General features: G+C 41.6%; 56 protein-coding genes (2 of these 56 cut by a window edge). 26 read left to right on the top strand and 30 right to left on the bottom strand.

Going from position 1 to position 57,671, the window contains the following annotated elements; all coding sequences use genetic code 11:
• On the top strand, positions 1–265 hold the end of the coding sequence (pnp, locus tag AC1DUD_RS08700) for a polyribonucleotide nucleotidyltransferase (protein ID WP_477373631.1). It extends 1,868 nt beyond the left edge of the window; only the last 265 of its 2,133 coding nucleotides appear in the window; the start codon falls outside the window, past its left edge; it ends in the stop codon at positions 263–265.
• Between the two features lie 155 nt (positions 266–420).
• Entirely contained in the window at positions 421–693 is a 273-nt protein-coding gene (locus AC1DUD_RS08695) for a hypothetical protein (RefSeq protein ID WP_330861877.1), read from the top strand.
• A 151-nt stretch (positions 694–844) separates the two neighbouring features.
• Here the strand turns inward: AC1DUD_RS08695 and AC1DUD_RS08690 are convergent, their stop codons facing one another.
• Entirely contained in the window at positions 845–2,011 is a 1,167-nt protein-coding gene (locus AC1DUD_RS08690) for a putative sensor domain DACNV-containing protein (protein WP_477373629.1), read from the bottom strand.
• Between the two features lie 468 nt (positions 2,012–2,479).
• Between AC1DUD_RS08690 and AC1DUD_RS08685 the strand changes: the two genes are divergently transcribed.
• From AC1DUD_RS08685 to AC1DUD_RS08660, 6 genes are all read left to right on the top strand, one after another.
• The gene (locus AC1DUD_RS08685) at positions 2,480–3,640 is read left to right on the top strand and encodes an MFS transporter (RefSeq protein ID WP_477373627.1); all 1,161 of its coding nucleotides are present in this window, start codon (positions 2,480–2,482) and stop codon (positions 3,638–3,640) included.
• A gap of 95 nt (positions 3,641–3,735) precedes the next feature.
• On the top strand, positions 3,736–4,251 hold the full coding sequence (locus tag AC1DUD_RS08680) for a DinB family protein (RefSeq protein ID WP_477373625.1): 516 nt from the start codon (positions 3,736–3,738) through the stop codon (positions 4,249–4,251).
• 141 nt (positions 4,252–4,392) lie between these two features.
• Positions 4,393–5,007: a TetR/AcrR family transcriptional regulator gene (locus tag AC1DUD_RS08675; protein WP_477373623.1), complete on the top strand. Its 615-nt coding sequence runs from the start codon at positions 4,393–4,395 to the stop codon at positions 5,005–5,007.
• 400 nt (positions 5,008–5,407) lie between these two features.
• Positions 5,408–6,553, top strand: a complete 1,146-nt coding sequence (locus tag AC1DUD_RS08670) for an efflux RND transporter periplasmic adaptor subunit (protein WP_477373621.1) — start codon at positions 5,408–5,410, stop codon at positions 6,551–6,553.
• A gap of 24 nt (positions 6,554–6,577) precedes the next feature.
• Positions 6,578–9,781: an efflux RND transporter permease subunit gene (locus AC1DUD_RS08665; protein ID WP_477373619.1), complete on the top strand. Its 3,204-nt coding sequence runs from the start codon at positions 6,578–6,580 to the stop codon at positions 9,779–9,781.
• 67 nt (positions 9,782–9,848) lie between these two features.
• Positions 9,849–11,261 (top strand): efflux transporter outer membrane subunit, encoded by a 1,413-nt coding sequence (locus AC1DUD_RS08660; protein WP_477373617.1) that lies wholly within the window; start codon positions 9,849–9,851, stop codon positions 11,259–11,261.
• Positions 11,262–11,349: 88 nt separating this feature from the next.
• Here AC1DUD_RS08660 and AC1DUD_RS08655 read toward each other — a convergent pair whose 3' ends face one another.
• Positions 11,350–12,756 carry a hypothetical protein gene (locus AC1DUD_RS08655; RefSeq protein ID WP_477373615.1) on the bottom strand — a complete coding sequence of 469 codons (1,407 nt, stop codon included), beginning with the start codon at positions 12,754–12,756 and terminating at the stop codon, positions 11,350–11,352.
• A gap of 482 nt (positions 12,757–13,238) precedes the next feature.
• On the opposite strand from AC1DUD_RS08655, the gene AC1DUD_RS08650 reads away from it, so the two are divergent.
• On the top strand, positions 13,239–15,026 hold the full coding sequence (locus AC1DUD_RS08650; RefSeq protein WP_477373613.1) for a beta-N-acetylhexosaminidase: 1,788 nt from the start codon (positions 13,239–13,241) through the stop codon (positions 15,024–15,026).
• A gap of 41 nt (positions 15,027–15,067) precedes the next feature.
• On the opposite strand, the gene AC1DUD_RS08645 is transcribed toward AC1DUD_RS08650, so the two are convergent.
• Positions 15,068–15,409, bottom strand: a complete 342-nt coding sequence (locus tag AC1DUD_RS08645) for a hypothetical protein (RefSeq protein ID WP_477373611.1) — start codon at positions 15,407–15,409, stop codon at positions 15,068–15,070.
• Positions 15,410–15,740: 331 nt separating this feature from the next.
• Between AC1DUD_RS08645 and AC1DUD_RS08640 the strand changes: the two genes are divergently transcribed.
• Both AC1DUD_RS08640 and AC1DUD_RS08635 read left to right on the top strand, forming a co-directional pair.
• A complete protein-coding gene (locus tag AC1DUD_RS08640; RefSeq protein WP_477373609.1) occupies positions 15,741–17,519 on the top strand; it encodes a glycoside hydrolase family 9 protein in 1,779 nt (592 codons plus the stop codon).
• A gap of 584 nt (positions 17,520–18,103) precedes the next feature.
• Positions 18,104–18,889, top strand: a complete 786-nt coding sequence (locus AC1DUD_RS08635) for an alpha/beta fold hydrolase (RefSeq protein ID WP_477373607.1) — start codon at positions 18,104–18,106, stop codon at positions 18,887–18,889.
• Here the strand turns inward: AC1DUD_RS08635 and AC1DUD_RS08630 are convergent.
• From AC1DUD_RS08630 to AC1DUD_RS08615, 4 genes are all read right to left on the bottom strand, one after another.
• Positions 18,886–19,923 carry an LLM class flavin-dependent oxidoreductase gene (locus AC1DUD_RS08630; protein WP_477373604.1) on the bottom strand — a complete coding sequence of 346 codons (1,038 nt, stop codon included), beginning with the start codon at positions 19,921–19,923 and terminating at the stop codon, positions 18,886–18,888. The two genes, AC1DUD_RS08635 and AC1DUD_RS08630, sit on opposite strands and share 4 nt — an antisense overlap.
• Positions 19,924–19,926: 3 nt before the next feature.
• Positions 19,927–22,254 (bottom strand): family 20 glycosylhydrolase, encoded by a 2,328-nt coding sequence (locus tag AC1DUD_RS08625; protein ID WP_477373602.1) that lies wholly within the window; start codon positions 22,252–22,254, stop codon positions 19,927–19,929.
• Between the two features lie 89 nt (positions 22,255–22,343).
• The gene (locus tag AC1DUD_RS08620) at positions 22,344–24,254 is read right to left on the bottom strand and encodes an AAA domain-containing protein (protein WP_477373600.1); all 1,911 of its coding nucleotides are present in this window, start codon (positions 24,252–24,254) and stop codon (positions 22,344–22,346) included.
• Between the two features lie 97 nt (positions 24,255–24,351).
• The gene (locus AC1DUD_RS08615) at positions 24,352–24,996 is read right to left on the bottom strand and encodes a response regulator (RefSeq protein ID WP_477373598.1); all 645 of its coding nucleotides are present in this window, start codon (positions 24,994–24,996) and stop codon (positions 24,352–24,354) included.
• A gap of 405 nt (positions 24,997–25,401) precedes the next feature.
• Here AC1DUD_RS08615 and AC1DUD_RS08610 point away from each other — a divergent pair, with 405 nt between their 5' ends.
• Positions 25,402–25,935, top strand: coding sequence for a DUF4142 domain-containing protein (locus AC1DUD_RS08610; protein WP_477373596.1), 534 nt, complete (start codon positions 25,402–25,404; stop codon positions 25,933–25,935).
• On the opposite strand, the gene AC1DUD_RS08605 is transcribed toward AC1DUD_RS08610, so the two are convergent.
• Positions 25,927–27,129, bottom strand: coding sequence for a DUF763 domain-containing protein (locus AC1DUD_RS08605; protein WP_477373594.1), 1,203 nt, complete (start codon positions 27,127–27,129; stop codon positions 25,927–25,929). The two genes, AC1DUD_RS08610 and AC1DUD_RS08605, sit on opposite strands and share 9 nt — an antisense overlap.
• 218 nt (positions 27,130–27,347) lie before the next feature.
• Positions 27,348–29,258, bottom strand: a complete 1,911-nt coding sequence (locus tag AC1DUD_RS08600; RefSeq protein WP_477373592.1) for an AMP-dependent synthetase/ligase — start codon at positions 29,256–29,258, stop codon at positions 27,348–27,350.
• A 141-nt stretch (positions 29,259–29,399) separates the two neighbouring features.
• Between AC1DUD_RS08600 and AC1DUD_RS08595 the strand changes: the two genes are divergently transcribed.
• The gene (locus AC1DUD_RS08595; RefSeq protein ID WP_477373590.1) at positions 29,400–29,996 is read left to right on the top strand and encodes a short chain dehydrogenase; all 597 of its coding nucleotides are present in this window, start codon (positions 29,400–29,402) and stop codon (positions 29,994–29,996) included.
• 286 nt (positions 29,997–30,282) lie between these two features.
• Complete coding sequence (locus tag AC1DUD_RS08590; RefSeq protein WP_477373588.1) at positions 30,283–31,029, top strand: nuclear transport factor 2 family protein; 747 nt, start codon at positions 30,283–30,285, stop codon at positions 31,027–31,029.
• Positions 31,030–31,160: 131 nt separating this feature from the next.
• On the opposite strand, the gene AC1DUD_RS08585 is transcribed toward AC1DUD_RS08590, so the two are convergent.
• The 3 genes from AC1DUD_RS08585 to AC1DUD_RS08575 form a co-directional block, all read right to left on the bottom strand.
• Entirely contained in the window at positions 31,161–31,487 is a 327-nt protein-coding gene (locus tag AC1DUD_RS08585) for a HesB/IscA family protein (RefSeq protein ID WP_330859803.1), read from the bottom strand.
• An 89-nt stretch (positions 31,488–31,576) separates the two neighbouring features.
• Positions 31,577–31,990, bottom strand: coding sequence for a Fe-S cluster assembly scaffold IscU (iscU, locus tag AC1DUD_RS08580; protein ID WP_076378185.1), 414 nt, complete (start codon positions 31,988–31,990; stop codon positions 31,577–31,579).
• Between the two features lie 123 nt (positions 31,991–32,113).
• Positions 32,114–33,325: an IscS subfamily cysteine desulfurase gene (locus tag AC1DUD_RS08575; protein WP_477373585.1), complete on the bottom strand. Its 1,212-nt coding sequence runs from the start codon at positions 33,323–33,325 to the stop codon at positions 32,114–32,116.
• A 110-nt stretch (positions 33,326–33,435) separates the two neighbouring features.
• Between AC1DUD_RS08575 and mce the strand changes: the two genes are divergently transcribed.
• On the top strand, positions 33,436–33,834 hold the full coding sequence (mce, locus tag AC1DUD_RS08570; protein WP_477373583.1) for a methylmalonyl-CoA epimerase: 399 nt from the start codon (positions 33,436–33,438) through the stop codon (positions 33,832–33,834).
• 12 nt (positions 33,835–33,846) lie between these two features.
• On the opposite strand, the gene AC1DUD_RS08565 is transcribed toward mce, so the two are convergent.
• Complete coding sequence (locus tag AC1DUD_RS08565; RefSeq protein WP_477373581.1) at positions 33,847–34,956, bottom strand: NHL repeat-containing protein; 1,110 nt, start codon at positions 34,954–34,956, stop codon at positions 33,847–33,849.
• Positions 34,957–35,195: 239 nt separating this feature from the next.
• Between AC1DUD_RS08565 and AC1DUD_RS08560 the strand changes: the two genes are divergently transcribed.
• The 5 genes from AC1DUD_RS08560 (at position 35,196) to prmA (ending at position 39,106) form a co-directional block, all read left to right on the top strand.
• A complete protein-coding gene (locus AC1DUD_RS08560) occupies positions 35,196–35,444 on the top strand; it encodes a type B 50S ribosomal protein L31 (RefSeq protein WP_110584752.1) in 249 nt (82 codons plus the stop codon).
• 64 nt (positions 35,445–35,508) lie between these two features.
• Positions 35,509–36,693: a GlmU family protein gene (locus AC1DUD_RS08555; protein ID WP_477373579.1), complete on the top strand. Its 1,185-nt coding sequence runs from the start codon at positions 35,509–35,511 to the stop codon at positions 36,691–36,693.
• A 155-nt stretch (positions 36,694–36,848) separates the two neighbouring features.
• A complete protein-coding gene (tpiA, locus tag AC1DUD_RS08550; protein ID WP_477373577.1) occupies positions 36,849–37,613 on the top strand; it encodes a triose-phosphate isomerase in 765 nt (254 codons plus the stop codon).
• A 132-nt stretch (positions 37,614–37,745) separates the two neighbouring features.
• Complete coding sequence (locus AC1DUD_RS08545) at positions 37,746–38,216, top strand: hypothetical protein (RefSeq protein WP_477373575.1); 471 nt, start codon at positions 37,746–37,748, stop codon at positions 38,214–38,216.
• Between the two features lie 53 nt (positions 38,217–38,269).
• Positions 38,270–39,106, top strand: coding sequence for a 50S ribosomal protein L11 methyltransferase (prmA, locus tag AC1DUD_RS08540; protein WP_477373573.1), 837 nt, complete (start codon positions 38,270–38,272; stop codon positions 39,104–39,106).
• A gap of 128 nt (positions 39,107–39,234) precedes the next feature.
• On the opposite strand, the gene AC1DUD_RS08535 is transcribed toward prmA, so the two are convergent.
• Both AC1DUD_RS08535 and AC1DUD_RS08530 read right to left on the bottom strand, forming a co-directional pair.
• Entirely contained in the window at positions 39,235–39,876 is a 642-nt protein-coding gene (locus tag AC1DUD_RS08535; protein ID WP_477373571.1) for an NAD(P)-dependent oxidoreductase, read from the bottom strand.
• A 55-nt stretch (positions 39,877–39,931) separates the two neighbouring features.
• The gene (locus tag AC1DUD_RS08530) at positions 39,932–40,339 is read right to left on the bottom strand and encodes an Rrf2 family transcriptional regulator (protein WP_477373569.1); all 408 of its coding nucleotides are present in this window, start codon (positions 40,337–40,339) and stop codon (positions 39,932–39,934) included.
• A 308-nt stretch (positions 40,340–40,647) separates the two neighbouring features.
• Here AC1DUD_RS08530 and AC1DUD_RS08525 point away from each other — a divergent pair, with 308 nt between their 5' ends.
• The gene (locus tag AC1DUD_RS08525; RefSeq protein WP_090524822.1) at positions 40,648–40,989 is read left to right on the top strand and encodes a helix-turn-helix domain-containing protein; all 342 of its coding nucleotides are present in this window, start codon (positions 40,648–40,650) and stop codon (positions 40,987–40,989) included.
• Positions 40,990–41,013: 24 nt separating this feature from the next.
• Here AC1DUD_RS08525 and AC1DUD_RS08520 read toward each other — a convergent pair whose 3' ends face one another.
• The 5 genes from AC1DUD_RS08520 to AC1DUD_RS08500 all read right to left on the bottom strand — a co-directional run bounded on the left by AC1DUD_RS08520 (position 41,014) and on the right by AC1DUD_RS08500 (position 45,973).
• Complete coding sequence (locus tag AC1DUD_RS08520; protein WP_477373566.1) at positions 41,014–42,135, bottom strand: GNAT family N-acetyltransferase; 1,122 nt, start codon at positions 42,133–42,135, stop codon at positions 41,014–41,016.
• Between the two features lie 80 nt (positions 42,136–42,215).
• Positions 42,216–42,407, bottom strand: coding sequence for a hypothetical protein (locus tag AC1DUD_RS08515; RefSeq protein WP_477373564.1), 192 nt, complete (start codon positions 42,405–42,407; stop codon positions 42,216–42,218).
• A 140-nt stretch (positions 42,408–42,547) separates the two neighbouring features.
• Entirely contained in the window at positions 42,548–43,099 is a 552-nt protein-coding gene (gene scpB, locus AC1DUD_RS08510) for an SMC-Scp complex subunit ScpB (RefSeq protein WP_477373562.1), read from the bottom strand.
• 87 nt (positions 43,100–43,186) lie between these two features.
• Positions 43,187–44,311: a cyclic dehypoxanthinyl futalosine synthase gene (gene mqnC, locus AC1DUD_RS08505; RefSeq protein ID WP_477373560.1), complete on the bottom strand. Its 1,125-nt coding sequence runs from the start codon at positions 44,309–44,311 to the stop codon at positions 43,187–43,189.
• A gap of 159 nt (positions 44,312–44,470) precedes the next feature.
• Positions 44,471–45,973, bottom strand: a complete 1,503-nt coding sequence (locus AC1DUD_RS08500) for an ATP-binding cassette domain-containing protein (protein ID WP_477373558.1) — start codon at positions 45,971–45,973, stop codon at positions 44,471–44,473.
• 733 nt (positions 45,974–46,706) lie between these two features.
• Between AC1DUD_RS08500 and AC1DUD_RS08495 the strand changes: the two genes are divergently transcribed.
• Both AC1DUD_RS08495 and AC1DUD_RS08490 read left to right on the top strand, forming a co-directional pair.
• Positions 46,707–46,874, top strand: coding sequence for a phosphatidate cytidylyltransferase (locus AC1DUD_RS08495; RefSeq protein ID WP_477373556.1), 168 nt, complete (start codon positions 46,707–46,709; stop codon positions 46,872–46,874).
• Positions 46,875–46,955: 81 nt separating this feature from the next.
• Positions 46,956–47,411, top strand: coding sequence for a PA2169 family four-helix-bundle protein (locus AC1DUD_RS08490; RefSeq protein WP_477373554.1), 456 nt, complete (start codon positions 46,956–46,958; stop codon positions 47,409–47,411).
• Between the two features lie 66 nt (positions 47,412–47,477).
• Here the strand turns inward: AC1DUD_RS08490 and AC1DUD_RS08485 are convergent, their stop codons facing one another.
• The 3 genes from AC1DUD_RS08485 to AC1DUD_RS08475 form a co-directional block, all read right to left on the bottom strand.
• A complete protein-coding gene (locus AC1DUD_RS08485; RefSeq protein ID WP_477373552.1) occupies positions 47,478–47,927 on the bottom strand; it encodes a hypothetical protein in 450 nt (149 codons plus the stop codon).
• A 108-nt stretch (positions 47,928–48,035) separates the two neighbouring features.
• The gene (locus AC1DUD_RS08480; protein ID WP_477373550.1) at positions 48,036–48,242 is read right to left on the bottom strand and encodes a hypothetical protein; all 207 of its coding nucleotides are present in this window, start codon (positions 48,240–48,242) and stop codon (positions 48,036–48,038) included.
• Between the two features lie 177 nt (positions 48,243–48,419).
• Positions 48,420–48,629, bottom strand: coding sequence for a hypothetical protein (locus AC1DUD_RS08475; protein WP_477373548.1), 210 nt, complete (start codon positions 48,627–48,629; stop codon positions 48,420–48,422).
• Positions 48,630–48,960: 331 nt separating this feature from the next.
• Here AC1DUD_RS08475 and AC1DUD_RS08470 point away from each other — a divergent pair, with 331 nt between their 5' ends.
• Positions 48,961–49,530, top strand: a complete 570-nt coding sequence (locus AC1DUD_RS08470) for an RNA polymerase sigma factor (RefSeq protein ID WP_477373546.1) — start codon at positions 48,961–48,963, stop codon at positions 49,528–49,530.
• Between the two features lie 12 nt (positions 49,531–49,542).
• Entirely contained in the window at positions 49,543–50,634 is a 1,092-nt protein-coding gene (locus AC1DUD_RS08465) for a S1C family serine protease (RefSeq protein WP_477373544.1), read from the top strand.
• 196 nt (positions 50,635–50,830) lie between these two features.
• On the opposite strand, the gene AC1DUD_RS08460 is transcribed toward AC1DUD_RS08465, so the two are convergent.
• The 4 genes from AC1DUD_RS08460 to pdxH form a co-directional block, all read right to left on the bottom strand.
• A complete protein-coding gene (locus tag AC1DUD_RS08460; RefSeq protein ID WP_477373868.1) occupies positions 50,831–52,027 on the bottom strand; it encodes an NADH-quinone oxidoreductase subunit D in 1,197 nt (398 codons plus the stop codon).
• A gap of 131 nt (positions 52,028–52,158) precedes the next feature.
• The gene (locus AC1DUD_RS08455) at positions 52,159–53,007 is read right to left on the bottom strand and encodes a cupin-like domain-containing protein (RefSeq protein WP_477373542.1); all 849 of its coding nucleotides are present in this window, start codon (positions 53,005–53,007) and stop codon (positions 52,159–52,161) included.
• A 358-nt stretch (positions 53,008–53,365) separates the two neighbouring features.
• Positions 53,366–53,863, bottom strand: a complete 498-nt coding sequence (locus AC1DUD_RS08450; protein WP_477373540.1) for an NADH-quinone oxidoreductase subunit C — start codon at positions 53,861–53,863, stop codon at positions 53,366–53,368.
• Positions 53,860–54,507, bottom strand: coding sequence for a pyridoxamine 5'-phosphate oxidase (pdxH, locus tag AC1DUD_RS08445; protein ID WP_477373538.1), 648 nt, complete (start codon positions 54,505–54,507; stop codon positions 53,860–53,862). Before pdxH ends, AC1DUD_RS08450 begins: the two co-directional genes overlap by 4 nt.
• A 108-nt stretch (positions 54,508–54,615) precedes the next feature.
• Between pdxH and AC1DUD_RS08440 the strand changes: the two genes are divergently transcribed.
• Complete coding sequence (locus AC1DUD_RS08440) at positions 54,616–55,179, top strand: YqgE/AlgH family protein (protein WP_121227208.1); 564 nt, start codon at positions 54,616–54,618, stop codon at positions 55,177–55,179.
• A gap of 123 nt (positions 55,180–55,302) precedes the next feature.
• Here the strand turns inward: AC1DUD_RS08440 and purE are convergent, their stop codons facing one another.
• The 3 genes from purE to AC1DUD_RS08425 all read right to left on the bottom strand — a co-directional run.
• The gene (purE, locus tag AC1DUD_RS08435; RefSeq protein WP_477373536.1) at positions 55,303–55,800 is read right to left on the bottom strand and encodes a 5-(carboxyamino)imidazole ribonucleotide mutase; all 498 of its coding nucleotides are present in this window, start codon (positions 55,798–55,800) and stop codon (positions 55,303–55,305) included.
• Between the two features lie 351 nt (positions 55,801–56,151).
• On the bottom strand, positions 56,152–57,291 hold the full coding sequence (locus tag AC1DUD_RS08430) for a 5-(carboxyamino)imidazole ribonucleotide synthase (protein ID WP_477373534.1): 1,140 nt from the start codon (positions 57,289–57,291) through the stop codon (positions 56,152–56,154).
• A gap of 65 nt (positions 57,292–57,356) precedes the next feature.
• Positions 57,357–57,671, bottom strand: partial view of a hypothetical protein gene (locus AC1DUD_RS08425; RefSeq protein WP_477373532.1) — the 3' portion only. The gene runs 75 nt beyond the window's last position; only the last 315 of its 390 coding nucleotides appear in the window; the start codon falls outside the window, past its right edge — the gene reads right to left on this strand; its stop codon occupies positions 57,357–57,359.

Here is a 57,671-nt window from a genome sequence, read left to right as displayed (position 1 = left end):
TGCTTCAAAACCTGAGGTTGGCGAAATTTACGAAGGTAAAGTGAAATCAATCATGCCTTTCGGTGCGTTTGTTGAGATCATGCCGGGTAAAGATGGTTTGCTGCACATATCTGAAATTGATCACCGCCGTATCGAAACTATGGATGGTATCTTCCAGATTGGTGACGAAGTAAGGGTAAAACTGCTTGACGTAGATAAACAAGGTAAACTTAAGTTATCGCGCAAGGTTTTATTACCTAAACCGGAGCCAAAACAAAGTAACTAAGCAATTTTTAAAAATAACAAAACCCTCTTTATGAGGGTTTTGTTATTTTGTTTCATTTTTTTTTATTTTTTTAAAACAAAAAGCGGATGTTTAAACTTATTAACTGTTAATACGTAGTTGATAATATCATAATTCCGATCCTGTTTGACAAAAAAATGACCCCTGCTACTAACGATCCTTTAGACTTCCTGAGCAAGAATTCGGCTGGAATGCAGACGGGTACACAAACTGATTTGGTTCAGCAGTTGCTGTATGAAATAATCAGAGTGAAGGAAATCATTATTTATTACGACTCCATCCCAAACGGAGGCGGTCAGTTGGGTTCATCTATTCTCAATGAACTTGTTTCAGAAGCCTATCAGTCGCTGGTTAATTATGATACCGTGCTGATGAGAAAATATTACGATTTGTTATTGAATTGCGATTAGTCTTAACCGGGATTTTGGGGGATTAATGGATTGCGCGGATTGTCTGAATCAAAATTTACAGAATTTTTGAATTAACATAATGCTGTTCTCAATCAAAATCTTCAATTCTGAACATTTTATAATTCTGTAAATTTTGATTCAGACAACCAGCTTACAACAACAATATATCTATCTGATGTGCATGCACCATGCCTACAGCAGGCGACCATGCAAATACTGTGAACCTGCCATCCTGAGAGGCTACCAGCGCTAAGGCGTCTTTTTGGTCGTAAACAAATTGAGCCGCCGCCAAATGCCTTGTACCGCCGTTTTGAGCAGGATGGATCACCCGGGTTGAGCAGCCTACTATTGGTTCGGTCACTACAATCTCTTCGATAGGTGAACTTTTTTCTGAGCGGCCTATTTTGGCACCGAACGCCAGCAGCTCGTGTTTATCGTTTATTAGCGTAGCGCCGTCTATCGAAGTTAATCCGCCTATGGTATCAACCGCGCGGCGCATTTTTTCCTGCCAGGAGGTGTGGTAACGGTCGATGCCTTCGTGAATCATCAGATCTGTAAGCCCCGAAAACGGAGGATCGACGGGGTAGGAGATCGGGGTGATGATGGATTCGCGCCATTCTTCGCTTCCGGAGGGGACAACTAATAATATGCCGCCACGTTTGTGGGCTTGCATGGAGGTAGCCAGTTGAACTAATACGTTTACCGGATCATTCCATAGGGATGGCAACGTAAAATCAAGCATAGCCGAAAGTACATTAGGACAATCAGAAATGCTGGATCCGTGTTCGTCAACTACTTTAATATCGTCGCCTTTTAATATGGCTATGTTTACAAATTTGCCAAAACCCTCTATACGGCGATGTTTGATCACTAATAATCCGGGTTCAATTACTTCCAGCACAAAACAGTAAGCCGGAATTGCCAGGGTGGTTCCCCAGATGTATAGTTCATCATCTTCTATCCAGATGCCTAAATGGATGCCCGGCTGTTGTACTGCCGAAGCAAATTTAGTTAGGATATTAGGTGCGAGTTTAATTTTGCCACCAAATAACAACGGCTGACCGGCGGCTTCGGGCGGTAAAAAGGCCAGGGTGAACTTTGGTGAAAATCCTTCTTCCCGGCGCAAGCTTGCCCAAAATGAGATATCGATAAGTGATTCGATTGTGGTACAGCTGGGGGTAGGAGCAAGGTCTATCTCATTGTTATCGGCGAGGGCCTTGGCGTGAAAATGCCTGAAATGCCTTTCGATAATGGTTGCCACTTTACCGGCTGCTTTATATGTAGGTCCTGAACTCAAAGTTTTGGTGGTCTCTCTCATTTTTTAATCCGTACATCAAAAGTAAAGCTAAAAAAACACGATGACAAGCCAATGCCTCAATATTGCAATTGGCGGATAATTGACTTAATAGGCGTAAAAAGAATAGGTGTTTAAATGATACACTGTCAGGTTTTTATCATACTTAATCACAATTATCTGCCTAAAGTCAGTTGTTAATGTACGTCAATTTTTTTCAAAGTTATTGTATCACTTTTGCAACCGGAAACGATATTATAATTATGAAATTTCTATCACACATCATCTCACTTACACTGCCTGATACCACCCCATTGCAGGTATCAGCGCTTTTGAACTTAGGTTTAACTTATGTGCAACAGGGGTTCAACAAGGTTTTCCATAAAGAGCAAAAAATCGAAGATCCTTGTGGGCAATTGCAGCCTTGCATGTAAGCAGCATTAAATTAAAGTAACAGGATCTATACATGCAATTTATCCATAAATTTGCGGTATGGATCAGCTATCGGCTGCGGGCAAGTCAAAAATGCGGATTGCCAACAGTGTATTCTTCTTCGTTTCGGGCTTCGGTTACTCTTCGTGGGCCTCACGTATTCCATCCATAAAACATCAGCTTAATTTAAATGAAGCCCAGTTAGGGGTTGTGTTATTTGCTATGCCTGTTGGCCTGATGCTTACGATGCCGCTAACGTCCAAAATGATCAAGCATTTCAGCAGTCGTGTAATGATGCTGACAGGAGCACTGGCCTTCAGTTTGGTGTTATGCCTTCCCGGCTTTGCGGCGTATATGTGGCAGCTGATCGTCGTTTTGTTCTTCGTTGGTTCAACCCGTAATATTTTAGGTTTATCCATGAACTCGCAGGCTGTGGGGATCCAGGCCCTGTATGATAAATCCATCATGGTAACGTTTCATGGCATCTGGAGCTTGGCCGGTTTTGGAGGAGCTGCGGTTGGTTACCTGATGGTGTTATTTAATGTAGCGCCTTCCTGGCATTTATTAGGTGTAGGGATTGCGATGCTGATCCTCTCGGCAATATTTTACCCTTCAACATACGATTACCAGCCTGCTGAAACGCCCAACAAATCGGTATTTTCTATGCCTGATAAACATTTGCTTAAATTTTCGTTGATCTGCTTTGCTTCAATGGCTTGCGAAAACACATTGTACGACTGGAGCGGAGTTTATTTTGAAAAGGTAGTGCATGCCTCTAAATCATTTGCCGAAGCCGGTTTTGTTGTTTACATGGTTACTATGACCATTGGTCGATTTGCAGGTGATAGGATTGTGTCGGCCATCGGTATTAAAAAGGTTTTAACTTACAGTAGTGTACTTGTTTTGGCAGGCCTGTTGGTATCGGTATTTTTACCATATACTTTAACTGTTTATTTAGGTTATGCCATGATAGGTATGGGTGTGTCATGTATAGTACCACTGATATTCAGCATGGCGGGTAAATCAAAAACTATGAACAGCAGCCAGGCATTGGCAGCTATATCAACAGTGGGGTATCTCGGCTTTGTTATAATACCGCCAATAGTAGGTTTTATTGCACAGGCAGCTAACCTGCAGATTGCTTTCTTTGTTGTTGCCGCTTTTGCCGCAATGATGATATGGATGGTACGTAAAATTGAGGATGAGCCCGCGGTATCATAGTTTTGTCAAATAAGCAGGTAGCTATATCTGTCGATTAGGTTTTAGCTTATAATTGTAATATCAAATCAGCCGGTTTGATATTACATCTGCAAAGAATGAGCGAAAATATTACTGAAATCAGCATTCAACCGTCAACCGACTTATTTATCAAGATGGTAGTTTCCAACTGGGAACTGCAAAATAGTCGTTTAAACGGTTTGCTCGATAAACTGACCGACGAAGCCCTTGCTACCGAAACGGCTCCCGGCCGTAACAGCGGTGTTTACCTGCTGGGCCACCTTACTGCTGTGAGCGACGGATTGTTCACTTTCTTAGGCCTGGGCGAAAGGCTCTATCCCCAGCTCGATCAAATATTTGTTAAAAGCCCTGAAAATTCAGGTTTGGAAAAACCTTCATTGGCGGAGCTAAAGCAATTTTGGGCAAAAGTTAATGAGGTGTTAACCGATAGAATGAATGCCATGCAGCCCGAAGATTGGTTTAAGCCACATAGTGCTATTTCCGCAGATGATTTTGCAAAAGAGCCGCACCGTAACAGACTGAATATCCTGATTAATCGTACAATACACCAGGGCTATCATATTGGGCAATTGGTTTACCTGGTAAAAAAATAAGCGTTTACCAACCGGATTTGCCCCTAAAGGTTTAATCCATGACAATTGGATGAAACGTTTTTTACAAAGGGATGGTAAATAATCTCTAAAACCGTTATACTTTTGCTTAACACTGTTAAATGATTTAATAGTGTAATCAAAATGGCAAGTAAAGAACGAATACAGCGCTTAAAAGAGGAAACCAGGGTCAATATTCTGGATGCCGCGCTCCACATAGTTAAGCATGAAGGCTGGCAGGCTTTAAGCATGCGTAAGATTGCTGATGTAATTGAATACACCGCGCCCATTATATATGAATACTTTGCAAATAAGGATGCTATATTAATGGAACTCACCCGCAAAGGTTATTTGATCTTATCAAAGGATATGGAGGTAGCAAAAGATAACTACCGCCTGCCCGAAGAGCAATTAGAAGCCATGTGGCTTGCTTACTGGAATTTCGCTTTTGAAAATAAAGAACTTTACCAGGTTATGTTTGGCGTACAAATGAACTGTTGCTGCGAATTGGTAAAGTCAATGCCTGAAGCCCAGCGCCCCACCACTTTGGTTAGCGAGGCGATCATGAAATTGATGAATATAAAGGATATCAATGACGAAATGATTTGTACAAAGTATTACACTTTTTGGTCGGTTGTACACGGATTGGTATCTATCAACTTACTAAGCAGAGGTTTCTCTGATGAAGTTAACCGCCAGGTTTTGAAAGATACCATAGGCGGAATCATCAGGTCGATGAAAGACGCAGTTCTTTTGTAACCTGAAAATAACACTGTTAAATTATCTTACAGTGTTAAGTAACTGTTAAGCACTTAAAACAAACTCTTAATACAATGGAAAAGCTCACTCACAACCCACACAATCTACTTAACAGTGTTAAACGATTTAACGGTGTTGTAACATCTAATTTATGCAACTGCTTTAATTAGCGTATCATTTTGATATATCGTTATGGAAATCGTGAGATATCACGATATAAGGCACTCGAAGTTAAAATATAAACATTATAAATTATTGATATTTAGTTAGTTGTGAAACTGGCATTTCAATTGAAAACAATCGCAATAGTAAAGCAATGAAAACAATCAAATCATCATATAACACAAGCCCAACGGCTTATTCTAACCCTATCCATTCACCACTCTTAAAATCATCACTCATGAAAACACTCCTTTTAGCAGCAGTTGCAGCTTTAACATTATATGGATGTTCATCTGCACCGCAGGCTCCAACAGCACCGCCGCCACCGGCCTTACCGGTTGCTACAATTGTATCAGGTACCGAAACCACTTATCAGGAATATCCTGCTTCAATTGAAGGTACTGTTAACGTAGAGATCAGGCCACAGGTAAGCGGCACTTTAGATAAAGTATTTGTTGACGAAGGTGCTTACGTATCTGCCGGCCAGCCAATATTTAAAATTAACGAACAACCATACCGCGCAGCTTTAAATAATGCATTGGCAAGCTTACACGCCGCCGAAGCAGCACAGGTAAACGCGCAATTGGAAGTAGAAAAATTAACCCCGCTTGTTGCCAACAAGGTAGTATCTGATTACCAGTTGAAAACAGCTAAAGCAGCAGCTGACGTTGCAAAAGCCAATATCGAATCGGCTAAAGCTAATGTAGCTACCGCGCAAATCAATGTAGGTTATACCTTAATTAAAGCTCCTGTAAGCGGTTATATCGGCAGGCTCGAAAAGAAACAAGGTAGCCTGGTTACCCCGGTAGATGTTGCGGCACTTACTCAGTTATCAGATGTTCACGACGTACACGTTTACTTTTCATTGGGCGAAAAAGATTTTGTTGCCTTTAAAGAGCAGTATCCAGGTATAAGCCTTAAAGATAAATTGAAAAATGTACCATCAGTATCGTTATTACTTGCTGATAATACAGAATACGGTAAACAGGGCAAAATAGATATCATTGACGGTCAGTTTGACAAAAACACCGGCGCTATCACCCTAAGGGCTAACTTCTCAAACCCTGATGGCCTTTTACGTTCAGGTAATACCGGCAAGATCCGTTTAAGCCTGAGCCATAAAGATGCTTTGATCGTTCCTGAAGCGTCAACTATTGAAATGCAGGACAAAGTATTTGTATTTATCGTTGGCGATAGCAGCAAAGTTAAAAAACAACCTATCGACATAGTTGGTAAATCGGGCGATCATTACCTGGTTAAAGACAAAGAAGCTATTAAAGCAGGCGACCAGATCGTGTTAGAGGGCATAGATAAACTACAGGAAGGTATGGTTATCCAGCCTCAAAAAGCGGCAGATAAAGTAGCTGCAGTAGTAAAGAAATAATACATACACTTAAACTTTAAAGTCATGTTTCAGAAATTTATAGAAAGACCGGTACTCTCAACTGTTATCTCCATATTGTTGGTGATAGTGGGTGTGCTTGGTTTAACCAAACTGCCCTTGGAGCGGTTCCCTAATATTGCCCCTCCATCAGTATTGGTATCTGCTGTGTATCCGGGCGCCAACGCCGAAACTATTTTACGTTCCGTTACGCCTTCGTTAGAAGAAGCAATTAACGGTGTGGAAAATATGACCTATATGACCTCTACCGCCAGTAATGACGGTACATTAGGTATCACCGTTTACTTTAAACAAGGCACCAACCCCGATCAGGCAGCAGTAAACGTTCAAAACCGTGTTTCTCAGGCTTCAAGCCAGTTACCTGCCGAGGTTTTGCAATATGGTATTACAACTACCAAACAACAAAACAGCTTTATTGGCGCAATGGGTATTTACTCTGAAGATCCTAAAAAATACGATCAAACCTTTGTTGCCAACTATGCGCAGATCAATATCGTTCCGGAAATTAAACGTATCCCGGGCGTAGGTTCTGCCAGTATCTTTGGTGGTATTAAGGACTACTCGATGCGCGTTTGGTTGAATCCAACTCAAATGGCAGCCTACAACGTTACACCTGCCGAAGTAACCGCAGCTATACAAGACAAAAACCTTGAAGCTGCACCAGGTAAATTTGGTGAGCGCAGTAACGAAGCATTTGAGTATGTAATTAAATACAAAGGTAAACTTACTAAACCAGAGGAGTATCAGAACATAGCTATCCGCGCTAATGCAGATGGTTCTGTATTGCGTTTGAAAGACGTAGCACGTGTTGAACTGGGTGCTTACTCATATAACAGTGTAAGTAACCTGAATGGCCACGACGGTATCATCATTGGTATTATACAATTATCAGGGTCAAACGCCAATGAAATTCAGATTGCGATTGACAAGCTGATGGAAAAAGCATCTAAAGATTTTCCTGTAGGCATTAAATACAATCAGTTCTATCGTACAAAGACAGACCTTGACGAATCAATTAACCAGGTTGAGCACACATTGGTAGAAGCCTTTATATTGGTGTTCCTCGTAGTATTTGTATTCCTGCAAGATTTCAGGTCAACGTTGATCCCTGCTATAGCGGTTCCGGTTGCTATTATCGGTACGTTCTTCTTCATGAACCTGTTCGGTTTCTCTGTTAATCTCTTAACATTGTTTGCATTGGTACTCGCCATCGGTATTGTGGTGGATGATGCTATTGTGGTGGTGGAGGCGGTGCATGCCAAAATGGAGCACGACCCAAGCCTTACCCCTAAAGAGGCAACTACCGAGGCAATGCACGAAATTACCGGTGCAATCATATCTATTACTTTGGTTATGGCGGCGGTATTTTTACCGGTAAGTTTCATGACCGGTTCAACAGGGATCTTTTACCGGCAGTTTGCGTTAACCATGGCCATAGCTATTATTATATCAGCTGTTAACGCTTTAACCTTAAGTCCTGCTTTGGCTGCTTTATTCTTAAAGAATAAACATACCCAGGATGGTCACGCTGCACCGAAACAAAGTTTTGTAGATAAATTTTACGCAGGCTTCAACGGTGGCTTCAACTATATGACCAACAGGTATGTTGGAGGCTTAAAAGTTTTGATCCGTAATAAATGGATCAGTATGGCCGGCCTTGCCTTAATAATTGTTGCTACCGTTTATATGGTAAACAAAACAAAAACAGGCTTTATCCCAACAGAGGATCAGGGCTTCGTGGCTATAGCTGTTAATACACCATCAGGTACTTCATTAGCAGGTACTAATAAAACCTTTAAACTGGCTGAAGACCAGTTGAAAAATTTACCGTCAGCACGGTTTGTTACAGCGCTATCTGGTTTTAACTTCTTAACCCAATCCAGCAGTCCATCAGCAGGTGTAATCTTCCTGTTGTTGAAACCTACTGAAGAGAGGGGTGATGTTAAAAATATCGATGCTATTCAAAATATAGTTAGGGGCAAGTTAGCTGGTATACCCGGCGGTACTTTCTTCGTGTTCAGTTTCCCAACTGTTCCGGGATTTAGTAACGTGGAAGCTTTGGACGTGATGCTGCAGGATAAAACCAACGGCAGGCTGGATAAATTTAGCGGTGTTGCCAATAACTTTATCGGCAAGCTAATGGCGAAACCGGCAATTGCTTACGCTTTTACATCTTATAAAGCAGATTATCCTCAATTACAATTAGAAGTCGATGATGAAAAAGCTAATCAGTTAGGTGTAAATGTTAAAGACATCCTGTCAACAATGCAGGCTTACTTTGGTACTGCGCAAGCATCAGATTTCAACCGCTTTGGTAAATACTACCGCGTAGTTGTTCAGGCTGATATTGCCGACAGAACCGATCCTTCAGCAATTGACCGTGTGTTTGTTAAAAACAAAGGAGGCGAAAATGTGCCGATCAATACACTGGTTAAATTAACCCGTGTTTATGGTTCAGAAACCGCTTCACGTTATAACCTGTTTAACTCTATTGAGGTAAATGCTATCCCTAAACCGGGCTATAGCTCTGGTGACGCTATCAAGGCTATCCAGGAAACAGCTAAAGAACAGTTGCCTGCTGGTTTTGCCTATGAGTTTTCAGGCCAAACCCGTGAGGAAATTGCCTCAGGTGGTCAGTCGGCTATCATCTTTTTACTTTGTTTGATATTTGTGTACTTCTTATTATCAGCACAATACGAAAGTTACATCCTGCCATTGGCAGTAATACTTTCAATCCCTACAGGTTTGTTTGGTGTGTTTATCGTATTAGGTTTAACCGGTATCGAAAACAACATCTATGTACAGGTTGCGCTGATCATGCTTATCGGTTTGTTAGCGAAGAACGCCATCCTGATCGTAGAGTTTGCGGTGCAACGGCGAAAGGCAGGGCACGGGCTGGTTCAATCGGCTATCGAAGCTGCTCAGCTCAGGATTCGTCCAATCATCATGACCTCAATGGCGTTTGTATTCGGTTTATTCCCGATGAGTATTGCTACCGGTCCATCTGCACAGGGTAACCACTCTATCAGTATCGGTGCAGCAGGCGGGATGGTTTCAGGTGTATTGTTAGGTTTGTTTATCATACCTGTACTATACGTGATATTCCAGGGCCTGCAGGAACGCATCAGTGGTAAACCTGTACCGGTTGGATCCAATGGTGCCGGTCATGGTAAAGATGTGGCTGTGCTTGAAAACGAATATTCAGCTTAATCAATCAAACATCAACTAAAACTATCACGGGTTTAAAAGTCCGTGATAGTTTAAAAAAGATATAACAATGAAAAATATAATAGGCAGTTTGGCTTTGGCACTGGTGGTGCTTGCAGGCTGTAAAGTTTCAAAAGATGTTGCTACGCCAAAGGATGCGCAACCTGAAGCCTTCAGGAACGCCGTTACTACCGGCGATACCAGCAGCATTGCTGATTTGCAATGGAAAAACTTTTTTACCGATGCCGCTCTTCAAAAATTGATTGACAGCGCTGTAGTAAAAAACTACGATATGCAGGTAGCTATTAAAAATATCGAAGCTGCAGAATTGCAGTTTAAACAAGTTAAATGGAACTATGTACCGTCTGTCGGTTTAAATGTTACCGCAAGTAGCAACCGTCCATCTAACAATAGTGTTACGGGTTTAAGCATTAAACAGTTTAACATCGGCACTAAACATGTTGAAGATTATTCTGCTAATTTAGCCCTTTCATGGGAGGCAGATATTTGGGGTAAGATTCGCAGTCAAAACCGCGAGGCTTTGGCCCAGTACCTGCAAACTAACGAAGCAAAGAGAGCTATCCAAACAAACATTGTGTCAAGTGTATCTCAAGGTTATTATAACCTCTTGATGCTTGACGAACAGCTTAATATCGCAAAGAAAAACGTAAAACTGAACGATAGTACTTTACGCATCATCAAATTGCAGTACGATGCGGGCCAGGTAACCCTGTTAGGTGTTCAACAGGCACAGGCTCAGTTGGAAGCCGCCGCACAGTTGGTTCCTCAGTTTGAGCGCGACATTAATGTTCAGGAAAATGGCTTAAGCATTTTAGCGGGCAGGTTGCCTGATGCTATTGAACGTAACGTTACCCTGAATGATATTACCTTCCCTGAAACCCTTTCAACAGGTGTTCCATCGGCTATGGTAAGCCGCAGGCCTGATGTCAGGAGTTCTGAACTGGCATTGAACATTGCCAACGCGAGGGTTGGTATTGCAAAGGCTCAACTTTATCCCGCGTTAACTATTACCGGTCAGGGTGGTTTAAACTCTTTTAAATCGAGCAACTGGTTTAACATTCCGGCTTCATTGTTCGGTACAGTTGCAGGTGGAATAGCACAGCCTTTGCTACAACACAAACAACTACGTACACAGTATGAAGTTGCCAAAGTTGACCGTGAAAAAACAGTGATCCAGTTCCGCCAGTCGGTATTGAATGCCGTAGGCGAAGTATCGGATGCTTTAGTAAGGTTGCAAAAATTAAAAGAACAACAAACTATCGCGGCTAACCGCGTTAAAACTTTACAGCAAGCTACCAGCAATGCCAGTATGTTGTTTAAAAATGGCCTTGCAAACTATCTTGAAGTAATTACTGCCCAAAGCAATGTGCTACAGGGTGAATTAGAGCTGGCCTCTATAAAAATGGCACAACTTAGCGCCAATGCCGAGCTTTACCGCTCATTAGGCGGCGGCTGGAAATAATCTTTATCTACCCCTATGAAAACGGAAACGGCTGATCATAAATCATGATCAGCCGTTTTGCATGTATTGGGTAACTATTTCTCTGCATTTATTGTGCCGCCATTTTTTTGGCCGATATCGTATATTCATGTATAATCAGCGATAAAACAGGCAGCAGCAGGCCTGCCAGCAGCGCGAAGAAATATGCTAGCAAGGATTTAAAAATCATTGATTCCTGAATGTCCGAGTTATCAGTTATAGTAAGTTTTGGAGCTGGATTTTGTACGCCTGATCCATGTAGTAACCTGTTGTACTGTTGTTCCTTAATCTTAATTGTAGCATTTATTTGAGCCAGCGAATCATTTAGTTGCAATGATATAAATGACGCTATTGATTTTGAATCTTTTGGTTGTTCAACATCTTTTGGTGGCTCGGCATTTCTTGATGGCTCAATATCTGCTGGTTGCTCAACTTGCCTGGGTTGGCGGGCATCTCTGATTTGATGAGCATTCCTGATTTTTTGTTCCTTTAGCGTTATGCTATTAACAAGTGCTTCCTTAATTGAATTGATTTCGAGCTTGAAAGCATAAATACTTGCGTCCGCATTGTCAGAATCCTTCAGTACCTGCTGTTTATTAAGCTGCGCTTTATTAAAGTCCTTTATAAGTGCTTCGATACGGTTGTCGTTAACATGATAATCTTCCGGTATTAAAACAAAAGCATCATTAGGTTTTAATGCGTATGACTTAACAGTAGTAAGCTTATTTAAGTCGGTTCTTTCTTTCTCAGTCAGCGTAGTCTGTATTGGTACTGGTCTTGGCTTTGGTTTTGGCTTCGGCAACGGCCTGGGCTTTTTGATGTTGTTCAGCACGGCTTGCTGTTCGCGGTATTGATCGGCCATTGCTTTAAAATATGTTATGCTGTCGCCTAATTTAGTAAGTAATGAACTGTCAACAACCGCCGGTTTGCCCGCTAAATTTGTTTTGGCATATTGGGTATTAACAACTTCAATAAGCTTATTCAAAAAATCCCGTCCCTTTTGAGCATTATCTGCATTTAATCTCAATTCAAAACTATTATCGCTCAAAACTTTTGCGTCTAAACTTTTACTGAATTGTTTAAATAAGTCGGCAGGGGGAGTAAGTTTTACTGTCAACGGAGGTTGCGGTGGTTTAAAGGCGGCTCCTTTTATTATTGTATAATTTAAAGAGCCATATTTAACCGGATGGTATAAAGGCACATCTGTGAGCACATTATTTTGATCGATCCTGCAGACGCTGCCATTGATTAAATTAATAATGATTTCAGTAGGAGAATTATAACTGCTGCCCTTTCCAAGTATAAATTTAATGGGCAAAGAGTCGCCGTAGACCTCTGTTGTTGCAAAAGTTCCCTTACTATAATAGCTTACCTCGAACCCTAACGCGTTGATCGCTTTTTCTATCACGGCTTCAGAACGCAATTCGTTAATTGCAGTAATTGGTAACTGCCAATCGCCGGAGGTGTTCAACTCCACCCTTACTTTGTATTTAGGGGATGAAAAAAGTAAATAAACTGAAGCTGCTAAAACAAAAATTACTACCGAGGTAATAACGAAATATCTGTTGCGAAATAACAGGCCTGAAATATTCCTTCCCACCCCTTTGATGCGAGCCTGGTTCATAGATATAGTAGTTGGGTTGATGTAAATTACTGTAATTTAGTAATTTGCAATTGGTTTAGAACGCGCGTTTTGCGGTTGTTCTTTTGCACTGTGGTAATTTCAGTGATTTTTGTGCCACTTCACATGTTGCTACAGCTAAATTTCACAATCGTATCTCAAAAATTGTAAAGTAATTTATACAGCTTTCAGGCGGTACTAACAGTCGATTTCATGATCTTACGAATAACAGCCTGCACCTGGTTGTAAGATTTAAACACTTTGTTACAAACAAATTACCCTGTTTTTGAAAGAAAATTCATATCATAGCAGCCCCAAACTATTTGAGTTGTTTTTGAATGAAATTTAAGATCGTACTTGTATTTCTTTTGTTTTCCGGCTATGTGCGGGCGCAAAATGTCAATATAATCCCCCAGCCCAAGTCTGTTGTTAACGGTACCGGGCAGTTTACTTTTAATAATCACAGTACCGTTGGTGTAAATGATGCTTCGTTATTACCAATAGCCCGTTACTTTCAGAAACAAGTAAGCCAGTCGGCTGGTTTTACACTTGCTATTGATAATAAAGATGCCGGCAGCTTAATCCATCTATTATTAACCAATGGTGACCCAACGCCCGGGGCATATTCGCTTAAAATATCGTCGGGAGAGATCACTATATCTTCATCAAATAAAGATGGGGTATTCTACGGTGTAATGTCGCTGTTGCAGTTGATCAAAGATCAGCCCCGCGGCGAAAATATCAGCTTAACATCTTTAACCATAGCTGATATACCACGCTATCAATGGCGCGGGTTGATGCTTGATGAATCGCGCCATTTTTTTGGAATGGAAAAAGTGAAGCAGATCCTTGACTGGATGGCCTATTACAAGCTGAATAAATTTCACTGGCATTTAACCGATGCACAAGGCTGGCGTTTGGAGATAAAAAAATATCCAAAACTAACCCTGATTGGAGGAATAGGAAACTACAGTGATTCATCGGCCGATCCTCAATATTATACCCAGGCTCAGATTAAAGATATCATTGCTTACGCTGCCGAAAGGTATATAACTGTGATCCCTGAAATTGATATGCCGGGTCATGCAACAGCCGCTAATAAAGCCTATCCGCAGTTTAGCGGTGGCAGTGTTGAAGGCTACCCTAATTTTACTTTCAATCCTTCAATCGATAGCACCTATCAGTTCCTTGGTAATATTATTAAAGAAACCAGTGCGCTTTTTCCTTCAAAAATGATTCATTTAGGAGGTGACGAAGTGGCTTTAGGTGTTAAAGCCTGGTCGCTTAATCCATCAATTGCCGGATTCATGCAGAAGAATAATTTTGCCGATGTAGGGGAGTTGGAGCGATACTTTTTTAGGCGTGTAGCTGATACGGCTATTAACGCGGGTAATAAAGTATTGGCTTGGGACGAAGCAACCGGCACAAACCTGCCTGCTGATAAAACCATTATTTTTTGGTGGAGGCAAAACATGCCCGGCCAGCTTCATTTAGCTTTACAAAAAGGTTACCAAGTAGTGCTTTGCCCTCGCTTGCCGATGTATTTTGATTTTGTGCAGGATGCCGATCATATCTCCGGCCGCAGGTGGAAAGGTGTTTACAATACCGTTGGCAGTGTTTATGGTTTCCCCGAAAAGCAAATGCAAACCAACGAGGATCTGCAATCTAAACAGATCATAGGTGTACAGGCAAACGTCTGGACAGAAATGATAGGTTCTGAAAAGCGCCTCGATTTTATGTTATTTCCCCGTATTGCCGGTTTGGCTGAGGCAGGGTGGACTGCTCCTGAACTTAAGGACGAAGAAGCTTTCGATAACCGTTTAAAAGCCAGTATCAAGATCTATGATGCGGCTAATATTTATTATTTCAATCCTTTTGATAAGTTTTTCCATGATGAAGCCATCGATTTTGGCCCTAAAATCAGGAAAATGGAAAGACCGGCAGATCAGAATATTGATGAAGAAGGGTATCGTCCACGCAGAAGACACGGACGGTCATCTAAAAAGAGCAGTCATTCATCAAAGCATTCGTCATCAGTAAAACATTCGTCGTCTAAAAAGTCGTCTTCAAAAAAATCTTCCTCTTCAGGTAAAAGCAAAAAGACATCCCATAAAAAAAGGAAATAACCAACAGGTTATTTCCTTTTTGAAATTACTTCCGGATATTATTATCTGTAAGAAGATAGGTGTGTGGTTTTAATGCTCAGGACAAACGATTTGCCAACACTCATTTTTACATTCTTATCCTTTAATAGCTCTTTGATCGCGTTGTCGGCTTTAAGGAGCTCGTATAAATCACGGGCCACTGCCGATCCGCTGATGTTGTTGGTAACTTTGCCATTTTCCATGTTGATACTAAATGTATAGCCGGATTTACCTCTGCTGCCTGCCGCTTCAAAATCGGTGATATTGAGCTTAAACTGCTGTTCTTCCTGCATGCTTCTTTTTAAGTGCAGGCGTATTACAGGCATGTACTTTTGCCATGTCATCAAATAATTTCTTTCGTCCATAATCGTTTTTTAAAAGCAAAAGCCCTCGTATAGTATGGATACAAGGGCTTCGGTTATCGGGTTGAGGAGCTTGTAAAATCTCCTGGTATAGTGCGCAGTAATTATCAGCCTGTTACAACGGCCAATTTTTGTAACTTTTCAAAGTTAACTAAATAAATGACTAAAATAGTCGGTATTTGTAGTTTGTTTCAACTGGATCAATAAATAGTCACGGTTGTTTAAATACTATGTAGTGGTGAATTAGGGGTAATGGTTAATGCTTTTTAACCGGGATCACTAACTGCCGGTTTGTAAATGCCGTAAATTGCAACCATCAATAAACCGCATTTACATGAACCTGTTTAACCGCTGCCAACTTATCCTTTCTGTTTTCTTCATGTTATTTTGCTGCATTTGCAAAGCCGAACCTGTTTTTTATATGAACCAGGTGGGCTATGATGTGAGGGGGGCAAAAACTGTTGTGGTGCGTTGCGACACTAAACTTGTTGAGGGGATACTTTTTTCGTTGCAAAATTCAAAGGGCAATGCTGTATATATTGCTCCATTAAAAGGGCCATTAAAGATAGGGGAATGGGACAAGGACGGATATTTTTACCAGGCCGATTTTTCGGAATTTAAAGCGGAAGGAAAATACAGGGTTTACATTGGTACCAAAGATTTTCATTCCCAATCTGATTGGTTTGAGATTAAGGAAAGTGCACTGGCAGTAACCACCATTCCATCGGTATTAAGCTATTACAACAGGCAGCGGGCCAACACTCCTACCGAGTTACAGGCCGACGCCGCTGTTCAGCTTTATGGCAGCGATAAAACAGTTGATCTGCGCGGCGGCTGGTGCGATGCTTCCGGCGATGTAAGTAAATATTTTTCGCATTTAGCTTATGCAAATTTCGTGTCGCCCCAGCAAATTCCCTTGGTAACGTGGTCAATGATCAATACGGTAAAAACTGCACCGGGTTTGTTAAATAAACTGGGCAGCTATGATGGCATGGTGAATGAAGCCCTTTGGGGAGCCGATTATATGATGCGCGCCTTATCGAAAGACGATTATTTTTATATGATCGTATTCAGCTATTTTAACAAAGACCCTAAAGCCCGCCGTGTGGTAGGATTAAAAGCAAACAGCGTTACTACTGACGAATACCAGGCCGCTTTTCGTGAAGGTGCGGGAATGGCGATTGCCTCGCTGGCGCGGATTTCACAATTAAAAAAAGACGGCGATTTTAAGTCAGCCGAATACCTTGCTGCTGCTAAGCGGGCCTTTGCTCATTTATTGGCAAACAATACCAAATACGATGATGATGGTAAGGAAAATATCATTGATGATTATTGTGCACTGATGGCTGCTACTGAATTGTGGATAGCTACCGATAGTTCTTCATACCGCGACGAAGCCCGTAAACGCGCACAACATTTGAGCAAGCGAATGAGCTCCGCAGGTTATTTTATTGCAGATGATGGCGACAGGCCCTTCTGGCATGCAGCTGATGCCGGCTTACCGGTTATTGCCCTATGTAGGTATTTGGACAAGGAGCAGGAAGCTGAAAAACGTTCGGCAGCATTATCAACCATAAAAAAAGCTTTGGATTATAACCTGAAGGTAACGGAGAATGTAGATAATCCGTTTGGTTATGCCCGGCAGTCATTTAAATTCAGAGGTGAGGTAAAAGATGGTTTCTTTATCCCGCATGAAAATGAAACAGGCTGGTGGTGGCAGGGTGAAAATGCCCGGCTGGGCTCGCTCGCGACAGCGGCATTAGTAGGGGGGCGATTGGTATATCCTGAAAAAGGAAGCTGGGGCGTAAAAAAGGAACTGGCCGAATATGCATCACACCAGATAGCATGGATCCTGGGGTGCAACCCTTATCAAATGTGTTTTATGTATCAGTACGGCAAAAATAACGTGCCCTATATGAGTTCAAACTTCGGCCACGGGTCGGGTAAAGGTGGCATCTCTAATGGCATCACCGGTAAAAAGGAAAATCCTGACGGCAGCGGTATCGATTTTAAAATGAAAGACGATGGCAACGAATGGCGCTGGACAGAACAGTGGCTGCCCCATGCCGCCTGGTATTTACAGGCGGTTACAGCAATGGCTGTTAAGGAGTAACATGCTTCGTGTGTCTACATGACAAATTTAAAATAGGGGTCATGCTGAGCTTGTCGAAGCATGGTGGGTAGGCCTTTACGCGCGAGTCTTCGACAGGCTCAGACTGACAGGCCCTCTTTGTCATTTCACCTTCAGCGTTTGTCGGATTTAAACACTGCCCATGACATGATTAAAATGGGTGTCATGATGAGTATTTAAATCCCGTGGACTTTGAAGAGGAAAATGACATTTGCCCCTTTGTCATGCTGAGGTACGAAGCCTCTTCTTCACCCTGTATTGCGGCCATGCTTGTTGAAGATACTTCGTGCCTCATGATGACAGTCTTTTTTAATTATGTCATGGGTAACTTGTTTCAACACCTCACTCGCTAAGCCAAATGCTGAGCAAATCGCCGACCTGTCCTGTGGGGTGCTGAAACAAGTTCAGCATGACGGCGTGAAGATGTCATTTCATCTTCAGAGTTCACCGGATTTAAAAACTCTGCATTAAAAATCGCTTTGTCATTTTTGAATCCCGTGATTGTCACTTTCACGCCTTAAAGCGATCACATCTATAAGTATATTTGAGTTATTAAACCTATAGATATGACACAAACAAATGGCGCCGGTAGCTATGCCGAAGTTAACGGGCTCAAAATGTATTATGAAATTTATGGCGAGGGGTTCCCGCTGGTACTGATTCACGGCGGTGGTTCGGATATTGGAGTTACGTTTGGCAGGGTGTTGTCAAGCTTTGCGAAAAATCATAAGGTAATAGGGGTAGATCTCCAGGCGCATGGCCGTACGCCTGACAGAGGTGTACCTACCTCCTTTGAACAGGATGCCGATGACATTGCAGCTTTACTCAAACATTTAGATATAAAACAGGCCGATATTATGGGTTTTAGTAACGGTGGTAATACTGCCATGCAAGTAGCAATCAGGCATCCGGAACTGGTTCATAAAATAGTGATCGCTTCTTCTTTTTACAGGCGCGACGGCTTCGACTCCTGGTTTTGGGACTTTATGCCGAATGCCAGCCTGGATAATATGCCCAAACCTTTGCAGGAAGCTTTCCTCGCCATAAACAACGACCAGGCTGCTTTAGAAATAATGCATAACCGAGATCGTGACCGCATGCTGGCTTTTCAGGACTGGGATGATGACGCCATCCGTTCTATAACCATGCCCGCGTTGGTGATAGCCGGGGATAAGGATGTGATCAGGCCTGAGCATACCCTTCAACTATACCGCACGCTTCCTGACGCTCAGCTTTGCATCCTGCCTGCTGGTCATGGCGATTATATAGGGGAGATCGAAGATATTGGCAGGGATGGAGATTACCCCGCTGTCGCTATTATCGAAGAGTTTTTAACCAAGGTAAAAGCTTAAGCTTTTACCTTGGTTTCTTTACGTACAACGGGTGCTACCTTTGTACCGTAAAGTTCAATTGCTTTTAAAATATCCTTGTGTTTGGTAAAGCCTGTAACCAGCTGCGCCACAAAACGGGTATTGCCAAATAGCTCGTATTGCTGCATGATCTTGTCAATGGCCTGTTGAGCATCGCCCACCACCAACGGTCCAAAATCCCGCAGGTATTCAAACTGTTCCCTTGTCATCGGCGACCAGCCACGGTCGCGGCCAACGCGGGTCATCAGGGCTTCATAGCTTGGGTAAAACTCATCGGCGGCTTGCTGTGAGTTTTCGGCCACGTAAAACTGGGAGCTGATGGCTAATTGTAATTTGCTTACATCATGCCCGGCTTTGGCAGCCGACTCGCGGTAAAGTTCAACAAAGGAAACGAAATGTTTTGGTGCGCTGCCTAATATGGCAATGATCATGGGCAGGTTTAAGCTACCAGCGCGCTTAGCCGAGGCAGGGGTACCGCCTAAGCCAATCCACACAGGAATTTCCTGTTGTAACGGTCGGGGGTAAACGCCCTGGTTTTTAATCGGTGCCCTGAAGTTACCTTTCCATGAAACAATTTCCTGCTTGTTGATCTGCAAAAACATTTCAAGCTTCTCGGTGAACAATGCGTCGTAATCATTCAGGTCGAAACCAAAAAGCGGGAACGATTCGATAAATGACCCACGGCCGGCTATCATTTCAACACGACCACCGGATACAAGGTCAGCAGTAGCGAAGTTTTGAAACGTACGCACCGGATCGGTTGAGCTTAATACGGTAACTGAACTTGATAGGCGGATATTTTTGGTAATAGCTGCCGCCGCAGAGATCAAGATCTCGGGTGCTGATATCACAAAATCAGGCCGATGATGTTCGCCGAAGGCATACACATCCAAACCAACCTCATCTGCCAGCTTTACTTCTTCTAATAATTCCTGAACCCGTTTGTGGGCATTTACGGCGTTGCCGCTTTTACCATCAGGATGTATCTCACCAAAGGTGCTTATACCTAATTCCATGTATTAATAATAAAGATCTGCCGCGTTAAGCTCTTTCTTTTCAAAACTTCCGGGCGCAGTAACATATACTTTAAGTGGTGCTGCACGTTGCCTGTACCTGCCGGTTGACGGCGGCGGTGCATTGTATATATACTTTACCTTTATCTGATGAAAGCCTTTTGCCAGCGGCAGCGCATATTCAGCTTCTGTTAATTGTACGCCATCAATAAATAACTGGCTGGCGGCATAATTTGCAAGGGTAAAGTTATAAGTACCATCGGCTAAAACGTTCACGTAACCGTCATAAACAACACCAAAATTGGGATTGTCTTTTTTCAGGGCTTCGGCGTCCAGTTTATTGATGGTCGATGAATCTTGTGTGGCAACGTAATTAAGCTGATCGGGGGAAGAGAACGTGTTTTTTGCCCATTTGTATTTCAGTCCCTGTTTATTAGCCGTATAGTTTACTGCTGCTAAAGGCGCTTTATTGTACATCAATGTACGTGTAGCAATACTCCTGCGGCCAGATGGTGTAATTACACGGGTACGTAATTCGCGTTTTTCGTTTTGCGGGATGGAGAAAGTGATTGGCCCGTCATATTGCAGATCGGTATCCAGCGGATCACGTCCGTTAAGCGTATAATAGATCTTAGCACCTGGAACCACTGATGTTAGCATGTAAACAAACTTCGGCCCAACAACCATGGTATCAATAATAGTTAAAGCAGTTGGTACACGATAGTTGTAGTTCATGGCATCGAGCCTTGCAAAATGTTTAGCCAGCCTAACTTCAGAGAAATTGGTGTAGTCTTTGTTTGCAGGTTGAGTCCAGGCTACTTCTGATAATGCGAACACGCGTGGCATGATCTGGTATTGAAGCTTGGCTACGGTAGGCACATACTCTGTCCAAAGGTTGCCCTGGGTTCCTATTACGTATTTCTGTTCATCAGGAGTCAGTTGTTTTGAAACCGGGTCGTAATTATAGGTTTCCTCTAAAGTGGCATAGCGGCCAAATGATACCGGCTCCTGCGGGGAGCTGCTTTGGTAATGATCAAAGTAATTACCGGTGGTTTGCGGCGTCATGATCACGTTATGTTTTTGGCGGGCCGCATTGATGCCGCCTTCTTCGCCCTGCCAGCTCATTACCGTGGCGTTAGGAGCAAGGCCACCTTCTAATATCTCATCCCAGCCAATAATGCTCCGGCCTTTGGAATTAATAAACTTTTCTATTCGTTGAATAAAATAACTTTGGAGTTCTTTTTCATCTTTCAGGCCTTTTTCCTTCATCAAAGCCTGGCAAAAGGCCGATTGCTTCCAGGGTTCTTTGCCAGCCTCGTCACCGCCTATGTGGATGTATTTGCTTGGGAAGAGCGCCATTACTTCGGTAAGTACATCCTCTAAAAAGGTAAAAGTTTGTTCGGTAGGGCAGTACAGGTTATTGATATCGCGCGGAGCTTTCTGGCCGACTACGGTATCGCATTTAAATTCGGGATAAGCACGTAATGCAGCTTCAGAATGGGCAGGCATTTCAATTTCGGGAATCACGTTGATATAACGGTCGGCCGCGAATTTCACTACGTCTTTAATTTGTTCCTGGGTATAAAAGCCTCCGTAACTGAGCGAATCGGGCCAGTCGCGGTTGCTGCCAAACATGGTTTGCTGGCGAAATGCGCCCACTTCGGTAAGTTTGGGATATTTTTTGATCTCGATACGCCAGCCCTGGCCATCAACCAAATGCCAGTGAAAAGTATTCAGTTTATAGGAGGCGATAAGCTCAATCACCTTTTTTACTTGCGGGATAGTGAAAAAATGACGCGATACATCCAGCATCATACCCCTATATCCAAAGCGCGGCGAATCTTCAATAACTGCACAAGGCAATTGGTACGCAGTTGCATTTTCAACCGGGAAAAGCTGTAACAAGGTTTGAATGCCATAAAACAGACCTGCATCCTTACCAACTATGATGATATTACGCGGAGTGATGGTTAGTTTATAACCTTCTTTTGGTAATTTATCGGCTCCCTTTGAGGTTAATATCAAAGCTCTGCTTTTTGCCGCCTTAAGTTTTGAATTGTATTTGGCTACTTTGATAGACAGATGCCGGTTCTCCTTCAGGTAATCTTTTAGCCATAAAACAGCTTTATCTTTTGGATTATCAGCTTTGATTGGTGTAAGCGGAGTAAAGGTAAATGTACCGCTGCTTTTGGTAATTGAAGCAGGAGCAGGGATGATACCCAAATGCGGGTCATAGGCATTTACCTGGGCCGATACTTTGCTGGCTTGTCCTAAAAAAATAAAAAAGCTAATAACAGCAGTAAGTTTTGTCAGATAGTGCGGTTTAAAATTCATACGGGCGATTGTTGTGAGGCTAAAAGTTAAATTTAACCATTATCACAAGCTGTAACGCTTTAAAAGCTTATGTAACAAATAATTGACGTTTAATCGTACCCCGCATAATCCCAGGCGCTCTGATAGCCGTTGAGTTGTTCGGCATAGCTAATCATATCTGCATAAAAAGCAGAAGATGCCAGTGTGGAACTATCGCCAATTACTACCAGCTTTTTGCGGGCCCGGGTCATGGCCACATTCATGCGGCGAGTATCATTCAGGAAGCCGATCTCGCCTTCGGTGTTACTGCGGGTTAGGCTGATGTAAACCACATCGCGTTCCTGCCCCTGGAAACTATCAATGGTGTTGACCGCAATTTTATCAGCATAAACCATAAGCTCCGGCGAATCCTGTAACAATTGGTTTAAAATCCTGATCTGTTCTTTGTATGGGGAAATAACTGCAATAGTTGGGAAGTTTTCTGCCGGATAATACCCGCTGAGTTCGCCTGCCAGTTTATGAAGATGTTTGAACAGAAATGCAGCCTCTTCTGGATTTGCCGTGCTGGTACCTTCCTGTTTTTCATCGTAGCCACAACCTGCGGTATCAACAAAACTAAGCGGAAGATCCCCCGGAAACAGTAACCGGCTTGCCACGGAATCATGAGCTTTTAACCTGTTGCCATAAAATTCTTTTGATGAAAAGCCCATAACGGCTTCATTCATGCGGTATTGTTCCTCAAGCAATACAATCGCTTCCGGATAAAGCGCAGTGCATTTTTCGAGCAGGGTGGTGCTCAGTCCATCTTTAGCCGCCTGCTGCGATTTAATGGTAGGAGGGAGCTGTAAATGATCACCGGCGAAGACCACCTTTTGTGCCTTTGATATCGGGATCCAGCAGGCAGGTTCAAGGGCCTGCCCGGCTTCGTCAATAATTAAGGTGTGGAATTTTAAATCGCGGATGGTATAGTGATTGGCTCCTACAAGCGTGGCGGTAATGATCTGTGCCTTGCTGATCAGGTCTTCGGCAATGAATTGTTCGGTTTTATCCACTTCTTTGATGATCTGATGTGCGGCGTCAAAAAGCGCCTTACGCTGATCGCGTTCGGCTTTGCCAAAATTGCGCTTGTATTTGTGCGCCATGTTCTTGTATTCCGAAGCCTGTTTTTTAAGCTTTTTGATCTCCTTCATGTCAGCATGAGCGCTTATCTTACTATCTAAAGTTAAGGCCATTAACTTTTCAGATACTCTTGCCGGGTTGCCTATCCGCAGCACATTTAAACCTTCGTTGCTTAGCTTTTCGCTTAGCAGGTCGACAGCAGTATTGCTTGGCGCTACAACCAGGATCTGTTGTTTGTTTTGCTTGATAAGCACTTTGATTGCCTGTACAAGAGTAGTTGTTTTGCCGGTACCCGGTGGCCCGTGAACAACTGCAATCTCCTTCGCTTCAACTATTTTTTGAACAGCTTGCTTCTGCGAAGCATTTAAGCCATTAAGCGGGTAATGAATTGTTTCTGGAATAAAAGCAGGCGCACTTTGCCCCGTAAGTACGCGGGTAAGATGCCCTTCTTTATTATCGTCAACAAGCTTAGCAGCCAGTTTTAACGCCTTTTGCATCTCATCATAACTATTGTCATCGAACAACAGATCGATGCCAAGCTTGCCGTTTCGGCTCCAGTCGGGCAGTTCGTCGGTGTTAAGGGTTAATTTTAACCGGTTACCTCCCTGGTAGGCTACGGTGCCGTTTATACGATCGGTTTTAGGATCATGGTTTGAAAACAACGCAGCCGAAGCGCCGAACCTGAACTGGTGGCTAAGGTCCTGGTGAGAAGGGCGCTCAACTTCTACAGTTAGGTAATCGCCGCGACCTATTTCAGTGCCTTTTATTGCTATGGGATACCAGCTAATTCCTGCAGCCCTGCGTTCGGCAGTTGAGGCTGTTTCGGTTAGTTTAAGGTATGCCTGGCGGTCGTCATCCTGTTCAATTTGTAACAGGTTGAGCAGCTTTTTAAAATAGTCCATTTGGCAAAGGTAAAGTTTAACCCCGGCTTTTATATAATGTCATAAAACGCAAAAGGGAACTTGTCGGTTCCCTTTTAATATTGTTGTTGCCAATTAATTATTGCCAGTTTGATGCCGGTTTTAACTCCAAACCAGCGGCATTATTCCGGGAGAGTTCTTCATTTATCTTACCCAAAAAATGCCTTGTTAACGGTTTAGAAATAAAGCTTTTAACAAATGGGTATGCTTTAATCCGTTTTTGATCGGTAGGATCAACAGAGTTTGAAATTATATAGATGGAAACCGGTTTCACCAGCGAACGATAAACGCCATTAAACAAATCTAAAAACTCCCATCCGTCCATTACGGGCATGTCCAGATCGAGGAAAATAATGTTTGGGATGTCTGCATGTTTATTACGGTTGTTATATAAAGCTTTATAAACAGGCTCGGGATCCATGTAGAACCTTGCATTTAACCAATTATCTTTTAAAATGATCTTAACTGTTTCATGGAAAATGATGTCGTCATCAATAATGGCTACCGAACGCTGCTGATCGTCTTTTATAAGATTGAGGATATCTTTCTTGATCTCGATAAGAAGCGGGGATAGCAGTTCTGCACCACATTCAACGCAATTGAGTGTACGTGATAATGCAACTTCCAATGGGACTTGTATCGATAAACAGGTGGTATCGTTATATATAGAGGCAGCGCAGTCTTTATTAAAGCAATAACAGGTGATTTTTTCGACGTTGGGCATAAGTGCAAAGGTTTCGTTTAGTTTATTCGTTTTAGCAGTCTCAACATTGATGCCCTTTTGTTTGTTTGTAATTAAATTTTTACAAAATGGTCGCTGTTTTTATCGGAATTATTAAAATTGCAAAATTCAATTCCCTAATGCTGAGTTGTTTATAAAAGCTGATTAAAAAAGGTTTAATTTTTTACATTTTAATAATCATGCTTGTTATAAGAATTAATTTAAATATAAAAAAGATTAACTATAAATACAAGTGTGTTTTTTATAACTCATGTGTATGTTTAAAATTACAATGGTGTCATCTTAAAAGAACTACTCTGAACGATAATTAAATCGGAAATTATATCAAATGAGGATAAAAAACCACAACGGCTTTTTTTTGTTATATTAAAACACTAAACTACTAACATGAGCCGATCAGCCAGCGTTCTACTATTTCTGTTTGCTTTAGTGATGACACAATCCTGCCAGAGTAACCGGCATGCCAATAATTACAATAAAGCCCTGGTAGATGATAACGGCTTATTGTTTATCAAAAGTGGAGAAGAATCAACCCTCGCATCTGTAAAAGCATCCGGTTTGGCAATTGCAAATTCAAAAAATCAAAAGGTTATCCAGTTTGCCAAACTCATGATTAATGACCATACTATGCTTGCCGATGATTTTAAAAAGCTTAGGACTGATAATTTTATTGCCGACTCGGTTGTTATAAGCCCTATGCATMAGCAGATCATTGATGATCTTGATCTGAAGAAAGCCGGCGCGTTTGACAGGGCTTATATTCAATTAGTAATAAACGATCATACCGAACAAATTGCCCTGTACAAAACAACGGCAAAAGACAGGAAAAACACAAGCCTTGCCGATTTTGCTACTAAAATGCTACCCGGTTTACAGGCCCATTTAGATACTGCAAAGTTTATCAGCACTACCTTAAAATAATTTTAATTGTTGTTGTACTGGTGGTTGAGCTTTGCCAAACACTGTACGGCCTCCATATTTCCACGAATCATTACGTTCCTTTTCGATTACTTTATCAAAGTTGGCATTGGGCGTGAAATCTTTTTCGGCGTTTTCGGCTATTTGAGAGAGGCGTTTGATGGCTTCATTTTTATCATTATTACCCATTTTTGCCCTTTGGATAGCTGTTTGAAGGGTGCTCAATGTTTCGTCGTAAACTTTGGTAGGCACCGGAAAGGGAGCGCCGTCCTTACCGCCATGGGCAAAAGAAAACCTTGCGGGATCCTTAAACCGCGATGGCGTGCCATGGATCACCTCGCTTACTAAAGCCAATGACTGCAATGTACGTGGACCTAAACCTTGAAGTAATAAGAGGTCTTCAAAATCTTTGGGTTGTTTTTCGTGGGCCAGCCAAAGTACAGCACCGAGGCGTTTCAGGTCGACATCTTTAGCGTAAACTTCATGGTGGTTGGGCATCACCAATTTGCTGATCTCCCTGATCATAATACCTGGATTTTCGGCTGCAATCTGTATAACACCGTTGCGTGAACCATCCGCTTCCTTATCCGTCATGTTAAGGATATATCCATTGTTTTTTCCGTAGATAAACGTATGCGGATCATCAACAAAGGAGCTTAACTGCTCCGAATGCCAGTGGTAGCGGCGGGCGGTACTGCTGGCATCACTCATTCCCTGCTGTACTACGGCCCATTTACCGGTATCGCTTAAAATAAAATTGTGGGTATAAAGCTGGAAGCCGTCCTGTATGGCAGTATTATCAACCTTAGCACTCAGCTTACTGCATTTCACCAGGTAATTACCATCGAGTCCGGTAGTTTCGCTTACTTTTAAAAGCTCGGCCGGGGTTTGTTTGGAGTGTTTGCCTTTCCCTCCGCAAATGTAAATTCCCAATTCGCGGCTGTGTGGGTTAATGGATTTCTTCAATGCGCCCATTACAGAAGTGGTGATGCCTGAAGAGTGCCAGTCCATCCCCATAACAGCACCTAAACTCTGAAACCAAAAAGGATCGCTTAACCGGCGAAGCACTTCATCCTTACCATAATCCATAACAATGGTTTCCACCACAGCAAGGCCAAGCTTAGCCATACGCTCGGCAAGCCATTGCGGTACATAACCATAATGTAAAGGTAAGTCAGCACTGCCTGATCGCTTCATGCTAACAAAGTTAGTAAAACTAACCATTGATTTTAATGATTCCGATGATTTCGTTGATTTTTTCTGGATTCAAAAAAAAGAAAACGTCATTGCGAGGCACGAAGCAATCCCCTACTTACAGAAAGCCTATGCAAATGTCCCTGTACAGTTCGCGATTGCTTCGTGCCTCGCAATGACGTTATTTGATATTATCAACGTAATCAAAAGCCCATTAACGGTTAATCTTCCTCCGTTTCGCCAACATACAGCTCGTCAATATCGGCGGCGTATTTCTTTTCGATGACTTTGCGTTTGGCTTTCATGGTAGGGGTGATCTCGCCCTCATCCATACTGAAAGGGTTACGTTTTATCTTGAATGATTTGATACGTTCAAACTTGGCCAGCTCATTGCTGTATTTACGGATGTCGGAGCCTATCCAGTCAACTATTTCTTTGTCATCAATAAATACTTCCGGGCGTTCAAAGAAATCATTTTGAAGGTTAAAAGTTTCCTGCAGGGTTTCGCGGGCAGGGACAATGATGGCGGCGATGTATTCGCGTTTATCGCCCACTAAAAATACCTGCTCAATTTTAGGGCTTTTGAGGTAAGTATTCTCTACCGGGGTTGGGTAGATATTTTTACCGTAAGCGTTAACCAGCATGTTCTTGAGGCGATCGGTAATTTGGAGGTTACCGCGGAAGAAACGGCCTATATCGCCTGTATGGAACCATCCGTGTGAGTCAATAACAGTGGCAGTTTCTTCGGGCTTGTTCCAGTAGCCTTTCATTACACAATGCCCGCGAACAATGATCTCACCTTCTTCGGTAAGGGTATCTTCCTTAAAGTTATCGTGTGTTTGGATGCTGTAGATCTGTTTGGTATCCACATTTTGGATAGCCACTTCAATACCGGGAATGATGCGGCCAACGGTACCATAAATTACCCTGTGACGCTCAGTAACCGCCATTACCGGCGATGTTTCGGTTAAGCCAAAGCCCTCTAAAATTACGATGCCCAGGTCGCCAAAAAATTCACCGATATTTTTAGGTAATGCACCGCCACCCGATACCATGAATTTCAGTTGTCCGCCTGTTTTTTCCTTGATCTTGCTGAATACTAATTTTTCGGCAATGCCATGCTGTGCTTTCAGAACAACATTAGGCGATTTGCCCGATTCCTGTACCAGGCGTACTTTTTTACCAATCTCAAATGCCCAAAGGAAGATCTTAGTTTTGAGGCCGCCAGCCGATGTACCGCTTTTTATGGCTTTGTCGTGGATGCGTTCCAGTAAGCGTGGTACGCAGCAAAGTATAGTAGGTTTAACTTCTGCCATGTTTTTGGCCAGCAGTTCAAGACTTTGAGCAAAGGCAATTTGCGATCCCTGGTAAATGGCTATATGGTAAATGGTGCGCTCAAATACGTGCGATAACGGCAGGAAGGACAGGAACCTGTCTGTTTTTTCAACAAACGGGATCTGGATGAGGCTGTTGATCGTGTTCTGTGTAAGGTTATGATGCGTTAACACAACTCCTTTGGGTACACCAGTGGTGCCTGATGTATAAATAAGGCATGAAGTATCCGTTGTTAAAATGGCTTCGCGAGCAGCGTTGATAGCAGGCCGGTATTGCTCAACCAATGTGCGCCCTTCAGCAATTACCTGGTCAAAACCGATAACCCCGGCATTTAAGCTTACTTTATCGCTAAATTTTTCAAAATCATCAAATGCAGGGATCAGGCGGATCAGTTCCGGGCAGTTGTTTGCCACTTTTAAAACCTTCCTGAACAGGAAGGGGTTGCCGCAGATGATGGTGCGCGCTCCTGAATCGTTCAGGATATATTCGATCTCATTTTCGGTAAGGGTTGGATATATAGAGGTATTAACCGCGCCGATCTGTTGCAGGGCTTGATCGTAATAAACATAATTTGGCCCGTTTTCGATGATCAGCGAAAGCCTGTCGCCTTTTCTGACACCGATATGCAGGAACCAGGCCGAAATAGCATCTATTTTTTCTAACGCCTCACCGTAGCTGATCTCAACCCAGGTATCTTTAACTTTATGGAGCATGAAAGTATGCTCTAAGGGATGGATATTAGCAACAGTATTGCGAATGAAACTCGGAACAGTTGAAAGCTCGGTATTTTTAGTCATTTATATAATTGGATATTGGAAACAAAGCTAATTCTATTTTGCAAAATAACGAACGAAGCGGATTATAGCGCTCATATTCTTTTACTTTTTTGTGATGTGTATGATAAGTTGTTACATTAAACTTGTATAAAGACAAAAGCTATGAAAATAATTATAATAGGTGCTACCGGCACTATCGGCAAAAAGGTTACTGAAGCACTTCAGGGTAAACATGAGATCATTACTGCCGGCTCAAAAAGCGGCGATTTTCAGTTGGATATTACCTCGCCAGAATCTATAGAAGCATTTTACAAACAGGTTGGGACCTTTGATGCCCTGGTGAGTACTACGGGTTCCGGGCATTTTGGCCCGCTAACCAGCACAACCCCTGCCGATTTTAAAAAAGGTATTGAAAGTAAACTGCTGGGGCAGGTAAACCTGGTGCTGATCGGTCAGCATTATATTAATGCCAAAGGTTCATTTACGCTTACATCTGGTATCTTGTCCGAAGATCCGGTGATTAATGGTGTTAACCTTGGTACCATCAACGGTGGGTTAAATGCTTTTGTGCTTGCTGCGGCCATTGAGCTGGAAAATAGTGTGAGGATCAATGCTATCAGTCCCGGTGTAGTAGAGGATTCACCCGGCTACTTTGAATATTTTCCCGGTCATGAACCTGTAGCTATGGATAAGGTTGCAAATGCTTATGTTAAAAGTGTGCTTGGCGCTATTACAGGGCAGGTGATCAGGGTGTTTTGATAAATCGGGAATAGACTTACGAAGTTTTTAAAACTTCGTAAGTCTGATAACTTTCGCTATCTTCACTCCATAAATACTATCTCCACATATAAAACAAGGGTCGATTAAGGCCCGGCCTGTTGATACAGGTTCGGAAACATGCTGCTATTTGCGGTAGTGTTTAGTATTGTCTGAAAATTTCTTAATTAAATTTTATTTAACAGTAATGAAAATTACTCAAGCATTGGCATTGGGCATATGCTGCATTTTAATATGCAATGCTCGGGCCGCCAAATCATGTATTTATATGGATACCTTAACCAATAAGCAAAAAGTGCTTTCATTTTATAAGCAGATAGTAGGGCAGCGTAAAACCGAGCTAATCCCCGAATTTATAGTTGAAGATTATAAACAACATAATCCAACCGTTAAACAGGGGAGGGCTGGTATAACCGAAATGATCAATTACCTGAAAACGTTACCGTTACCACCCGAAGGTGCAAAATCGCCAATCATCAGGGCGATACAGGAAGGTGATTTTGTAGTAACCCACCTTGATATTCAGTTTATGGGCAAGCGTATGGCTGTGATAGATCTGTTTAAATTAAAGGATGGTATGTTAACGGAACATTGGGACGCTATACAGCCCCTGCCGGATGAAAGCGGGAAAACGATAACTTCAACTAACGGCACAACGGATATTGATCATAATGCTTTGGCGGAAAATAGTAAGCGTGTCGTTAGTTTGTATTATAATGCTATGATCAATAAAACATCATCCAAACAATTTATACATCCTGGCTATGTTGAACACGATAGCGTAATTGCGGAAAACGGCAAAACCTTAGCAGATCATATTGTTGAAAGGCCGGATGTAAAGCTTCACCGAGTTATTGCCGAAGGTGATTTCGTTGTAGTTCAATCTCAGTTTAACAGATCAGGAAAAAGGTTTGTATTGTACGAGATATTCAGGGTGGCTAATGATAAGATAGCCGAGCATTGGGCTGTGGAGCAAGCGGCACCTGATGGTGTACAACCGGAGGATATGTTTTAGGTAATTCAGCTGAAAGCTGAAGCAATGTTTGACCACGGGTTGGAAACCCGCGGCAGCATCAGAGTAGGCAGATTATTAAAAATAAAAAGAGGCGCTTATGGCGCCTCTTTTTATTTATTTTCAGGTGAATTTTATACCGAAAAACTTTCGCCGCAACCGCAGGTACGGCTGGCGTTAGGGTTGTGAAAATTGAAGCCCTTGCCATTAAGGCCGTCAGAAAAATCAAGTTCGGTACCCGCAAGGTACAGGAATGATTTCATGTCGAGCGCCATACGTACGCCCTGGTCTTCAAAAAACTGATCGCCTTTTTTCTCTTCGTTATCAAAATCAAGATTGTATGATAAGCCAGAGCAACCACCGCCCTGAACAGACACACGCAGAAAGTAAGAGGCATCAAGCCCCGCATCCTGCATCAGGTTATCTATTTTGCTTTTTGCTTTATCAGTTACAGTTACCATGTTGTTGGTGAATAGTGAAAGGTGAGTAGTGAATAGTTGCCATGGAGAGTTAACCACTCACCTTTTACCACTCACCACTCACTTAATAATTAATGGTGTACTTTTTCGCTTTCAATTGGCGCTAAGCCGTTTTTTACGCGGAAATCATTGATCGCTGCTTTGATAGCGTCTTCGGCTAATACCGAGCAGTGAATTTTTACCGGTGGAAGGGCAAGCTCTTCAACGATGTCCATGTTGTCGATTTTCATAGCATCATCAATGCTTTTGCCTTTAAGCCACTCGGTAGCTAATGATGAAGAAGCGATTGCTGAACCGCAACCGAAAGTTTTGAATTTTGCATCGGTGATAACATTGTTATCATCAACCTGGATCTGCAGGCGCATTACGTCGCCGCATTCAGGTGCACCAACTAAGCCTGTACCTACTTTGTGGCTACTTTTATCCAAAGTGCCCACATTGCGGGGGTTAGTGTAGTGATCGATTACTTTATCTGAATATGCCATTGTCTTTTAATTATTGAATTAGTGAGTTAGTGAATTATTGAATAATTTAAACTCGTAATATTTATTTTTTAAAGTATCTGAAATGGTAAATCCGAAATCGAAAATCCCAAATCCGAAATCAAATTAATGTTCTGCCCACTCAATTGAGTTAAGGTCGATGCCTTCTTTAAACATTTCCCAAAGCGGTGAAAGGTCGCGCAGGTGAGTAACCGATTTTTTGGTTACTTCAATTGCGTAATCAACTTCCTCTTCGGTAGTGAAACGGCCCAAGCCAAAACGGATAGAAGAGTGTGCCAGATCATCAGACAGGCCTAAGCTTTTCAATACGTATGACGGCTCCAATGAAGCAGAAGTACAAGCCGAACCCGATGATACAGCCAAATCTTTCATAGCCATCATCAAGCCTTCGCCTTCAACATATTTGAATGAAATGTTGGCTACATGTGGTAAGCGGTGTTCAACGTTACCGTTTACATAGCTTTCTTCCAGCACTGTTAAAGCTGATTGCAGTTTATCACGTAAAACTGAAAGGCGTTTTGCTTCGCTCTCCATTTCCTGACCGCAAAGCTCGCAGGCTTTACCTAAACCAACAATGCCCGGTACGTTAAGGGTACCTGAACGCATACCACGCTCGTGGCCTCCACCGTCCATCTGGGCAGTAACTTTAACCCTCGGTCCTTTACGGCGTACGTATAAAGCGCCAACACCTTTAGGGCCGTATATTTTGTGAGCTGATAAAGCTAATAAGTCAATGCCATCAGCGTTAACATCAACAGGGATCTTACCAACTGCCTGAACAGCATCGGTCATAAATAATGCACCATGTTTGTGTGCAATAGCCGAAATTTCTTTAATTGGCTGGATAACACCTATCTCATTGTTGCCATACATGATAGATACCAGGATGGTTTCAGGGGTCATTGCTGCTTCGAGCTGAGCCAAATCAACCAGGCCATCTTCTTTAACAGGCAGGTAAGTTACTTTGCCACCAAGTTTTTCAACGTGTTTGCAGGCATCAAGTACCGCTTTGTGTTCAGTAACTGTAGTTATAATGTGGTTACCTTTGTCTTTGTACATTTCAAACACCCCTTTAATAGCAAGGTTATCTGATTCTGTAGCACCAGAGGTAAAGATGATCTCTTTTTCAGATGCGCCGATTAGTTTGGCAACCTGTTCGCGTGCGTAATCAACCGCCTCCTCTGCAACCCAGCCAAACGCATGGTTACGGCTTGCTGCATTACCAAATTTTTCGTTAAAATATGGTAACATAGCCTCCAGTACCCGTGGGTCCATCGGTGTAGTTGCATTGTTATCTAAATAAATTGGGATATTCATAGTCCTTTTGAAATATATTAACAAAACAAAGATACGCAAGTTTTTATCTAAATTCAGCTAAAATACTTCGCAATTAATCAAAGCTGACCAATAATTTACAATATTTGGACATGAACAAAGTGGAACACATTGGCATAGCAGTTAACAGTGTTAAATTAGCAGGTGAGATCTACTCAAAACTGCTGAACACTCCTGTATATAAAACCGAAATTGTAGAGAGTGAAGCAGTTGAAACTGCTTTTCTGCAAAACGGGCCAAATAAAATTGAATTGCTCCAGGCGCTGAATGATGATAGCGCTATAGCTAAGTTTATAACAAAAAAAGGCGAGGGGATTCATCATATAGCTTTTGAGGTAGATGATATTGAAGCCGAAATGAAACGCCTTAAAAATGAGGGTTTTCTTTTGCTAAATGATAAGCCTAAACAAGGAGCCGATAATAAACTAGTGTGTTTTGTGCACCCCAAAAGTACTAATGGGGTGCTTATAGAGTTGTGCCAGGAGATTTAACCTGTATCGATATTATTTTGAAGGTGGGATAATTTTCCTGATCCTTGCATTTTGTTCGTCGCCAACATATACGTTACCGCCGGCGTCTACCGCAATGCCATGGACGTCGTTAAATTTAGCCTGTAAGTTTTCGCCATCGTAAAAGGCTCTTTCATTTGTGCCTGCTAATGTAGTTACCTCGCCATTTGTCGCTATTTTTCTAACTAAGCTTAGGTTATCGGTTACATATATGTTTCCGCTTTTATCTACAGCCACACCCAGAGGCCCATTGAAGGTTGCTGATGTTGAAGCACCGTTGTCAGATCCGGGCGCAAGCTTGCCAGCAACTGTGGTAACTACCGCGTCGGGGGTTATTTTCCTGATCATATTGTTACTATAGTCGGCCACATAAATATTATCAGCACCATCAATAGCTAAACCTTCCGGTAACCGAAAATTGGCTTCTGAGCCTGTTCCATCGGCAAAACCGGGACCCGAATGCACATTGCCTGCAAATGTTGTAACATCCTGCGCCGGCGTAATTTTTCTGATGATGTTATGATTGTCTGTTATATAAAGGTTATCGGCGTGGTCAATTGTTATACCCGCCGGGCCATTAAAGGTTGCTAACGGGCCTTTCCCATCATCAAAGCCTATAACTCCCGAACCTGCAAATGTACTTACAGTGCCGTCAATCGCTATTTTTCTAATTACGTTGTTGCCAAAATCAGTAACAAAAATATTTCCTTTCGAGTCGAGTGCAATACCTATCGGGTTATCAAATTTTACCAATTTGACCGGTCCGTTAACTAGCCCGGCCCCTGTTCCCCCTGCAAGTGTAGTTACAGCGCCTTCGGGCGTGATTTTACGGATGGCGTTATTGCCCTGGTCGGTAACATACACATTGCCAACGGCGTCTACCGCTACACCATTAGGGTTATTGAGTGCAGCATTTGTTCTTAGGCCATCAGCAAATCCGTAAGTGCCATTACCTGCAAGGGTATAAGTATGTCCCGGAAGATTTTCTAATTTGGGGTTGTCATCCGTACCTGGGTCTGTTTTATCTTTACTGCAGCTAAGTAATGCTACAGAAGTTGAAATGCCAATAAGTAATAAAACGAAAATGAATCTTTTATTATTCATGTTTTGGATATGGTTCAAGTTTGATTATTAAAACAACAAACAGCCGGTTTTATTGTAACTATCGGTAAAAAACCAATTAAATAGTGCAGGGGCTGTTTTCTGTAAATATATTCTAAAGTAAATTGATAGGGATCGTATCTGGTTGATTTTATTTTAAATTTGGTTTTATTTTTTCTGAAAAATATATCTATATTTGCCCCTCTTTTAAGTAAAGTAAGAAGGTAAGTTTATATAATATAATGAAAAAAGATCTGCATCCATCAAACTATAGGTTAGTTGTATTTAAAGATATGTCAAACGACTACTCTTTTATCACTAAATCTTGCATCGATACCCGCGAAACCGTTAAATGGGAAGATGGTAACGAATATCCATTGGTTAAATTAGAGATTTCTCACACTTCGCACCCGTTCTACACCGGTAAAATGAAACTGGTTGATACTGCAGGTCGTATTGACAAATTCCGCACCCGTTACAACAAAAAGTAATTTTTGTTTAATTAATATTTACAAGTCCCGGCTTTGCAGTCGGGACTTTTTTTATTTTTGCGCCATGGCAATTATCCTTTTTGACGATAACGCACACCATTCGCTGCTACCCCTTACCTATACCCGGCCAGTCGCTGATCTTCGTATCGGTGTATTCACCATTGCCGAAAAATGGGGCAAGCATTTAAACAGCGCTTATTCCTTTCATACGCTTGATTACTTAAAAGTAAAGTTCCCTGTAAATATTGAGGCTGATAACGTTTTTATCAATGGTGCTGTATGCCCGGATGAGAACCTTATAGAAGCGATTGACAAGCTGCAAACCGGGCAGGCGCTTAAATATAACGATCAGTTAATTGCCGTTAAGCTTAATGCTGCGGAGGCGGAAAGCTTTGATGCCGACGCTGATTTTGGCGATGTAATAAGCTATCCTAATCTTTTTGTATCGATCAAATACCCGGAAGATATTTTCAGGAAGAATGACATTGAACTTCGTAAAGATTTTCAGCTGCTTACCAAAGGGCGTACAAGTGCAGTCATCAGCTCAACGAATGTTATTATAGGGAGTGATTTTTTTGCCGAAGAAGGTGCGGTTGCCGAATGCTCAACATTTAACACCACTAACGGGCCCATCTATCTTTCGGCCAATACCGAAGTTTGGGAAGGGACCCATATCCGCGGGCCATTTGCCATTTGCGAACATTCGCAGGTAAAAATGGGGACTAAAATTTATGGGGCTACAACTATTGGCCCATACTGCCGGGTTGGGGGCGAAATAAATAACTCGGTGATCTGGGGGTATTCGTCAAAAGGCCATGAAGGCTACCTTGGTAACTCGGTTTTGGGCGAGTGGTGCAATATAGGTGCCGATACCAATAATTCCAACCTGAAGAATAACTACGCCGAAGTTAAACTTTGGGACTATAGCACACAGCGTTTCCGTAAAACGGGCCTGCAATTTTGTGGCTTGATCATGGCCGATCATGCTAAAAGCGGGATTAATACCATGTTTAACACCGGTACAGTGGTAGGAGTAGGGGCCAATGTTTTTGGCGCAGGTTTTCCGCGAAACTTTGTTCCCGATTTTTCATGGGGAGGAGCGCAGGGCTTTGAGGTTTATTTGATCAATAAAATGTTTGAAACCGCACAGAAAGTGTTTGACCGCCGCGATCACCGGGACTTTGATGAAACCGAGCAAAATATATTAACAACCATATTTGAACTAACCGAGGAGTATCGTCGGGATTAATTTGGTGAGTAGTTGATTAGGTTGATTGAGTGAGTGGTTTTCCACCTAATCAGTCTGCGATTCTTTATCATATCAAGCCAAACAACCATTCACCTAATCAACCCAATCAACCACTCACTAACAATCAACCATTCACTAATAAATAAAATAAAATCATGAGAAAGAAAATCGTTGCCGGAAACTGGAAAATGAACCTTGATTACAATGAAGGTTTAGCTTTATTTTCAGAGATCATCAACATGGTGAAAGATGAGGCTACCGGCACGCAGGAAGCAGTGATCTGCAGTCCGTTTATTCACATTCACAGCCTGGTGCAACTATCAAAGGGTTATAGCAAGGTTGCTGTTGGTGCACAAAATGCCCACCAGGAAGAAAAAGGCGCTTATACAGGCGAGATCTCTGCTAAGATGATCAAATCGACAGGGGCTGCTTATGTGATCCTTGGCCACTCAGAGCGCCGCCAGTATTTTGGCGAGACCAATGCATTGCTTGCTAAAAAAACTGATACTGCTTTAAAAAATGATCTTCGCCCTATTTTCTGCATTGGTGAAACTTTGCAGGAGCGTGAAACAGAAGTTCATTTTGATATCATCAAAACACAATTAGCTGAAGGTGTTTTTCATCTGGATGCTGAGCAATTTGCGAAGTTGGTTATTGCTTATGAGCCGGTTTGGGCTATTGGTACCGGCGTTACTGCTACATCTGCACAGGCACAGGAAATTCACGAGTTTATCCGCAAAGAAATTGCTGCTAAATACGGTCAGGAAGTTGCCGATGCTACTACCATTTTATATGGCGGCAGTTGCAACCCAAGCAATGCTGCTGAACTGTTTGCTCAGGCTGATATTGATGGTGGCCTTATTGGTGGCGCTTCACTAAAATCGCGCGATTTTACTGATATTGTTAAAACGTTTAATTAATATTTAGCAGATATGAGACGTGAGATTTGAGACAATACTCAAACTTAACTCAAAACATAAAGAGCATATGTGATGTTTATTGGAAAAATAAAATCTCATATCTCAAATTTCACGTCTCAAATCTAAAAAAGCATGAAGCTTTTAAAAGTTCTTTTACCGGTTTTGGTCGACTTTGGCGTCTTTTGGGCAGTGGTATATATCCACATGCCTAAGCACCCGATGCGTATTGGCGAAATCGGTAACGGAAACCTGTATAGTCTCATGGCTTACTTCAGCTTTTTTTGGGGCTTGCTGCTTGCAGATGGCGTTCTTACCCAATATCTGATCATTATCCCGCTCTGGAATTGGGTTAAACATAAAGGTGCTTTGGCCCGGTTTATTGCCGGCATTTGCATTGCCATGGTTTGTATATTATTTGCCGGAGCTCTTAGTTACGTTATCTGGCTGCCCGAAGAAGGGTATAAACCATTATTAAGTTTTTGGTGGTATATGACCGAAATACAGGCCGTTTACTGGATGGTTAACTTTGTTGTACTGTATTTGCTCGACAGGAAAAGGACAAGCGCCGATAGTGAACAAATTGAACCTGAAGTTGCCGGTTAAATTTCCTTCCCCTGTTTAAAGGATCTTTGTTGTGCGTTAACGATAAAATCAAAATGAATTATTACGAACTTTTTTTTACTACCATCACTACCGAAGATTATCAGCAGGACCTGCTGATCAATGCTTTGGGCGAGATTGGTTTTGATACTTTTGAAGAGCTTGAGCTTGGCTTTAAAGCTTACATTCCCGAGGATATTTTTGACCAGCAGGCGCTTGATGAGCAATTATTACCTTATAAAGATCTGTTCACCTTTAGTTATGAGATAACCCTTATTCAGCAGAAGAACTGGAATGAGGTATGGGAAAGCAATTTTGAACCGATAGAAATAGGGAACAAGATCTACGTAAGGGCAACTTTTCATGAGCCTAAACCCGAGTTTGAGTACGAGATTGTAATTGATCCTAAAATGGCGTTCGGTACAGGGCACCATCAAACTACTGCCATGATGCTGGGCCTCATGCTGGAGAATGAATTTGCCGGTAAAAAAGTACTTGATATGGGTTGCGGTACCGGGATTCTTGCTATTATGGCTGCTAAATTAGGTGCCGGTGATATAACAGCTATTGATTACGATCCGGTTTGCTATGAAAGTACTATCGAAAATTCGGCACTGAATAATGTGGGGAATATCAAACCGCTTTGTGGTTCAAAAGAGATTATTCCTGATGAGCAATATGATACCATCCTGGCTAACATCAACCGCAATATCCTTATCGACCAGATGCAGCGCTACGCCGAAGTATTAAAAACTGATGGTGAGATCTACTTCAGCGGTTTTTATGAATCGCCTGATCTGGATATCATTACAGATGAAGCACGGAAGTATGGTTTAAAATATATCACCCATAAAAAAGATAAAGAATGGGTAGCTGCTAAGTTTATTAAGTAAACCTTGATTCGTAGGATTTTAGGATAAATTGATGAAAGGAAACTTACGAAGTTTTTAAAACTTCGTAAGTTTTGACAGGCCTCTCCCAACTCAGGGTAATCCTAAAATCCTATAAATCATGGTTCAGATTAGTACCCCACAGTAAATCTTCTCTTCACAAACTGGTTGTTTTCCAGTTCATCTAAAATAGCAACTGCTAAATCTTCAACTGAAATTTCGTGTTCGTGCTTGTCGTTAAATACTGGTTCATCTGTACCTGTGCGGTATACGCCTGTACGGGTGCCCGGATGCAGGTGAATGGCCGGGCTGAGGAATGTCCAGTCTAAATCTTCTTCTTTTTTGATGATATTCAGGTAGTCGCGGGCTGCGGTAGCGCCGGCTTTCCACTCGGCAGGGAATTGGGGGCTGTCAACCAGTTGTACTCCCGGGGCAATGTAAAGACTACCTGCACCGCCAACAACTAATAAGCGTTTTACACCGGCTTGTTTAGTTGCCTGCTGTATTGTTTCAGAACCTTTAATAAAATCGTTATACAGGTTAGGGTTAGCCCAGCCGGCATTGAATGAGTTTATTACAACGTCGTGGCCTTTCAAGGCTTCTGTTAACTCGTCAACATTATATACGTCGGCAGTTTTGAGTGCCAATTTGGGGTTTTCAATGTCAGTTTTAGGATTACGGGCTATGGCGGTTACGTCATATCCGCGTTGTAATGCTTCGGCTAATACTGCTTTTCCTACAAAGCCTGTGGCTCCAATTAATGCGATTTTCATTGTTTTTTAATTTTTATATTGTAATTTAATTTGTTACAGTTTGTTTTAAATTTTTTTAATCGAATTGATTTACAAAATCAAAAATGGTTATGGTGCTTAATTTTTTGATGATCGCTGCTTCAACATCATTGGCCAAATTGTCAAGGTGTGCGCCAATCTGTTTACCGACAGGGCAGGCAGGGTTTGGCTTGTTTTTGGCCTGACCCAAAGCAGGCGGTAGTTTCACAGCCTTATAAACATCGGCAAGGGTGATTTTTTGAGGAGGGAGGGCCAGGCTATAGCCGCCGGTTTTGCCTTCTTTACTCTCTATAAGGCCACAAGCGCGCAATTTGCGCATCTCTTTACGTACCAGAACGGGGTTTACATTCATGCTGCCGGCTACGTAGTCGGACGATAATAGTTCGCCTGGTTGTTTGCAAAGCAGGGTTAATACGTGAGTAGCTATTTGAAATTGTCCGTTCATTTATCTGTAATAAAAAACATTACAGTACAAAAATGAAATATAAATTTTAAAAAGAAGAATTTTTTACGCTTTTTTGCGCACTAAATTACAATGGGGTGAAAATCCCGACCTAAATTATTCGGAAAATACCAAGTTACAGGTATGTTTTGGAACGATTTATTTGCTTTAATTTAAGGGATTTGCCAATCACAACAATTAACTACGCTTTAAAATAAAATATTACTCAAATTAGTTGATAATTAGCGTGATAATAAATATTATTGTAAAGTAATTAACTTTTGCGAAACCTACACTATTAATTTAACCAAATGAAAACTCTCGGAAAAAAAATCAGATTATTACGTCATCAAAAGGGGTGGAGCCAGGAGGATGTTGCAAAGAGATTGGATATTTCAATCCCCGCTTTCTCAAAGATTGAAACAGGGATCACAGATATAAATTTGTCAAGGCTTGAGCAGATAGCAAATCTGTTTGAAATGTCGGTAGTTCAGCTGCTTACATTTAATGACACCGAACAGGATCAGAAATTTGTTAACGAACTTGAAACTGTTAACAAACGCTTAATGGACCGTGAGACTGAAGTAATTGATTTGCAGAAAAAAGTAATTGAACTATTTGAGGAACTTCGACATTCAAAAGTAACCGCATAATTTTGAGGCCCGGGTTGTTCCGGGCTAATCAAAAATGTAACGCATTGTTAAATGCCTTTTGCCAAATGTAGCGCCAACCGCTTCATGAATGGCTATCATTTTGTCGTTAAAATCGCCTACCCAAGACAGTTCAAGCTCGTCATAACGCTTGAGAGGCAACACGTATTCTTTTAATTTTATAAACATTGCCGATTCGAGGCCGTGTTTTTGGTATTTCTGTTTCGTCCCCATTACAATGGCGCGCATGCGGGATACACCTTTCCATCGGTAGTATAAAAATTTAAGCTTACCAATAAGGTTAAGTTTGCCATTAAGTGGTTTAAGCATCTGGTTGGCATCGGGTAAGATGATCATGAATGATGCAGGTTCATCATCAACGTAAGCAAACCATATCAGCTTTTCATCCATCAGGGGCTTCATTTTTTCAAAGCTTTCCATAATGGTGCTATGAGTAATGGGCACAAAGTTTTCGAAATCTTTCCAGCCATCGTTATAAACCTCAATAAAATCGGCAGCAAATTTTTCTATCTTTTTTATTTCAAAATGTCTGAAATCGTATCCGGGTTTTTGAGCTACCCAGTTGGCTATCTTGGTAAACCGCTCGGGGAAAGGTTTATGCGCATCAACATGGTTGGTGATCTGCGCATACTGGGTTTTAAAGCCGTATTCATCAAAAAAGGCCTGGTAATACGGATGGTTATAGTTCATGCCGTAGGAGGGGGGAGTAAAACCTTCAACCAGCAAGCCCCAAAAGTTATCGTTTTCGCCGAAGTTGATGGGGCCGTCCATGGCTTTCATCCCATTTTCTTTAAGCCAGTCTTTTGCGGTATCAAATAACAGGAAAGCAGCTTCTTTGCTATTGATGCACTCAAAAAAGCCCATACCACCTGTTGGCTGTTCGTAATTGTATGCCTTTTTTTCATTAATGAAAGCAGCAACCCGACCAATTAGTTGGCCGGTATCATCAGTCAGGATCCAACGGGTACATTTGCCATGTTGGTGGAAATTATTTTTTGCCGGATTGAACACTGCTTCGATATCATTATCAAGTGGACAAACCCAGTTTGGATCGTTTTTATAAATGATGCGGGCCACATCCAGGAAAGCTTTTTTTGATGTTTTGTCCTGTACTTCAGTTACTTTCATACGTATTGCTACCGGTAGGTAATAAAAAAAGCATCCAGAGGCATAGTCTGAATGCTTTATTAAATGTTATGTATTAAAAATTAATAATCGTCTTCGTCCTCGTCATCGAATGACTCGTAACCCCTGCCCAGATCGTCATCTAACGGTCCGTCAAAATCATCATCGTCATCATCTGCCTTTTTTTTCACTTTCGGGTCAAACTCATCATCATCATCCGGATCATTATCTGAGTTTTCGATCTTTTTAGTGTTCGGTTTCTTTGGCGCTCCCATTGTAATGGATTTTATAAATTAAACTTTGTCAATAATAATAATTAAAATCAGATAAAGAAAAGTGTTTTAAAATCTTTTATCCCTATTGATTTAATAGTAAAAATAATGAAAAATGGTTTTTTTTAAAAGAGAAATTAAAATTATTCTGATTGCTCCCCAATAGTGGCAGTGGAGTTTGTAAAGTCCTTAAGTTGAGGTAATTCCTCAATGCTGTTTATGCCAAAATAATCCATAAATAAATTGCTTGTGCCATAGAGGATGGGTTTTCCAAGTCCTTCTGATTTGCCAACTATAGCTATTAGCTCTTTTTCGAGTAATTTTTGGATAGAATAATCGCAGTTCACTCCCCTGATCTGCTCAATATCGGGTTTGGTTACAGGTTGCTTATAGGCGATAATGGCAAGTGTTTCCAAAGCGGCCTGGCTCAATTTTTTCTTTGACCGTTGCAGCTGTAAAAGGTTGATAACCGTATGATATTCCTTTTTAGTTAGAAATTGATAACCATTGCCAATTTTTACCAACTCGATAGCCAGGCTATGGTGTTGATATTTTTCATGGATCCTGTTGATGCCGTCGGTTACTTCTTCGTTAGTGAAATCGCGTTCAAAGGCAGCCTGAAGGCAGTACATGATCTCTTCCAGGCGGATTGCCTGCTCAGATGCAAAAATTAGTGCCTCTATATATTGTTCCATTTTGTTCAGTTTGCAGTTAGTAGTTAGTAGTTGGCAGTTTGCAGTTAGTTAGATTTTAACTGCAAACTGCTACTGCACACTGGCAACTTAATAGTTAATAACCTGTTCTTCAATTTCAACGGGGATGTCACGCCACTCGTATCGCTGGGTACGAAGCTGTGGCTCAAAGCCTGCTTCTTTTATTGATTCCTGGATACCTTTGGCTGTAAACCTGTGTGGTGCGCCAGCAGCCGAAACTACGTTTTCTTCGATCATGATCGAACCAAAATCGTTGGCGCCTGCGTGTAAACAAAGTTGAGCAACCTGTTTGCCCACGGTAAGCCAGGAAGCCTGGATGTTTTTAACGTTGGGCAACATGATGCGGCTCAGCGCTATCATGCGGATATATTCATCGCCGGTTACATTGTTGGTAATACCGCGTACCTTACGTAAAAGGGTGCCATCGTCCTGGAAAGGCCAGGGGATAAAGGCTATAAAGCCATAATGTCCTTCTGGTTTTTCAGCCTGAACTTCACGAATCCAAACTAAATGCTCAAAGCGCTCTTCAATAGTTTCGATATGGCCAAACATCATTGTTGCCGATGTTGGCAAGTTAAGCTGGTGAGCGGCACGCATTACATCAAGCCATTCTTTACCGCCGCATTTGCCTTTTGATATCAGGCGGCGCACACGGTCATTCAATATCTCGGCACCGGCACCAGGTAAAGAGTCTAAACCTGCCTCTTTCATCGCCCTCAATACCTCAATATGAGGCATACCTTCTAATTTGGCAACGTGCGCAATTTCCGGTGGACCTAATGAGTGCAGTTTTAATTTAGGATAAAGCTGTTTTAGCTCGCGAAACAGATCGGTATAAAATTTCAGCCCCAGATCAGGGTGGTGACCGCCTTGTAACAACAGCTGATCGCCGCCGTAACGGAACGTTTCCTCTATCTTCTTTTTATATGTTTCAATATCAGTTATATAACTTTCATCATGGCCGGGACGGCGGAAGAAATTACAAAACTTGCAATTAGCTATACAAACGTTGGTTGTGTTAACATTACGATCTATTTGCCAGGTAACCTTACCATGCGGAACTTGTATTTTACGAAGTTCGTTGGCAGTATACATCAACTCGGCAGTAGAGGCGTTGTTATACAGGTAAACGCCTTCTTCAAGCGTTAAAAAATCAAACCGCAACGCGCGTTGCAACAGATCGGCTGTATTCATATCAGGCAAATATACGTAAGTTGATAATTTGATTTCAGCGGCTGTTAAATAATTGACAAAAAAGATAGAAAGGAAGAAGCGGAAAGCTCAAGGCCTAAAGGCCAATGCTTATTATTCCCTGAGCCGTCAGCTTTTAGCTTTAAGCTTTCGGCTTTCAGCTCAAGAAACTACCTTCCCCTTATCTAACCTTAAAACCTTATCAACGCTGTTGGGTATTTCATGCTGATAATGGGTTACATAAATAAGGGTAACATTGCCCAGGCTGCAAATAGTATCAACCAGGTTTTTAAAGTGAAGTTGTTGGTGATCATCCATGCCCTGGCAAGGCTCGTCAAAAATTAATAGTGCCGGGTTTTTAATAAGTGCACGGGCCAGCAGGCAAAGTCGCTGTGCACTTGCCGGGATATTTTTAAGCAGTACACGCGCATATTTTTCAATCTCCAAAGCCTTCATCCACCTTAATGCAATTTCGGCACGCTCTTTATTGCTCGGTCTGAACAGGCCAAGGGTATCATAATAGCCTGATTCAATTACCTGTAAACAGCTGTTATCGGTAGGAAAGTACTGGTGCAATTCGGGCGATACGAAGCCGATCTTCTTTTTGATATCCCAGATGCTTTCGCCAGTCCCGCGTTTTTTATCAAATAAAATAATGTTGTTAGCATAGGCCTGCGGATTATCGCCATTGATCAGGCTTAACAATGTTGATTTACCGGCACCGTTGGGGCCCAGTAAAGCCCAATGTTCTCCGGGATTGATCTGCCAGTTTACATTGTCCAGTATTACCTTGTCACCGTATTGAATATGTACCTGATCCATTTTTACGATCTGGTTGTAAGCGATAGGGTTTTTATCAATATTAAGCAGGGCACCTAACTCGTCGGTATCAATAGTATCTGTTTTATCCTGCTCAAAAAGTTCAGCTTTAAAGTCCTGCGTGATACTTTCATGAACAATGGCCCCTTTACTTAATACGGCAATGTGAGTGATAGCAGAAGGGATCTCATGGATAGAGGTAGCCATTATCACGTTTATACCAGAAGAAATGATCTGTTCAATAATGCCGTTAAATTCTTCGCGGGTTTTTACATCCAGGCCGGTTAAAGGACTATCAAGCATTAGCAATACTGGATTTTTGAGCAGGGCGGCAGCCAGCATCAGGCGTTTGGTTTCACCGTTTGACAGCTTGATGATCTGTTTATTGAGTAATGCTTCGAGCCTTAATAGTGAAACTACCTTCTCAAATGTCCATGATGTATTAGTACCTGGAAAGTGTGGTATTGTATTAAGATAGTCTGCAACTGTAAGCGCATCTTCCGAATCGGACGAGTTATAGCGTTGCTGATAGTAAAAATCGGTAGTGTTTGAAAGATTGCGAAAATGATGTTTGGGTTCAACCAGCGCTATAAGCTTATGCGGTGTGGCAATATCATTGGCGTTGAAAAGTCGGGTGTAATCATTCCAGAAATGATAGTCTATTTCGCCGCCTGTGATATTGAAACGCCCTGCTATGGTTTGTAGCAGGGCGCTTTTCCCCGATCCACTTTCGCCTATGAGGGCCCAGCTTTCGCCTTTATTTATATTGAAGCTTAAGCCGGTGAATAATGTTGTATTTAAAAAACGTACGGTCGCTTTATTTATTGATAGAAGTGCATTTGTCATAGCTTAACAAGTAGAGTAGCGCGTAAATGTACTCATCTGGGTTAAAGCCATGAAATTTTTGTCGATTTATGAAATTAAAACCCCTGCTTTTATAATTAAGCCGTGCGTTTTAATGTTTCGTTTGTAGCCGGCATTTCATTGGTTTTTTTGTTTAGCCGGTTCCAGGTGGCGAAGTCGACGATAAGCGATTTTACCGAGTTTTTACAGCTCTTATTGGGGCACGTTAGCACCCAATATTTTTTATGTTGTTCAACATGGGGCCTTCTGCCGCATTTAATGCAGTTTTCACATTGAATGTTGGGTTGTACCTGTATTATCATAGCGAGTTGGAAATAATGGTTGACAAATAATTATATAATAAAAAAACACAGCACCTAACTGTGGGCAGTTGGGTGTAAACTTATAACCTTTAATAAATTTGATATTGTAATGGTTTATAATCTTGTTTTATAACGCATGGCAATAGCGTTTGTTTTTACGGTCAACTGTTATTTATAAAATATTTTCACAGTCAAATCCAGGTAGAATCGCCAGCTTATGTAGTGGAACGCTATTGATTGTATACAACGGTATACATGACCGCATAGAATTATCATCTCAAATACTCATCTGTAGCAAGTAACCCCGCTCTGTTTTGCATAATATTAAAAAGGCCTGATTATTGCGTTTCTGTTGTTACAAATAATGACCGGTATAAACCAATCATTAAACTTTATCTATTTAATCATTAATCATGAAAAACTTACATTTCTTATCATTCGCATTTGTGCTGTTTACACTGAGCAGCTGTTCGGTTATAACAGGGATATTTAAAGCAGGGGCCGTTGCCGGTATTATTGCTGTTGTAGTAGTCATTGCAATTATCATATGGATCATATCACTTTTTCGTGGTAAAAGCTAATTTCATATAGAGATAATTATTATATAATTAATTAAACAATTTAATCTTTAAAGGGTTGATCATTATATAAAAACATCTAACATGGAAAATACACAAGCAACCGTACAAATTTTAAATGATCTTATTCAGATCAACAATGACAGGATTGAAGGTTATCAACGTGCTTCAAAAGATTTGAAGGATGGCGACACCGAACTTAAAACGCTTTTTACAAGGCTTATAGGTCAGAGCCAGGGTTATAAACTTGCTTTGGGTACCGAGGTTGGTGCTTTTGGAAAGGATATTGAAACGGGCACAACTACCAGCGGTAAAATACACAGGGTTTGGCTTGATGTTAAAGCCGCTTTTACCGGGCATGACACTCATAATGTACTGGAGGAATGCGAATTTGGTGAAGATGCCATTTTAAAGGCATATCGTGCAGCACTTGAGGATGAAAATTTGCCTGCATACTTGCGTGAAACCATTAGTCAGCAGGAAAGTGAGCTGCTTGATGCTCATGATGAGATCAAAGCCCTGCGTGATGCTGTTCATTAATTTATTTTTCTCACTAATTTAATAGGGGAGCAGTTTTATAACTGCTCCTTTTTTATTTAATAAGATTTAGTTTGGTGATTGAGGGGTTACAGTAATCTCTTTAACCTGCCAGCTGTTTTTCTCGGCCCAATCGCCGTCTGTATAAAGCATTTTAACTTCCCAGGTTGATTGTTCCATTTTTCCTTTATCGTTTTCAACTTTTACTGTCGACTGAACCTGGTAGCTATTAGCTGTAGTATCAATGATGGATTTAAAGCTTGCATCAGGGAAAACCGCCTTCTCTGGTTGTTTTAGTTTTTCTTTAACCAATTGTTTTGATATGGCAAAAGCCTCTTTTGCGGTTGGCCTGCGATTAATGTGTACTGTGCTGTTTTTGCTTATCCCCATTAGTACTATAATAAATGTTATTGCAAAAGCTATAGTAAATAGTGTACCAGTACGTATGTGAGGGTGCTGGTGCCAGCCCATGTTTTTACGCTCATCAGGGCTAAGCGTTTTCCATTCAGAATATTTCATATTTTATTGCTTATCACATTAAGCAATACCAACGAAAATTGTTTGAAAAGTATAAGGCAAAAAAAATGCCCCGGAAAACCAGGGCATCTTTTAACATAAAAAGTTAGATTACTTTTTAGTAGTGTCTTTTTTAGTAGTGTCAGCTTTAGTAGTATCAGCAGCCATTTTAGAAGTGTCAGCTTTAGTAGTGTCAGCAGCCATTTTAGAAGAATCAGCTTTAGTTGAATCAGCACCTGAAGCTGAAGAAGAACCTTTACAAGCAGCGAAAGAAACAGCGATAGCTAAAGCTAAAAAGCCTAATTTGAAATTTTTCATGTTTAATTTTTTAATAAGTGATTTAATAGTTTACATCTTAATACCAGAAACAAAAAAAGGTAACCCATAATTTAAAAAAAAAATTACAAGTCACCTTTTTTATTGATGGATAACTAAAAAATCAATAGAAAAAGATTAAAAATGATATTTAATGGCTTTCTATTTTATCAGAAATAATTATTTCTTAGTAGTGTCTTTTTTAGTAGTATCAGCAGCTACTTTAGTAGTGTCAGTTGTAGTTTTAGTAGTATCAATAACAACTTTAGTTGAATCAACTACAGTAGTTTTAGTAGTATCTTCACCACCTTTTTTAGAGTCACCGTTACAAGCTGAAAAAGAAGCTGCAAGAACTAAAGCTACGAAACCTAATTTGAAAGAATTTTTCATTTTTTGAAATTTTAAAATGTTAATGTTTTGTGATCGTTTGATAGTTAATACTCATTAGTGGAAAAGGTAACCCATGAAAAATAAATCTTTTTAAATTCTATAGATTTAGTAGTTTAAATGCGCTTGTTTTACAAGCGGTTTTTTTGTTGCAGATTTGCCGGTATAGTTTTTAACATTGGGTTACCCTTGTTTACCTGACGGTATTAAACTTAAATTAATACGGCGTAAAATTGTTACAGGCAATGAAATGTAATGCCAATGTTATTAATTTATTTTAGTTTGATTTTTTTTGATAATAGTGGGTTACAATTTGACCTAAATAGTATTAAGAGTGAATAAAGACTTAAAAGCTTCGGCTCCAACAGATAGTGAGATAGTTCTTGGGATACTTAATAATTCGGAAATAGTGCTTAAGAAGCTCTACACAACCTATTTCCCGATGATATTACAGTTGATCATTAACAACAATGGCGATGAGGATGATGCTAAGGATATTTACCAGGAAGCCATTATAGTTCTTTATAATAAAATTAAAGGGGGCGATTTTGAGCTTAACAGTAAGCTTAAAACGTATATATACTCTGTTTGCAGGCGGCTTTGGCTTAAAAGACTAAGCCAGATGAACAGGTATGGAGGCGATATCAGGGATTTTGAAGAACACCTGCCCGTTGAAGAAGAAGTTGAAAGCCATAGTGACAGGGATATCCAGTTTGATAAAATGGAGAGTGCGCTCCAGTTATTAGGTGAACCCTGCAAAACCATTATGGAGGATTTTTACATTAAAAACAGATCAATGCAGGAGATCTGTGAGCGGTTTGGTTACACCAATGCGGATAATGCCAAAACTCAAAAGTATAAATGCCTGCAAAGGCTGAAGAAGTTATTTTTTCAGCAAAAATAAGGAGATCAAGAGATGAGTGATAACCAAATGACAGAATTTATTGAACGGTACCTTGACGGTAGCATGACCGCCGAAGAGCGCGTTCAATTTGAATTGCTTCGTAAAAACGATGCGGCTGTTGAAAGTAAAGTTACCGAACACGTAAAGTTTATAGGCTTATTGAAGCAATATGGCGAAAGGCTTGAGCTTGAAAGGCGTTTAAATGATATTCATAGCGAGATTGATGTTCATGCACTGAAGGAAGAGGTGATGATCCATCCGGTATGGATTGTACGTATGTGGCGTAATCACCACTCAAAAATCTCGGTTGCAGCTTCGGTTACAATATTTGCAGTGTTGAGTATATTAATAGTTACAGGCAAATTAAGCAACGATAAATCGAAATATGAAAAGCTGAGTGAAAAGCTCAATAACATGGAGAAAACTGTGGCTCAAATAGGTCATGGCCGTACACCTGTAAAGCCCAAAATAACCAGGGCTCCAGCAAATTTCAGGGGGACTGGTTTTGCACTTACATCAAATGGCTACCTGGCTACGGATTACCATGTGATAAAAAATGCTGACTCAGTTTATGTACAGAATGCAGCAGGCGAATCATTTCATGCTAAGGTTATTTATACTGAGCCTCAATACGATTTGGCTATATTACAAATCAATGATCCTTCGTTTAAAAATCTTGGGCCCATACCATATAATCTTAAACGTTCAGAAGGCGATCTTGGTGAAAACGTATATACACTCGGTTATCCGGCAGATAATTTGGTTTATGGGGCAGGATATTTAGCCTCGGCCGCAAATTATTCAAATGATACTACAGAATATGTAACTTCTGTTCCTGTGAATCCTGGTAATTCAGGAGGGCCGTTACTTGACGAAAAGGGAAATGTGATAGGTGTTATCACCGCACGACAAACCCAGGTTGCAGGCGCATATTTTGCAAAAAAATCAACATATCTGTTAAAAGCGATACAAAATATCCCAACAGATTCATTGTCTAAAACGCTTAATCTGAACACTAAAAACAAATTAGCCGGATTAAGCCGTATCCAACAAAGTAATAAGCTTAAGAACTACGTTTTCATGGTTAAAGTATATAACCAGTAATCATTAGCCCAATCCAATAAAAATTAATATATTAAAATGAAGAGAGACGCCGTGAGGGGTCTCTTTTTTGTTCAGCGATATTTTTTTCATCCCGTCATTGCTGTAAGGCAGGAAGCAATCCCCGATTTACAGAGCCTTTCTGTATAGTTCGCGATTGCTTCGTTCCTCGCAATGACGGGATGGAGATATTGGTTTTTTACCTATCCACTTCGCCCAAAACAAAGTCGATAGAGCCTACTATAGCTATCAGGTCGGCAATTAATACGCCTTTTGATAGTTCGGGCAATACAGAAAGGTTATTAAAGCTTGGTCCACGGGATTTTACGCGGGTTGGGATCTCAGATTTACCGTCAGTCATAAAGTAAAAGCCAAGTTCACCTTTGGCGCCTTCGCAGCGTACGTAATAATCTTGGGCTTTGGGAATAGTTTTGCGGGGCATTTTTGCACGTGGATCAAAATCGGGTGTGCGTTTTAGCTCTTTTTGCAAACGGTCAAGGCATTGTTCAACAATCCTTAATGACTGTTCAATTTCATCAACACGTACTTTATACCTGTCCCAGCAGTCGCCAACTTTACCCATCATGCCTGTACCAATGGGGATCTCAAAATCAATTTCAGGGTAAGCCGAATAATTGTCAATACGGCGCAAATCCCATTTTAGGCCTGACGCACGTAGCATTGGCCCTGAGCAGCCATAGTTTATAGCTACATCAAGCGGCAAAACACCTACATTGGCCGTACGGGATATAAATACCTGGTTATCGGTAAGCAACTGGTTAAGCTCAACCATTTTAGGTTTAAAGTATTCCACGAAATCGCGGCAGCGTTCTTCAAAACCAACCGGCAGATCGTAAAACAGGCCGCCTACCCAAATGTAATTGTATAGCATACGCGAGCCCGATGCCCACTCCAGCATTCCCATAATATGCTCCCTGTCTCTGAAACACCAAAGGAAAGGGGTAAAGGCGCCTATATCAATGCCATAAGTACCAATGGCTATCAGGTGTGATGCGATACGGTTAAGTTCACAAACCAGCACACGAATGTATTCTACACGTTTAGGGATGTCTTTATCAATGCCCATCATGCGCTCAACGCCCATTACAAAAGCGTGGCTGTTGTTCATAGAGGCCAGGTAATCCATCCTGTCGGTAAAAGGGATGGTTTGCTGGTAGGTTAAGGATTCGGCATGTTTTTCGAAGCAGCGGTGCAAATAACCAATATGAGGGATCACATCTTTTACAATCTCGCCATCGGTGATTAGCTCAAGGCGCAATACACCGTGAGTTGAGGGGTGCTGCGGACCAACATTAAGAATCATATCCTCAACGCTGGCATCGGCTATCTTTTTATTATACCTAAGTAGGGCTTCTTCGTATTTAGGGTTTGTAATGACCAATTTTATGTCCGGTTAAATTTATATCCGGACGTACTACTTCAGTAATACATCCGGATATCAAAAATCAGCTTTTTTTTTCATTTATAAGGCTGATGATCCTGTAAAATTGATTAAAAGGGAGATAATTATTTTACTGTCGACTTGTCATTCATTTTGCTGATTTGCGTAGCCAGCCACGCATAGCTGTACATAGCCACAGCTTTTGCCTTGCTGTCGCGGCTTTTGAAAGTCCAAACGTCCTTCATAAATTCTTTATGGTTTTTATTGTTGAGCGTATCAAAAGCAACCGATATGGTTGGTGTTAATGAATATGCTGAATGCCAGGTGCCGAAAGGAATAAACAACGTTTCGCCGGGACCAACAACAAAATGTATTGGGGTGGCATCTTTATACTTGGGATATTTTTCATAATCCGGTTCAAAAATGTTCAGTTCTGAACGCCACGGATCATCCGGCCGTGGGTAAAGCAGGTCTTCCTGTCCGCGGGGGAATACGGTAAAGCGCTTTTCGCCATAAAGCTGTGTGATCCAGGCATTAAGGTGATAATAATCAATGTGCATGTAAGGAAACCGGCCACCGGGACCGCCAACAAACATTTCAATAGCGCCCCCCCATTTACCAACGTTGAACATTTTATTGCGTAACCAGTTTGGCGAGGCATAATTAAGATCAAGAGGATCTAAAAGCGGCATCAACTCAGGTATTGTTGATGGAATATCAAAGATCACCGGATAGGGAGCAGGCTTATCTTCAGTGCTGGCCTCAACCATATCCATAACCTGTTTCATGGTATAAGTAGTACCTCTAACATCGGTTTTACGGTCGGGATAATTTTCACGAAACCAATCGGGGGTGAAGAGTCCGTTAGCCTTCCAAACTTTGGCTGCCTTGGTAAAAACTACCGGGATGCCGGGTTTGTAATGCTCTTCAATAAATTCCTCGTACGTGATGTTATCTCTCCTTATAATATCCATGGTTTAATAAATAGGGTTATACAATCTTAATAAAAAGATTTAATTAAACTATGGGTATTATACGGGATATGATTTAAATAGTTAAGCCTTGCGGCTCAAAAATATAAGCTGAAATAAGGTGTGCTATTTACCGGGGGCTTTTAATTTTATGATGGATAAAGAACCGATGTCATTTCGACGAACCTGTAAGGGGAATGTGCGAAGGGGGTAAGGAGAAATCTTATACGCCCTGCATAGTTCGCAGTGCAAGGCGTATAAGATTTCTCTTTCGCAGCCAGTCACAGGCCATGCATGCTCTGTCGAAATGAAATTTTTCTATTATTAATAGAAGCGTAGACAAGGTGTAAATAATCGGAAGTTAATCTATCCTAATCCCCTTGTAAAATTCGGCGTTCTGGTAGTCTTTCCTTAAAGGGAAGCCTTCCCAATCGTCGGGCAATAAAATCCGGCGAAGATCGGGGTGGCCTTCAAAGTATATCCCCAGCATGTCATAAGCTTCGCGCTCATGCCAGTCGGCTGTGCGGTAAACGGAAGTTATACTTTTAAATTCGGGCAGTTCGGGGCTTTCTTTTTGGTGAGGCTTGCTTATTTTTAAAGTAAGCTGGGTTTTATAGGGGATAGAAGCTAAATGATAAACCACACCAAAACGGTTTGCCTCATCATTATAATGCACCCCGCTCAGGCTCGACAGGAAATCGAAATAAGTTTTAGGATTGTTGCGTAATTCCAGGCATACAGTTGTAATATCATCCGGATTAATGAGCAGGGCAGGTTGCAGGCCGTTTGTCTCTTCGCCGGTAATTATAGTATCACCAAATTTTTCGGTGAGCAGTTGTTTAATATCATCAAAACTCATGGCGCAAGGCGTACTTTTTTCCAGGTTTTTTTATCAGTTTTTTTATACAGGATGCGGTCGTGCATGCGGCTTGGTCGCCCTTGCCAAAACTCAACCACTTGCGGATTTAAGATATAGCCACCCCAATATGATGGTTTGGGCACTTCCTTATCGGCGTATTCTGCTTCCAGCTCGTTCCATTTTTTCTCCAGTAACTCCCGGCTTTCAATTTCCTGGCTTTGGGGCGATACTACGGCACCAACCTGGCTGCCTTTAGGGCGCGAATGGAAATATTTTTCAGATTCTTCCTTGCTTACTTTTTCAATAGTACCTTCAATACGCACCTGTCTTTCTAACCCTCCCCAAAAGAATGTTAATGCACCCTGAGGGTTCTTGGCTATCTCTTTGCCTTTACGGCTTAAGTAGTTGGTAAAGAATATAAAACCACCTGTATGGAAGCCTTTTAAAAGTACAATACGGGCCGAAGGCTTGCCGTTTATGGTAGCTGTCGAAAGCGTCATGGCATTGGGTTCATGCAATTTTGCCTCCAAAGCTTCGTTAAACCATTGTTCAAATTGTTTAATAGGATCACCTTTAGTGCTGTTTTCTGATAGGGTAGATGCACTGTAATCCTGCCTTAAATTTTGTATTTCCTGCTGATTCATTTTAACGCAAACTTACAAATTAATTAAGCCGTATATAATGATGTAAATCATTATTCATAATTGAACATATTTTTATTATGCTTGTTATGTATTTAAACGCTAAACTTTATGCTTAGTCCTATAGCGGCCGCGGCAGGCCATTTACTTATTTCGGAACCCTTTATGATGGATCCGAATTTTAAGAGATCGGTAATAATTTTAACAGAATATTCTGAGGAAGGTGCTATGGGCTTTATTCTGAACCATCAAAGTGAATATTTACTGGGCGATGTACTGCCTGACGTTTCTTATTCGGAGATGCCTGTTTATGAGGGCGGACCGGTAGCGAAAAATACTTTACATTTTATCCATTGCGCTCCCGATAAAATAGAGGGGGGCATCGAAATAGCCGATGGCCTTTACTGGGGCGGTGATTTTGAACAAGTGAAATACCTGGTATCCAACTACCAGCTAAGCCCCGAGGAAATTAAATTTTTTGCGGGATACTCCGGCTGGACACCAAAACAACTGGATGAAGAGATAAAAGATGACAGCTGGATAGTAACGAATAAATTTGATGTGGAGGCGTTATTTACCCTTGATGAGCAAAACCTTTGGCGCCAGGTAGTGATCAATCTTGGCCAGCGCTACGCACACATTGCTAATTTCCCGGAAAATCCGGCTTTGAATTAGTGAGAGATATTAGAGATTAGTTAACTCGAGAAGAAAGCAAAATAGTTTAAAAAACAAAGAAGGCCATGGGGTATCCATGGCCTTCTTTAGTATATGAAGCTCCTAATCTCTAATCTCCAACCTCTAATCCCCACCTTCCATTTCCCTTGCCGATTCTTCAACTTTCTTTTTGAGGTTTTCTTTGAAGTCGATGAGGTTTTTAACCAGGTATTCATCTCGGGTTGATAGGATTTGAGCTGCAAGGATCCCTGCGTTTTTGGCAGCATTTAAAGCTACGGTGGCTACCGGGATGCCATTTGGCATTTGCAATATGGATAGGATAGAATCCCAGCCATCAATAGAGTTACTTGATTTTACAGGTACACCAATCACCGGCAGGTGGGTTAATGAAGCAACCATGCCCGGCAAGTGTGCGGCACCGCCCGCACCGGCTATAATTACTTTTATGCCACGGTCGGCAGCAGCGCGGGCGTAGCTGAACATACGATCAGGTGTGCGGTGAGCCGATACCACGGTTATTTCGTATTCAACGCCTAATTCGGCTAAAACATCGGCAGCATCCTGCATTACATTCAGATCGGATTTGCTGCCCATTATAATGGCGACTTTTGTAGTACTCATGATTTTATTTTATAAGCGTCATTGCGAGGCACGAAGTAATCCCCGGTTAGCAGGTTCGCCCTGTATAGTTCGCGATTGCTTCGTGCCTTATAATGACGTAATTGTAAGTTGTTGATTATTAGGTGTGTTTTTAAAGCCGATTTTCTAACGTGGGCGTTGCCTGCGGCCCGGGCTTTCCGTTACAAGTCCTCGCCTTTCCTGCCCGCACTCCTTACACACGCTGTGGGCTTTACACTGCAATCCCTAACGCGGCCCCCGCACAAAATCCCTAAAATATATTTTACACGTCATCACGATTTTTTCCAGAGGTTCCCTGGTGGTTACTCGCATTGACGCGTGGTTATCTCTGTATTAACTAATTACCTTTAAAGTTTTCTGCACAAATCGTGCCTTTTCAATAGCTTTCTCCCTGTCGGCATCAACAATAGTAACATGCCCCATTTTCCTGAAAGGCTTGGTTAAAGCTTTGCCATAAAGGTGAATGTACACTCCAGGCACTTTCAATACCTTTTCGATGCCCTGATAAATGGCGGGGCCTTCATAACCGGCTTCGCCTAAAACGTTTACCATAATGGCATTGTTAAGGCAGGCAGTATCGCCTAATGGCTGGTTAAATATCGCCCTTAAATGTTGTTCAAATTGTGATACCACGTTGCCCTCAATGGTTTGGTGGCCGCTGTTATGCGGACGTGGGGCAAGTTCATTAACCAGGATGCGGCCGTGTTTATCTAAAAACATTTCAACTGCCAGTAAGCCTACAATTTTAAGACTGTCGGCAATTTTCTTGGCTATCTGTTCTGCTTTCTGCTGTATGGCGAAGGGGAGGGTAGATGGGGCTATCAAAAATTCCACAAGGTTGGCTTTAGGGTTAAATTCCATTTCAACCATCGGGAAAGTGCTTACCTCGCCGTTTTCATTACGGGCAACAATTACCGCGATCTCTTTTTCAAAATCGATCCATTTCTCAATAAGGCTTGGCTCTTTAAAAGCACCGGCAAGGTAACTCTCGTCAATTACTTTATATACGCCTTTACCGTCGTAGCCATCTTTACGCAGTTTTTGGATATAAGGGAAAGGGATCAGGCTTTGCTGAAGCTGTTGCGGCGACGATATGATCTGGAAATCAGCAGTAGGAATATCGTTCTCTTTGAAAAACTGTTTTTGCAAGCCTTTATCCTGGATCAACCGGATAATGCGCGATTGAGGGTAAACCAGTACGCCTTCCTTTTCCAATTGCTCAAGGGCATCAACGTTAACCTTCTCTATCTCAATGGTAAGGAGGTCGACAGTTTTGCCGAAGTTATATACCGTTTCGTAGTCGCCCAGCGAACCAACAGTAAACTCATCACAAAGTTTACGGCATGGCGCTTCACGATCGGGATCAAGTATTTTAACAGTAACGTTATAGTTTATGGCTTGCTGTATCAGCATGCGGCCTAATTGCCCGCCGCCTAAAATACCCAGTTTTAAATCTCCGTAAAATGCTTTCATATTTGAAGATGCAAGTTTAGCCTAAATCTTTCAAAAAGCCTATAAATGCTTTAAACAACAATAGCTTAACGACGTTTTTTGGTCATCAGGTAATAAAAAACGCTGTGTACCACTATGAAACTAATGGCCGTAATAAAGTAAACCGCTTTGTTTTCGGGACTCAATTGCAGGCGAAATGCAGTAATAGTAAACACAATAGAACCTGCATAATACAGCACCAGCCTAATAGACAAATTGTTGTAATATGCCGGATTGACCAAAAACAAGGCAGGGAGCGACATTATAAAAATGATAATATTAAGTAAGGCCACACCTTCGGATATAGAAGGCAATATTGCCTTCAAATCTTCGCCTACACCTTTATGCTGAAGTGCATAATA

The sequence above is a fragment of the Mucilaginibacter sp. P4_A11 genome, from assembly GCF_056402535.1.
This window is presented reverse-complemented; position numbering and strand designations above follow the sequence as displayed.

Coding starts and splice junctions, on each gene's coding strand:
- AC1DUD_RS08695 (WP_330861877.1), top strand. CDS start 421: ATGACCCCTGCTACTAACGATCCTTTAGACTTCCTGAGCAAGAATTCG.
- AC1DUD_RS08690 (WP_477373629.1), bottom strand. CDS start 2,011: ATGAGAGAGACCACCAAAACTTTGAGTTCAGGACCTACATATAAAGCA.
- AC1DUD_RS08685 (WP_477373627.1), top strand. CDS start 2,480: ATGGATCAGCTATCGGCTGCGGGCAAGTCAAAAATGCGGATTGCCAAC.
- AC1DUD_RS08680 (WP_477373625.1), top strand. CDS start 3,736: ATGAGCGAAAATATTACTGAAATCAGCATTCAACCGTCAACCGACTTA.
- AC1DUD_RS08675 (WP_477373623.1), top strand. CDS start 4,393: ATGGCAAGTAAAGAACGAATACAGCGCTTAAAAGAGGAAACCAGGGTC.
- AC1DUD_RS08670 (WP_477373621.1), top strand. CDS start 5,408: ATGAAAACACTCCTTTTAGCAGCAGTTGCAGCTTTAACATTATATGGA.
- AC1DUD_RS08665 (WP_477373619.1), top strand. CDS start 6,578: ATGTTTCAGAAATTTATAGAAAGACCGGTACTCTCAACTGTTATCTCC.
- AC1DUD_RS08660 (WP_477373617.1), top strand. CDS start 9,849: ATGAAAAATATAATAGGCAGTTTGGCTTTGGCACTGGTGGTGCTTGCA.
- AC1DUD_RS08650 (WP_477373613.1), top strand. CDS start 13,239: ATGAAATTTAAGATCGTACTTGTATTTCTTTTGTTTTCCGGCTATGTG.
- AC1DUD_RS08645 (WP_477373611.1), bottom strand. CDS start 15,409: ATGGACGAAAGAAATTATTTGATGACATGGCAAAAGTACATGCCTGTA.
- AC1DUD_RS08640 (WP_477373609.1), top strand. CDS start 15,741: ATGAACCTGTTTAACCGCTGCCAACTTATCCTTTCTGTTTTCTTCATG.
- AC1DUD_RS08635 (WP_477373607.1), top strand. CDS start 18,104: ATGACACAAACAAATGGCGCCGGTAGCTATGCCGAAGTTAACGGGCTC.
- AC1DUD_RS08630 (WP_477373604.1), bottom strand. CDS start 19,923: ATGGAATTAGGTATAAGCACCTTTGGTGAGATACATCCTGATGGTAAA.
- AC1DUD_RS08625 (WP_477373602.1), bottom strand. CDS start 22,254: ATGAATTTTAAACCGCACTATCTGACAAAACTTACTGCTGTTATTAGC.
- AC1DUD_RS08620 (WP_477373600.1), bottom strand. CDS start 24,254: ATGGACTATTTTAAAAAGCTGCTCAACCTGTTACAAATTGAACAGGAT.
- AC1DUD_RS08615 (WP_477373598.1), bottom strand. CDS start 24,996: ATGCCCAACGTCGAAAAAATCACCTGTTATTGCTTTAATAAAGACTGC.
- AC1DUD_RS08605 (WP_477373594.1), bottom strand. CDS start 27,129: ATGAAGCGATCAGGCAGTGCTGACTTACCTTTACATTATGGTTATGTA.
- AC1DUD_RS08600 (WP_477373592.1), bottom strand. CDS start 29,258: ATGACTAAAAATACCGAGCTTTCAACTGTTCCGAGTTTCATTCGCAAT.
- AC1DUD_RS08595 (WP_477373590.1), top strand. CDS start 29,400: ATGAAAATAATTATAATAGGTGCTACCGGCACTATCGGCAAAAAGGTT.
- AC1DUD_RS08590 (WP_477373588.1), top strand. CDS start 30,283: ATGGATACCTTAACCAATAAGCAAAAAGTGCTTTCATTTTATAAGCAG.
- AC1DUD_RS08585 (WP_330859803.1), bottom strand. CDS start 31,487: ATGGTAACTGTAACTGATAAAGCAAAAAGCAAAATAGATAACCTGATG.
- iscU (WP_076378185.1), bottom strand. CDS start 31,990: ATGGCATATTCAGATAAAGTAATCGATCACTACACTAACCCCCGCAAT.
- AC1DUD_RS08575 (WP_477373585.1), bottom strand. CDS start 33,325: ATGAATATCCCAATTTATTTAGATAACAATGCAACTACACCGATGGAC.
- mce (WP_477373583.1), top strand. CDS start 33,436: ATGAACAAAGTGGAACACATTGGCATAGCAGTTAACAGTGTTAAATTA.
- AC1DUD_RS08565 (WP_477373581.1), bottom strand. CDS start 34,956: ATGAATAATAAAAGATTCATTTTCGTTTTATTACTTATTGGCATTTCA.
- AC1DUD_RS08560 (WP_110584752.1), top strand. CDS start 35,196: ATGAAAAAAGATCTGCATCCATCAAACTATAGGTTAGTTGTATTTAAA.
- AC1DUD_RS08555 (WP_477373579.1), top strand. CDS start 35,509: ATGGCAATTATCCTTTTTGACGATAACGCACACCATTCGCTGCTACCC.
- tpiA (WP_477373577.1), top strand. CDS start 36,849: ATGAGAAAGAAAATCGTTGCCGGAAACTGGAAAATGAACCTTGATTAC.
- AC1DUD_RS08545 (WP_477373575.1), top strand. CDS start 37,746: ATGAAGCTTTTAAAAGTTCTTTTACCGGTTTTGGTCGACTTTGGCGTC.
- prmA (WP_477373573.1), top strand. CDS start 38,270: ATGAATTATTACGAACTTTTTTTTACTACCATCACTACCGAAGATTAT.
- AC1DUD_RS08535 (WP_477373571.1), bottom strand. CDS start 39,876: ATGAAAATCGCATTAATTGGAGCCACAGGCTTTGTAGGAAAAGCAGTA.
- AC1DUD_RS08530 (WP_477373569.1), bottom strand. CDS start 40,339: ATGAACGGACAATTTCAAATAGCTACTCACGTATTAACCCTGCTTTGC.
- AC1DUD_RS08525 (WP_090524822.1), top strand. CDS start 40,648: ATGAAAACTCTCGGAAAAAAAATCAGATTATTACGTCATCAAAAGGGG.
- AC1DUD_RS08520 (WP_477373566.1), bottom strand. CDS start 42,135: ATGAAAGTAACTGAAGTACAGGACAAAACATCAAAAAAAGCTTTCCTG.
- AC1DUD_RS08515 (WP_477373564.1), bottom strand. CDS start 42,407: ATGGGAGCGCCAAAGAAACCGAACACTAAAAAGATCGAAAACTCAGAT.
- scpB (WP_477373562.1), bottom strand. CDS start 43,099: ATGGAACAATATATAGAGGCACTAATTTTTGCATCTGAGCAGGCAATC.
- mqnC (WP_477373560.1), bottom strand. CDS start 44,311: ATGAATACAGCCGATCTGTTGCAACGCGCGTTGCGGTTTGATTTTTTA.
- AC1DUD_RS08500 (WP_477373558.1), bottom strand. CDS start 45,973: ATGACAAATGCACTTCTATCAATAAATAAAGCGACCGTACGTTTTTTA.
- AC1DUD_RS08495 (WP_477373556.1), top strand. CDS start 46,707: ATGAAAAACTTACATTTCTTATCATTCGCATTTGTGCTGTTTACACTG.
- AC1DUD_RS08490 (WP_477373554.1), top strand. CDS start 46,956: ATGGAAAATACACAAGCAACCGTACAAATTTTAAATGATCTTATTCAG.
- AC1DUD_RS08485 (WP_477373552.1), bottom strand. CDS start 47,927: ATGAAATATTCTGAATGGAAAACGCTTAGCCCTGATGAGCGTAAAAAC.
- AC1DUD_RS08480 (WP_477373550.1), bottom strand. CDS start 48,242: ATGAAAAATTTCAAATTAGGCTTTTTAGCTTTAGCTATCGCTGTTTCT.
- AC1DUD_RS08475 (WP_477373548.1), bottom strand. CDS start 48,629: ATGAAAAATTCTTTCAAATTAGGTTTCGTAGCTTTAGTTCTTGCAGCT.
- AC1DUD_RS08465 (WP_477373544.1), top strand. CDS start 49,543: ATGAGTGATAACCAAATGACAGAATTTATTGAACGGTACCTTGACGGT.
- AC1DUD_RS08455 (WP_477373542.1), bottom strand. CDS start 53,007: ATGGATATTATAAGGAGAGATAACATCACGTACGAGGAATTTATTGAA.
- AC1DUD_RS08450 (WP_477373540.1), bottom strand. CDS start 53,863: ATGAGTTTTGATGATATTAAACAACTGCTCACCGAAAAATTTGGTGAT.
- pdxH (WP_477373538.1), bottom strand. CDS start 54,507: ATGAATCAGCAGGAAATACAAAATTTAAGGCAGGATTACAGTGCATCT.
- AC1DUD_RS08440 (WP_121227208.1), top strand. CDS start 54,616: ATGCTTAGTCCTATAGCGGCCGCGGCAGGCCATTTACTTATTTCGGAA.
- purE (WP_477373536.1), bottom strand. CDS start 55,800: ATGAGTACTACAAAAGTCGCCATTATAATGGGCAGCAAATCCGATCTG.
- AC1DUD_RS08430 (WP_477373534.1), bottom strand. CDS start 57,291: ATGAAAGCATTTTACGGAGATTTAAAACTGGGTATTTTAGGCGGCGGG.